The following is a 57671-nucleotide window of genomic DNA, read 5'->3' on the forward strand; positions in this document are numbered from 1 at the left end:
CAAATGCCGTAACAGAATGCTGTAGGCCAGACCGACGACGGCGATACTCACCGCGATTCCACTGCTGACCCACGGTTGCAGAAACCAGCGCCGTGCGGCGGATTCGCGCTCGGTGACCGCGCAGGTCAACACCGTCGCCACCAAGGTGTTGGTCAATATGGTGAAGTAGCTGAAAAAACTCACCAGCCCGCCCAGCAGGCTGGCGCCGATGCTCAATCGTGCGAAGAAGATGAGGTACAGCTGAATCGTCAATCCGGCCCAGCCCAACACGGCCAGGCCGGTGATCAGGCGTCGGCGCCTCGCGCTGTCCATCTCAGAGCGGTCGCTTGGTGCGCATCAGCTTAACGTACAGGCGCTCGACCTTTTCCCGCGCCCACGGGGTTTTACGCAGGAAGGTCAGGCTCGACTTGATGCTCGGATCGCTCTTGAAGCAACGGATGTCGATACGCTCGGCCAGCCCCGACCACTCGTAGTGAGTCACCAGTGCATTGAGGATCTGTTCGAGGGTCACGCCGTGCAGCGGATCGGGGGATTGTTCGTTCATGCCGGGCCTTTGGGCGAAGTGATATGCAGAAGCCGCGCACCTTAGCCGAGGGGCAGAGCAGGTGGAAGGCCTTCCTGCAAATGTAGGCCAACCCGGGAAGATCGCAGGCTGTGGCCCGACTCACAATGCGCCCGTTTGCCGCACTGTTACCGAATCCGAAACGCTGCATGTCTGCAAAAGCGCTTTCTCAATTTGTTACAGATCATTATCCTGCCGCCCTTCCGCTGAAACGCTTCACTGCCTGCGACAATCTGAAGCGCTCGGCCTGCACCTGAAAACTTCAAAAAAAGACTTCTTCATGCCTGACTTTTCCTTCTCCCGAGACAGCGCTATCTCTGCCCTGCGCACCCTTGGCGGCTGCACCGCCCTCGGCCTTGCCACTTGCGCCCACGCGGCGCCGGCCTTCGACAGTGAATCACCGTACATGCTCGGTGACTGGAACGGCACGCGCACGGAACTTGCGGAAAAAGGCTACGACTTCAAACTCGATTACACCGGCGAAATGGGCAGCAACCTGCACGGCGGCTATGACCACGACCGCACTGCACGGTACAGCGACCAGTTCGGCCTCGGCACCCATCTGGATCTGCAGAAGATCCTCGGTTGGAACGACGCTGAATTTCAGCTGACCATCACCAAGCGCAGTGGCAACAACATCAGCAACGACCGCATCAACGACCCGCGCGTTGGCGGATTCACTTCCGCCCAGGAAGTCTGGGGTCGTGGCCAGACCACTCGCCTGACGCAGATGTGGTATCAGCAGAAATTCTTCGATCAGAAGCTCGACATCAAGGTCGGCCGTTTCGGCGAAGGCGAAGACTTCAACAGCTTCCCTTGCGACTTCCAGAACCTCGCGTTCTGCGGCTCGCAGGTCGGTAACTGGGTCGGCGGCATCTGGTACAACTGGCCGGTCAGCCAGTGGGCACTGCGGGTCAAATATCACCTGACGCCCGAGCTGTATGCGCAGGTCGGCGCCTACGAGCAGAACCCGTCGAACCTCGATCGCGGCAACGGCTTCAAACTCAGCGGCAGCGGCACGCAAGGCGCGATCCTGCCGGTCGAACTGGTGTGGACGCCGAAGCTCAACGGTCTGCCGGGCGAATACCGCGCCGGTTATTACTACAGCAATGCCAAGGCCTCTGACGTCTATAAAGACCGCAATGACCAACCGGCAGCGCTGAGCGGCGAAGCCTATCGCAGTGCCTCGAGCAAGCACGGCGTATGGCTGGGCATTCAGCAGCGGGTCACCAGCATCGCCAGTGACCACTCCCGTGGTTTGAGCCTGTTCGCCAACGCGACGATGCATGACAAGAAAACCAACGCCATCGACAACTACGTGCAGGCCGGCCTGACCTACAAAGGCCCGTTCGACGCCCGCGCCAAAGATGACATCGGTTTCGCCCTCGCTCGTGTGCACGTCAACCCGGCCTATCGCAAGAACGCCGAGGCGAGCAACCGCGCCAACGCCGTCTACGACTACGACAATCCGGCGTTCCTGCCACCGCAGGACACCGAATACAGCGCCGAGCTGTATTACGGCGTGCACGTGACCAACTGGCTGACCGTGCGCCCGAACCTGCAATACATCCGCCATCCCGGTGGCGTGAACGACGTCGACGACGCCCTGATCGGCGGGATCAAGATCCAGTCGTCGTTCTAAAAAACGCCACAAGGCCCTGTGGGAGCTGGCTTGCCAGCGATAGCAATCTGTCTGGCGATTTCAGTGTTGGATGTGCAATCGCCATCGCTGGCAAGCCAGCTCCCACAGGGATCCATGAAATTCGATAGCCGAACAAGTTTTTATCTGAACCATGCCTGCGCCAGATCGTCATCTAAAGTGACTACAGCGCGGGACTACATAAACGTCACGGAGAATCACACTATGAGCACCGAAAGTGCTTCGAGTCGGGGCCGTCTGCTACCGGGCCTGCTCGGCATCCTGCTTCTACTGATGGGCCTGGCCATGCTGGCCGGGGGAGTCAAGCTGAGCATGCTCGGCGGCTCGCTTTACTATCTGCTGGCCGGTATCGGCATCGCGCTGAGCGGCATTCTGCTGCTGATGCGCCGCCGCGCGGCACTGGGCCTGTACGCCATCGTGCTGTTTGCCAGCACGGTATGGGCATTGTGGGAAGTCGGTCTGGACTGGTGGCAACTGGTGCCGCGTCTGGCGCTGTGGTTTGTCCTCGGTTTCGTGATGCTGCTGCCGTGGTTCCGTCGTCCGCTGCTGCTCAACGGCCCGGCGAAAATCGGCACTGGCGGCCTGACCGTGGCGGTGATCCTGGCCGGCGTTACCGCTCTGGCCAGCCTCTTCACCCACCCGGGCGAAACCTTCGGTGAACTGGGCCGCGACACCGCCGACATGACCAGCACCGCACCGGCCATGCCGGATGGCGACTGGCAAGCGTACGGTCGCACCGAGTTCGGTGACCGCTACTCGCCGCTCAAGCAGATCACCCCGGAAAATGTCGGCAAGCTGCAAGAAGCCTGGCGCATCCAGACCGGCGACCTGCCAACTGCGGATGACCCGGTCGAGCTGACCAACGAAAACACCCCGCTCAAAGCCAACGGCATGGTCTACGCCTGCACCGCGCACAGCAAAGTGCTGGCACTGGACCCGGACACCGGCAAGGAAATCTGGCGCTTCGATCCACAGATCAAGAGCCCGGTCGGCTTCAAGGGCTTCGCCCACATGACCTGCCGTGGCGTGTCGTACTACGACGAAGCCGCCTATGCCAAGTCTGAAAACGCCGGTTCCGCTGTTATCTCCGAAGCCGGCCAGGCCGTTGCTCAGGCCTGCCCGCGTCGCCTGTACCTGCCAACTGCTGATGCCCGCCTGATCGCACTGAACGCCGACACCGGCAAGATCTGCGAAGGCTTCGGCACCAACGGCGTGGTCGACCTGACCCAAGGCATCGGCCCGTTCACCGCCGGCGGCTACTACTCCACCTCGCCAGCAGCGATTACCCGTGATCTGGTGATCATGGGCGGTCACGTCACCGACAACGAGTCGACCAACGAGCCATCGGGCGTGATCCGCGCCTTCGACGTGCGCGATGGGCACCTGGTGTGGAACTGGGACAGCGACAAGCCGGACGCCACCGAGCCATTGGCCCCGGGCGAAACCTACAGCCGCAACTCGGCGAACATGTGGTCGCTGGCCAGCGTCGATGAAAAACTCGGCATGGTCTACCTGCCACTGGGCAACCAGACCCCGGACCAATGGGGCGGCAATCGCACCCCGGGCGCCGAGAAATTCAGCGCTGGCCTCGTCGCGCTGGACCTGGCTACCGGTAAAGTGCGCTGGAACTACCAGTTCACCCACCACGACCTGTGGGACATGGACGTGGGCAGCCAGCCTACCCTGCTCGACATGAAAACCGCCGACGGCGTGAAACCTGCGCTGATCGCTCCGACCAAACAGGGCAGCCTGTACGTCCTCGACCGTCGTGACGGCACGCCGATCATTCCGATCAAGGAAATCCCGGTACCGCAGGGCGCCGTGAAAGGCGACCACACCGCACCGACCCAGGCCCGTTCGGACCTCAACCTGCTGGCCCCGGAACTGACCGAAAAAGCCATGTGGGGCGCCAGCCCGTTCGATCAGATGCTGTGCCGCATCCAGTTCAAGGAACTGCGTTACGAAGGCCAGTACACCCCGCCATCGGAACAGGGCAGCCTGATCTATCCGGGTAACGTCGGCGTGTTCAACTGGGGCGGCGTCTCGGTCGACCCGGTTCGCCAACTGCTGTTCACCAGCCCGAACTACATGGCCTTCGTCTCGAAAATGGTCCCACGCGAGCAAGTCGAAGCCGGCAGCAAGCGCGAGAGCGAAACTTCGGGCGTGCAGCCAAACACCGGCGCGCCATACGCGGTGATCATGCACCCGTTCATGTCGCCACTGGGCGTACCGTGCCAGGCCCCGGCCTGGGGCTACGTCGCCGGTATCGACCTGACCACCGGCAAAGTCGTGTGGAAACGCAAGAACGGCACCAGCCGCGACAGCTCGCCAATCCCGATCGGCTTCACCCTCGGCGTACCGAGCATGGGCGGTTCGATGGTCACCGCCGGCGGCGTCGGCTTCCTCAGCGGCACCCTTGACCAGTACCTGCGTGCTTATGACGTGAATACCGGTAAAGAACTGTGGAAATCGCGCCTGCCAGCAGGCGGCCAAGCGACTCCGATGACCTACACCGGCAAGGACGGCAAGCAATACGTGCTGCTCGTTGTTGGCGGTCACGGCTCGCTGGGCACCAAGATGGGTGACTACATCATTGCGTACAAACTGCCGGAATAAGCGGTAGCGGCGGTAAAAAAAGAAGGCGCCACCCTGTGAGGGGTGGCGCCTTTTTGCATGGAGGCGTGCCCAACATGCTCCATTCGCACCCAGGTGTATGGCGTCAATGAAGTCTGTCCACTTCGCCTTGGGCAATTCGGTGCTTTCAAGAAAAAATCAAAAGATCGCAACCTTCGAACGCTTGTCGTCAGCGTGACCCGACAGAATCAAAAGGCTTTTCCTCCATTTGCCATCCGTTGCAATCGATCGATGATCAGTTGCTCGGCATGCTTGCGGGTTTCCAGCAACAAACTCTTATCCGTTTCGCTGTAGATCACCTGGAAACGCAAACCCGGCGTGTCGGAAGAATATTCGCGAATGATGAAATCCCTGTATTTCGTATCGGTATGACTCATGGTTCGATTCCTTGACGTTGGTAAATTCTCGAACACCTCTCTGTCGTTCGAGATTGAACCGCAATCTTCGGACGATTGAGTCAGTTGTCTACTGTCAGAAATTACAGGGGCTCAAGGCCAGTTCGAAATAAGCCGAACGGAACCCATCAAAACTCCATTTAATAGTAAAAGCTAACCAACACTCGCGTTTTTCGCTAGTTATGCACAGACATTGTTAGATTCCACTAGGCATCCGTGCCGACCTGAAGGATCTTGCCACCGGCCCAACGGCCGCCAAGGTTAACAAGGTGAAAAACTTTGCAAACCTGAACACACAAGCAGAAACACACCCGCCCCATTGAAACCACCCCACCCCTGCCCCATCTAACACCCCATACCCCATTGCGCAGGTGCCCCATGACCGACCAGCAAGATCGCCCGGACAACCACGACGATTACGAAAACGACCACATCGAACACACCTCCTCCGGCACCGGCCTGGCGCTGCCCGGGCAAAACCTGCCGGACAAGGTCTACATCATTCCGATCCACAACCGTCCGTTCTTCCCGGCCCAGGTCCTGCCGGTCATCGTCAACGAAGAACCGTGGGCCGAAACCCTCGAACTGGTCAGCAAATCCGAACACCACTCCCTGGCCCTGTTCTTCATGGACACGCCCCAGGAAGACCCGCGCCACTTCGACACCGGCGCCCTCCCCGAATACGGCACGCTGGTCAAGGTTCACCACGCCAGCCGCGAAAACGGCAAACTGCAATTCGTCGCCCAGGGCCTGAGCCGCGTGCGCATCAAGACCTGGCTCAAGCACCATCGCCCGCCGTACCTGGTCGAAGTCGAATACCCGCACCAGCCCACCGAGCCGACCGACGAGGTCAAGGCCTATGGCATGGCGCTGATCAATGCGATCAAGGAATTGTTGCCGCTCAACCCGCTGTACAGCGAAGAGCTGAAGAACTACCTCAACCGCTTCAGCCCCAACGACCCGTCGCCGCTGACCGACTTCGCCGCCGCCCTGACCTCCGCCACCGGCCCCGAGCTGCAAGAAGTGCTCGACTGCGTGCCGATGCTCAAGCGCATGGAAAAAGTCCTGCCGATGCTGCGCAAGGAAGTCGAAGTCGCGCGCCTGCAGAAAGAAATTTCCGCCGAAGTCAACCGCAAGATCGGCGAGCATCAGCGTGAGTTCTTCCTCAAGGAGCAACTCAAGGTCATCCAGCAGGAACTCGGCCTGACCAAGGACGACCGCAGCGCCGACCTCGAACAGTTCCAGCAGCGCCTCGAAGGCAAAACCCTGCCGGCGCAAGTGCAGAAGCGCCTCGAGGAAGAAACCCACAAACTGTCGATCCTCGAAACCGGCTCGCCGGAATACGCCGTCACGCGCAATTATCTGGACTGGGCAACATCGGTGCCATGGGGCGTGTACGGCGAGGACAAACTCGACCTCAAGCACGCACGCAAAATCCTCGACAAGCACCATGCGGGTCTGGACGACATCAAGGATCGCATCCTCGAATTCCTCGCCGTTGGAGCTTACAAAGGCGAGATCAGCGGCTCGATCGTGTTGCTGGTCGGCCCACCGGGCGTGGGTAAGACCAGCGTCGGCAAATCCATCGCCGAATCCCTCGGGCGGCCGTTCTACCGCTTCAGCGTCGGCGGCATGCGCGACGAAGCCGAAATCAAGGGCCACCGCCGCACCTACATCGGCGCCCAACCGGGCAAACTGGTGCAGGCGTTGAAAGACGTCGAAGTGATGAACCCGGTGATCATGCTCGACGAGATCGACAAGATGGGCCAGAGCTATCAGGGCGACCCGGCCTCGGCGCTGCTGGAGACCCTCGATCCTGAGCAGAACGTTGAATTCCTCGACCACTACCTCGACCTGCGTATGGATCTGTCGAAAGTGCTGTTCGTCTGCACCGCCAACACCCTCGATTCGATCCCCGGCCCGTTGCTGGACCGGATGGAAGTGATTCGCCTGTCCGGCTACATCACCGAAGAAAAAGTCGCCATCGCCAAGCGTCACCTGTGGCCGAAACTGCTGGAAAAGGCCGGCGTATCGAAAGGCAGCCTGAGCATCAGCGACAGCGCGCTCAAAGCACTGATCGATGGCTATGCCCGCGAAGCCGGCGTGCGACAGCTGGAAAAGCAGATGGGCAAACTGGTGCGCAAAGCGGTGATGAAGCTGATCGACGATCCGAAAGCGGTGATCAAACTCGGCCCGAAAGATCTTGAAGCCTCGCTGGGCCATCCGGTGTTCCGCAACGAACAAGTGCTGTCCGGCACCGGGGTGATTACCGGTCTGGCCTGGACCAGCATGGGCGGTGCGACATTGCCGATCGAAGCCACGCGGATTCATACGCTTAACCGGGGCTTCAAGCTCACCGGGCAATTGGGCGATGTGATGAAGGAATCGGCGGAGATCGCCTACAGCTACGTCAGCTCGCACCTCAAGCAATTTGGTGGTGATGCGAAGTTCTTCGACGAAGCCTTCGTCCACCTGCATGTACCGGAAGGCGCAACGCCGAAGGACGGTCCGAGCGCCGGCGTGACCATGGCCAGCGCCCTGCTCTCGCTCGCACGCAATCAACCGCCAAAAAAAGGCGTGGCGATGACCGGCGAACTGACCCTGACCGGGCATGTACTGCCGATCGGCGGCGTTCGCGAAAAGGTCATCGCAGCGCGCCGGCAGAAGATTTTCGAACTGATTCTGCCGGAGCCGAACCGGGGTAACTTTGAGGAATTGCCGGATTATCTGAAGGAAGGGATTACCGTGCACTTTGCCAAGCGGTTTGCGGACGTGGCGAAGGTGCTCTTCTGACAATCATCTAGTGCCTGATGTACCGCTATCGCTGGCAAGCCAGCTCCCACAATGTTCAATGTGCCCACAAATCTTGTGGTCAACCGAGAAACCTGTGGGAGCTGGCTTGCCAGCGATGGCTTCAGTGCTGCCAACACGGAACTCCCTGACCGTCACACTTTGTCCCATCTTCAGTTATGCTCGCCGTTCGTCGTAACCGCCGGAGCTGCTGATCTCATGTCCCCCACTCGCCTGTTTCTCCCCCTCGCCCTTTCCTTGCTGGCGGCCTGCGCCACGCAACCGAAACACAACGTGACCGTGGAAAAACAAAGCGAATGTCCCGTGCGACTCAACGTCGGGCAAAACCTGATCATCAGCCTGCCAAGCAACCCGACCACCGGCTACCGCTGGGCGATTCAGGATTCAGCTGGCGGCGTGTTGCGCGCCCTCAGCCCCGAGGTTTACAGCAATCCGGAAGATGCCGGCGTGGTTGGCGCAGCGGGGGTTTCGACCTGGCGCTTCCAGGCATTCGCAGCAGGCACCGGACGTTTGCGCCTGACCTCGCAACAACCGTGGGCACCGGAAGTGCTGCCTGTTGAGACATTCGACTGCGCCATTTCGGTGAACTGACTGCAGCTTCTTCGCGAGCAGGCTCGCTCCGACAGATCACCGCGCCCCCCCTGTGGGAGCGAGCCTGCTCGCGAAAGCCATATCCCAGACGGCGAGAATTACACCCGGTTCGGTGCTTTATCAGACAACCCAAGCATCCCCGCGCCACTTTGGCTAAAATGCCGGCCCTTTCCACCGACACCGCCGGACGCCGCCGTGAGCAAAGAACCCGATCGCCTATTCGCCCAGCCTTTGGCCCAGGTGCCTGACTTCGCCTTCAATGAAGACGTGGTGCGGGTGTTCCCGGACATGATCAAGCGCTCGGTGCCGGGTTACCCGACCATCGTCGAGAACCTCGGCGTGCTCGCGGCGCAATTCGCCCAGCCGAACAGCGTGCTCTACGACCTCGGCTCGTCGCTCGGCGCAGTGACTCAAGCCCTGCGCCGTCATGTGCGCACCGACGGCTGCCGGGTCATTGCTGTGGATAACTCGGCGGCGATGGTCGAGCGTTGCCGCGAGTATCTCAATGGTCAGGATTCGATGTTTCAGGAACTGCTGCCGGTCGAGGTGATCGAGGGCGATATCCTCGCGCTGGAGTTTCAGCCCGCGTCGGTGGTGGCGCTGAACTTCACCCTGCAATTCATCGCCCCGGATCAGCGCACTGAATTGCTCTCGCGCATCCGTCAGTCACTGTTGCCCGGCGGCGCGCTGATTCTCTCGGAAAAGCTGCGCTTCAACGATGCCGAAGAACACGCCCTTCTCACCGACCTGCACGTAGCGTTCAAACGCGCCAACGGCTACAGCGAACTGGAAATCGCCCAGAAGCGCAGCGCCATCGAAAACGTCATGAAGCCCGACAGCCTCGAAGAACACCGCGAACGCCTGCTGGCCGCCGGGTTCTCGAAAGTCGTGCCGTGGTTCCAGTGTCTTAACTTTGCCTCGTTGATTGCCTTGCCATGATTGATCTGTCCCCCCTCGCCCGGCGTCTGGCCGGTACTCCGCTGGCCGAATGGGCCAACACCCTGCAAGCGCAACTCGACAAGAAAATGGACAAAGGCCACGGCGATCTGGAGCGCTGGCAAAGTGCGCTGGACGCCTTGCCGAAGATCCAGCCAAGCGAAGTCGACCTGCTCAACGGCCTGAAACTCGACACCGATTGCGACGACGACACCCGCGCGCAGATGCGCACGGCGCTGATGGGCCTGTCGCCGTGGCGCAAAGGGCCGTTCGATCTGTTCGGTGTGCATGTGGACACCGAATGGCGCTCGGACTGGAAGTGGTCGCGGGTCTCCCCGCACCTCGACCTGAAGGGCAAACGCATCCTCGATGTCGGTTGCGGCAACGGCTACTACATGTGGCGCATGCTCGGCGCCGGCGCCGACAGCGTGATCGGGGTCGACCCGAACTGGCTGTTCTTCTGCCAGTTCCAGGCGGTGCAGCGTTACTTGTCCGAGCCGAATGCCTGGCACCTGCCGTTCCCGTTCGAAGACCTGCCGCCGAATCTGGAAGGCTTCGACACAGTATTTTCCATGGGCGTGTTCTATCACCGTCGCTCGCCGATCGAGCATTTGCTGGCGCTGAAGGATTGCCTGGTCAAGGGCGGCGAACTGGTGCTGGAAACCCTCGTGGTCGAAGGCGACAAGCATCAGGTGCTGGTGCCGGAAGATCGCTACGCGCAGATGCGCAACGTGTGGTTTCTGCCGTCGGTGCCGGCGCTGGAATTGTGGCTGCGCAGAGCCGGATTCAGCGATATTCGTTGTGTGGATGTCAGTACCACGACGGTGGAAGAACAACGCGGGACGGAGTGGATGAAGTATCAGTCGCTGAGCGATTTTCTTGATCCCGAGGATCACAGCAAAACCATTGAAGGGCTGCCGGCGCCGATGCGGGCAGTTATCGTCGCCAGGAAGTAAGCGTATTTTCCCATGACCGCGGTGGGCCTACCCCTCACCCCAGCCCTCTCCCCAGGGAGAGGGAGCTGATTACTGAGCTTTTCAAAACTTGAGTCCGACTCGGTATTTCAGGTCGGCGGATTTGGTCCATTCAACTCGGTCGGTCCCCTCTCCCTCTGGGAGAGGGTTAGGGTGAGGGGCTTTTAGTGCGTCTGGCGCGGAAAAACTCGGTCAGCACCGCACCACATTCTTCTGCCAGCACACCGCCCTCATACAACACCCGGTGATTCAAAAAAACCTGGGTAAAAAACTGCCCCTGACTCTGCACAATCCCGGCCTTGGGTTCCAGCGCGCCGTACACCACCCGCGCCACCCGCGAATGCACGATCAGCCCGGCGCACATGCTGCAAGGCTCCAGCGTCACATACAGCGTGCTGCCCGGCAGCCGATAGTTATCCACGGCCTGCGCGGCGGCGCGGATCGCGACCATTTCGGCGTGGGCACTCGGGTCGCTGGTGCTGATCGGGCAATTGAAGCCGCGACCGATGATCACGCCATCGTGCACCAGCACCGCGCCCACCGGCACCTCACCGAGGGCGGCGCCCTGTGCGGCGAGGGTCAGGGCTTCGCGCATGAAGTCGCGGTCGCGGCTGCGGTCGATGATCGCCGCCGGGCGGATCTGGCGCATCACTTCACCTCGATCGCGGCCATCAGGCCGGTTTCCATGTGGTCGATGACATGGCAGTGGAACATCCACACCCCCGGGTTATCCGCCACCAGCGCCACTTGCGCACGCTCGTTCTTGCCCAGCAGATAGGTGTCGGTGAAATACGGCACGACTTTGTGCCGGTTCGACGCGATCACCTTGAAGCTCATGCCGTGCAGGTGGATCGGGTGCTGGTACTGAGTCATGTTCTTCAATTCGAAAATATAGCTCTGGCCCAGTTTCAGGCTGGCAATCGGTCGGTCAGCACAGGTCTTGTCGGTGATGTCCCAGGCCTTGCCGTTGATCTGCCACAGGCTCGGCGGCTTGCCGTTTTCGGTGTTCACCGAGACCGAGCCGACCCATTCGAAATTGAAGTTGAGTTTCTCGGCATTGGCCAGATCCGGCTCGGCCACCGGGTTGGCCGGCAGGGCTTTCGGCCAGTTTGTCGGCGCGTCGGTGTTGGCGACCGAACGTAGCGTGCCAAGGCGCACCGGGCCGTTGCGCAGCGACAACTCTTCACCGGCCGCCGGCGCCTTGATCGCCAGGCAAATGCGCATGCCGGGGCCGAGCCAGTATTCCTTGCCCAATGGTCGTGGCTCGACCGGATTGCCATCCAGCGCGTAGATCTTCGCTTCGACACCGGGAATGTTGATGCGATAGGTCAGGGTGTTGTCGAGGTTAAGCAGACGCACCCGCGTGACCTGCCCGGCCGGCAGATCAATCACCGGCAGCGGCACACCATTGATCGTCGACAAGCGCCCGGCGGTACCGCCACGGGCCGCTTCGCGGGGGATGCTGAATTCGACGAACTGACCTTGCTCGTCGACATGCCAGTTCTTCAGGCTCAGGGTTTTCTCGTACTTGAAACCGGTCGGCTCGCGTTCCTCGATGATCAGCGGCCCGACCAGACCACGTCCGAGTTCTTCGCTGCTGCTGACATGCGGGTGATACCAATAGCTGCCGGCGTCCGGCACGCGGAATTTATAGTCGAAGTATTCGCCCGGCAGCACCGGCAGTTGCGACACGTAAGGCACGCCGTCCATTTCCAGCGGCAGGCGGATACCGTGCCAGTGAATGGTAGTCGCCACCGGCAAGTGATTGATGAAACGCACCCGCAGCCATTCACCCTGGCGCACGCGCAATTCGGTGCCCGGCGCCGACGGGCCGAACGCCCAGGCTTCGGTCTTGTGCCCCGGCACCAGCTCGACATCGAGCGGCGCGGCAATCAGTTCATAGTCGTGGCCGGCCTCGGCGTCGGCCATCTTGCCCAGCCAGTAACGCGACGCGCCTCCCGCGCCCACGCCAACGACAACAAGACCGGCCAGGCCACCGAGGATTTGGCGACGGGTAAAGGACATGAACTCAACTACCTCACGTATCAGCGACAGACCCCGAGGGATCCGCAAAAGGCGAATACGATACACCCGCAGTTGAGAAACAGTAAGGGCGACCTGCGGCCGCACGTCTTGTCGGCCTTATGCGCGCAGCCCGGTAATCAGGTGCAGCACGCCGCCCTCAAGCGGCATGACGCCCGCCACACCGGCCAGACTCAACGCCTGACGGTCGACACAGGCCGCGTCGTGCAGCGCCACGCGCACCCGAGTCAGCGCCACCGGTTGCTGCGACTTGAGGTTATCCACACCGCCCAGCGCCGCAACAATCTCGGCGCTCAGGCCGGCAATCGGTTCGGCGACGGCTTTCACCTCATCCGGGACCAGATCCGGCGTCAGCGCTTTCCAGAATGCCTGCTGCAATTTGTCGAACATGTTCAATTCTCCATAACCGGCGAGGCATCGACTTTCGCCCCATGAAACTGCTGCAAGGCTGCGCGCACGTCGGCGGCGCTTTCCAGGTTCGAAACCTGTTCGGCGATGATTCGACAGTCGGCCAGATCCACTTCGCGGACCGCCGACTTGATCGCCGGAATCAACGGCACGCTCACCGACAGCTCATCCACACCCAGCCCCAGCAGCAGCGACACGGCAAGGCGTTCAGACGCCATCGCACCGCAGACGCCGACCCATTTGCCGTGGGCATGCGCAGCCTTCACCGTCATGGCAATCAGGCGCAGCACCGAAGGGTGAAAGCTGTCCGCCTGACTGGCCAGACGCGGATGATCGCGGTCCATGGCCAGGGTGTATTGGGTGAGATCGTTGGTGCCGATGGAAAAGAAATCCACGTGCGGCGCCAGCACATCGGCCATCAGCGCAGCGGCAGGCACTTCGATCATGATTCCCAGCTTTGGCAGGTGCGCCAGGCCCAGCACCCGCGCTTCTTGCTCGAGAATCTGCCGCGCCAGACGCAGTTCGGCCAAATTCGTGACCATCGGCAACATGATGTGCAGACGCGTCAGTTCACAGCAGGCGAGGATCGCGCGAAATTGTTCGCGCAACAGTTGCGGTCGCTCAAGGCACAGACGAATGCCGCGCAAACCAAGGAAGGGATTGGTTTCGCTGTCCATCGGCACGTAGGCCAGCGGCTTGTCGCCACCGACATCGAGGGTGCGCACCACCAGATTGTGTGCCGGCCCGATGGTGCGGGCGATGGCGCTGTAAGTGGCCACCTGTTCGTCATGGCTCGGCGCCTGTTGACGGCCCAGGTAGAGAAATTCCGAACGCAGCAGCCCCACGCCATTCGCGCCCAGCTCCATGGCCTGGGCGGTTTCTTGCTGCGAGGCAACGTTGGCGGTGACTTCGATGTGCTGACCGTCACGGGTGCAGGCCGCCTCGCTGGCCTGCGCCAGCTCCTGCTGATGACGCTGCCGCTGGCGCTCATGCCGCGTGCGCAATTGGTCAATGGACTCGGCGTCCGGATGCAACTGCAATTCGCCTTTGTCGGCATCGAGCAGCACCCGCGTGCCGTTGCCGAGCCCGAGCATTTGCGCCGGCATGCCGCAGATCGCCGGTAAACCGCAGGCTCGCGCGAGGATCGCGACATGGCTGGTGGCGCCACCGCCGACGGTGGCAAACCCGAGCACTTTGCGCGTATCGAGCCCGGCGGTCTGGGACGGGGTCAACTGATCGGCGATCAGAATGGTGTCGTCCGGCAACTCCAGCGCTTGCTCGTGAACACCGAGGATCAGCTTCAGCACGCGCTGGCCGACATCATCCAGATCCGCCGCGCGCTCGGCCAGCAAGGCATTGCCCAGCGAGCGAAACATCGCCGCCGTTGCGTCGGTGCTGGTCTTCCAGGCAAACGCCGCGCTGTTGCCCGCGTCGATCAGCGCCCTGGCCTGATCCAGCAGGCTCGGGTCGGCGAGCAGTTCCTGATGCGCCTTGAAGATCTCCGCCTGCGCCTGGCCGCTGGCGGTGTCGCGCAGATGTTGCAGGGCCATGTCGGCTTCGATCAGTGCTTGGCTCAACGCCTCCAGTTCAACTGGCGGCTCGGCGCCGAACTCGTTGACCAGAAGCGACGCTTCGACGATCTGCATGACTTGTCCCAGCGCCGAACCGGGCGAGGCGCAGACACCGCGCAGGATGTTCGGCATTTCTGCTGCGTCGGCTTCGACCGGTGCGGGCGCTGTCACCGCTTCACCGCAGCCTTCGCCCAGCAAGCGTGTCAGCGCTGCGACCGCTGCTTCGGCATCTTCGCCTTCGGCGCTGACCTGCACACTGTCGCCATGGGCCGTTTGCAACGCCATGATCGCCACCAGGGATTTGCCGTTGGCTTGCGCGTGCAGCTTGTGCAGATGGATGGTCGCTGAAAATGCTTTGGCCGCTTGGGCGAATACTGCCGCCGGCCGCGCGTGCAGGCCATTGGGATTGGGCAGATGGATCGGCTGCGAGAACACCGCGTCGCCCGGCACCGGCGCAGGATGTTCGCCGGCGGCTGCGCCGACCACGACGTCCAGCACTGGCTGGCCCACCTCGACCAACCCGGTTGAGCCAACGAGTGAATCGAACGGCTCGCCGCTGACCACCAGCATCAAAGTCAACAAACTGCGCGCGTGCAGGGCAATGTAGTCAGCATCGAAGTCGATCAGCGCCTGCCCCGCTTCGACCCGCTGCCCCGCGTCAACGCGGCGGGTGAATCCTTCGCCGGCGAGATTCACCGTGTCCAGGCCGATATGCATCAACACCTGAACACCCGCATCACTGGTGATGGTGAGCGCATGCCCGCTGGCCTGCACGTCGCTGACCACACCTGCAAGCGGTGCGCAGAGCGTTGACGAAGTCGGGTCGATGCACAAACCGTCGCCGATGATCCGCCCGGCAAACACCGGGTCGGGCACCTGGTCCAGCGCCATCAGCACGCCGGATAAAGGAGCCAGCAGCTGCAATTGTTGGGGTGTGGCCATGACATCACCTGAGCGTGTATTGATTGAATGAGCGGTCGCAGCCGCTTTGCTTATTTCCACCAGTATTCAACCTGCAGCCCGACATTGGCCCCGTGCCGTGCGTTGCCGAAGACGCCGGTGTCGGACAGCGCCGAACCTTTGGCCAACAGGTTGGCGGCACGCTTGGCTGCCTGGTTCCAGCTGGCATAGGTGTAATACAGACGCACCTCGGGCCGCGCCCAGAATTCCGGGCCTTTTGGTGACCAGGTCGGTGCAAAGGTGAACTTGCTCAGCTTGCGCGTGCCGTCCGCCGCCTCGACCTGATCGTGACCCAGTTCGGTCACCAGTTTGAACTGCTCGCTCAGTGCATAGGCCGGACGCACACCGAGTGACAGCCAGTTCTGATCGGCGCCGCCCTGACGAATATCTTTCTGATACACCGCCTGGAATTGTCCGCCAAAACGTGGCGTCAGTTGCCAGTCGAAGAACTCGACGATCCGATAACTCTTGTTGCGGTCATCAAGCCTGACGTTACCGGTATAGCCCAATCCGGTGCCCGGCCCTTCGCCGTATTGCAGCGCCAGTTTGTTCTTGCCGCCGAGAAAGTCCTGCTGCACGTGCTGAGTGGTAATCGCCCAGCCACGGTGGGCGTCGCGGCTGTCGGGCTTGTCGATGTAGCTGAGGCCGAACTCCAGTTCTCCGCCGCGGTTGCTGTTGAAACCGCCGACGTTGAAGTCGTGGCGGTTGATGTAATCCTTTTGGTAAAGGTTGTCCTTGCGCGAAAAGGCGTAGCTGTATTTCAGGCCACCGAGCAACACGTCTTCAATGCCTGCACCGGTGGCGCTCTGGTTCCAGTAATAGAAATCGGAAATATGGATGTCGTTACGTTTGTAGTAGCGCCGACCGGCCCACAGCGAGCCGCCGTTGAGCGCGGGCATCGCCGACCATTGCGCGTAAGCCTGCGGCAAACGAATCGAGCCGTTGTCTTCCTTGAACGTCAGGCTGCGGTCGTAACGGTTGTACAGCGATGCCATGCCGTCGACGCTCAGCACCGAGCCGTCGTCGAGGGTGTACAGATCCTGGCGCAGCTCGAGCTCACCGTACTGCTCGCACTCGTTACCGAGGCGATATTTGGTCTGCGCGCCGGGCAACTGGAAACACGACTGGCTGCTGCTGTTGACCGAAGTACCGACACCGCTGCGCAGATAGCCGCCGAACTCCAGCGCCTGTGAGGACGTGGGCATTGCCAGACAAATCCCCGCGACTGCCAGGCTGTAATTTATGGTTGCTCTCATATATGCCACCCGTTGTTTTTATTGTGTGGTTGCAGGAATTCAGCGCGCACAAATCCCCCGCGCAGCGTTCTGCGTGTTTTTTCAAAGGTTGTTATTCAGTTAAAAAATCAGGGGTCGGTCAGGTGCAGCACGAAGGATTCGTAAGGTCGCAACTGCAGCAAACTCGTGCGTTGCGGGCAGTCCGGGTAGTTGCTGATCAGCAGGCGCTGCTCCTGGGCTTCGTCGATCAGCGCCGGTAGCTCGACCTCACATGCGGTGCCATAGAAATTGTTCACCACTAACAAGCGCTCTCCCGTCCCCTCGCGCAGGTACGCCCAGACCTGTGGATGCTCCGGCAGTAGTTGGCGATAGATGCCATCGGAGATCAACGCTTCAGTGCGGCGCAAAGCGATCAGGCGCCGATAGTGATGCAGTACCGATTCCGGGTCGTGCAGTTGATGCGCGACGTTGATCTGTGCGGCATTGGCCGGCACACCGATCCATGGTTCGCTGCGGGTGAAGCCGGCGTTGTGCCCGGCGTGCCAGTGCATCGGCGTGCGCCCGTTATCGCGGGACTTCTGCATGATCGCTGCCATGTTGTCGAGGTCGCTTGCCCCGGCTTCACGCTTGAGGCGAAAGATATTCAGGGTCTCGACGTCACGGTATTGCTCGATGCTCTCGAACCCCGGATTGGTCATTCCCAATTCTTCGCCCTGATAAACGAAGGGCGTGCCCTGCAGAAAGTGCAGCGCAGTGCCGAGCATCTTCGCCGACAGCTCGCGGTACTCGCCGTCATTGCCGAACCGCGAGACCACGCGTGGCTGATCGTGGTTACACCAGAACAGCGCATTCCAGCCGCCACCCGCCTGCATGCCGGTCTGCCAGTCGGAGAGAATCTGCTTGAGCTGGAGGAAATCGAAATCGGCGCGCACCCACTTCTGCAGATTCGGGTAATCGACCTTCAGGTGATGAAAGTTGAAGGTCATCGACAGTTCTTTCGACTGCGGGTTGGAGTAACGAATGCAATGTTCGAGGCGGGTCGAAGACATTTCTCCGACATTGATCAGCTCATGCCCTTCGAAGACTTCGCGGTGCATCTGCTGCAAGTAGGTGTGTACGTTCGGCCCGTCGGTGTAGAAGCGCCGACCGTCGCTGTCGTCCTCGGGGAAGTCCGCCGGTTTCGAGATCAGGTTGATCACGTCCAGACGAAAGCCACCGACGCCTTTGTCGCGCCAGAAACGCATCATCTTGAACACTTCGTCGCGGACCTTGGGGTTGTCCCAATTGAGGTCGGCCTGGGTGTGGTCGAACAGGTGCAGATAATACTGGCCGGTCTGCGCTTCGTACTCCCAGGCCGAACCGCCGAACTTGGATTCCCAGTTGTTCGGCTGGTCGCGCCAGATATAGAAGTCGCGGTAAGGGTTGTCGAGGCTGCTGCGCGCCTGCTGGAACCACACATGCTCGATCGAGGTGTGGTTGACCACGATGTCGAGCATCAACTTGATCCCGCGTTTGCCCGCTTCGGCGATCAGCAGTTCACAGTCGGCCATGCTGCCGTAGCTCGGATCGACCGCGTAGTAGTCGCTGATGTCGTAGCCGTTGTCGCGCTGCGGCGAGCGCAGGAACGGCGTGATCCACAGGTAATCGACCCCCAGCCATTGCAGGTAATCGAGCTTGGCGACGATGCCGAGCAGATCGCCGGTGGCGTTGCCGGCATGGCTGTGAAAGCTCTTCGGGTAGATCTGGTAGATCACCGAACGTTGCCAGTCTTGCATGGCGGATTTCCCTCTTGAATTTTACGATCTCTGTAGGAGCTGCCGGAGGCTGCGATCTTTCGATTTTGAAAGGCAAGATCAAAAGATCGCAGCCTCCGGCAGCTCCTACAGTTCAATTTCAGGCAACCCGGTAACCCGGGCGGACGATCTTCATGCTCAGCACGCAGGTCAGGGCAAACGGCACGAGCATGGCAATCAGCATCCCGATGACGAACATCGGGATGAACTGCGGAATGATCGAGATGAAACCGGGCAGGCCACCGACGCCGATGGCCGAGGCCTGGATCTTGTTCAGCGAGAGGAACATGCAGCCCAGCGCCGAACCGGCCAGCGCGGCGTAAAACGGAAACTTGTAGCGCAGGTTGACACCGAACATCGCCGGCTCGGTGATGCCGAAATACGCAGAAATCGCCGAGGTCGAGGCCATGCTCTTGTCCCGCGCATTGCGCGTCATCCAGAACACCGCCAGGGCCGCACTGCCCTGCGCCAGATTGGACATGACGATCATCGGCCAGATGAAGGTGCCGCCCTGGCTCGAGATCAATTGCAGATCCACGGCGAGGAACATGTGGTGCATGCCGGTGATTACCAGCGGCGCATACAGCAAACCGAAAATCAGACCGCCCACCAACGGCGCCAGATCGAACAGCATCACCAGCCCTTCGGTGATGTAGATGCCGATATGCCGGGTCACCGGGCCAATGATCGCCAGCGCCAGCACACCAGTGACAACGATGGTGGTGATCGGCACCACAAGCAATTGCACGGCGTTGGGCACTCGCGCGCGCAGCCATTTTTCGATGACGCTCATCACGTACGCCGCCAGCAGGATCGGCAAGATCTGCCCCTGGTAGCCGACCTTTTCCACCTGGAACAGGCCGAGGATGTCGAAGTACGGCAGTTGCTGCCCGTCCAGCCCGGCCACGGCCTTGCCGTAATTCCAGGCATTGAGCAGGTCCGGGTGTACCAGCATCAGACCGAGGACAATGCCGAGGATTTCGCTGCCGCCGAAACGCTTGGCCGCCGACCAGCCGACCAGCGCCGGCAGGAACACGAACGAGGTGTTGGCCATCAGATTGATCAGGCTCCACAACCCGTCGAGGTTGGGATAGGCATCCAGCAGGGTCTGGCCCTCGATGAACATGCCCTTGGCGCCAAGCAGGTTGTTGATGCCCATCAACAGGCCGGCAATGATCAGCGCCGGCAGGATCGGCATGAACACATCGGAAAACACCCGCACCAGCCGCTGCATGGCGTTTATCTTCTCGGCGCTTTTCTGTTTAACGTCGGCGATGGTCGACGCCGCCAGGCCCGTCTGCTGGCGCAGTTCGGCATAAACCTTTTCAACATCACCCGGGCCGATGACCACTTGATACAAGCCGCCGGTGAAGAACGAACCCTTGACCAGATCGACGCCATTGAGCGCGGCCACATTCACCAGCGCGGGGTTCTTCAGCGCCAGGCGCAAACGCGTCACGCAATGCGCCGCCTGCTCGATGTTGTCGCGGCCACCGAGGCTTTCCAGCAGCTCCTTGGCGATGTTCGGGTAGTCATGGCTCATGCTTGTTCTTCCGTCGTGGATTGTTGTTATTGGCAGCACGCCGAGAGGAAAAATACTCGTCTGTACGAGTTAATGCAACAACTCGTCTGTACGAGTTTGCGTCCGTGGATGAACGTCAGAAAAATGCGGATTCTTCCTACTCCGACCTAAGATGTTTTCCTTCGTCCGCATGGACAAACCCCTACCCTGCCCTTAAGGTTCGGGGTTTTGAGCACCGTCGGCACAGAGTCCAGCCATGAGCAAATACAACCAGATCTACAGCGATTTGCTTGCCAGCATCACCACGCAGCGCCTGGAGCGCGGCGCCCGGCTGCCTTCCGAAACCGAGCTGATGGACACCTATCAGGCCAGCCGTGGCACGGTACGCAAGGCCATCGACCAGTTGCAGGAACGCGGTTTCGCTCAGAAGATTCACGGCAAAGGCGCGTTCGTGCTGGCGACCAACCCGATCGAATTCCAGCTCGGCGGCATCGTCAGTTTCCAGGAGACCCACCCGCGACTGGGCAACGACGTCAGCACCGAAGTGGTCGAGATGTGTCAGGTGCCGCTGGAAGGTGCGCTGCTCGAACACATCAATGCCGAGCCCGGCAGCCCGATCACCCGGATCAAACGGGTGCGGCGCATCGACGGCAAACGCGTCATCCTCGACATCAACCACTTCGTCAGCGAGGTGATTCCCGACCTGTCTGCAGACATCGCCGAACATTCGATCTACGCCCACATCGAACAGACCCTGCAACTGCAGATCGCCTACGCCCAGCGCACCATCGAAGCCGTGCCGTGCAGCAAGGACGACCACCACCATCTGGACCTCGACGGCCAGAGCCATGTCATCGTGGTCAGCAACCAGACCTTCCTGCAGGACGGCCGCCAGTTCGAGTACACCGAATCGCGGCATACGCTGGACAAGTTCTATTTTTCCGATGTGGCGCGGCGCTGAGGCATATCTTTCGATACGCAACACGCAATAGCCGAGTAACACCCTCCCCTTGAGCGCATGGGCCATCTTCTGCCTTTGTGTCTCAAGGATGAACACCCGAATGACCACTGCCGAACGTCGTCTGCTGCCAAACGCAGCGGACAAAACCGCCCTCAAAGCCATCGCCACTACCATTGTGCAGAACTGCCCAAGCCTGCTCGATGCGGCCAGGCAAGTTGCGATCGAACTGCTGAGCGCCAAGGGCCTATCTGGCCTTGATCCCGACCAGGTTTATTTCCATCGTTTCAAAACGGCGCAAAGCAGCACGCTGACCTTTACCGGTTGGGAGCACTTGCTGGAAAAGCCTTATGAAACGCTCACCCTCACGCAACTGGTCGTCCATCGATTTCGCGCCACCGACCAAGACAACGCAGATTTGCTGGGCCTTTACTGCGGCTTCTACTCGGATGGCCCGGGCGCGGAGAATTTCAATCAGAGCAACGAAGTACGACTGCTTGGCAGCGATGTGCTGAAGGCATTCTGGGCCGTTGATTTCAGCACGCGTTACAGCGGTCAATTGACCAAATTCTGGCAAACCTCGTCGGACGATTTCCGCGCCCTGGCCAAGTGCAATTTTCTCAGTCAGGCGGTGCAGGCGCTGCAACAGGGGGACGTTGACGGCAATGACTTTCAACGCATCGTCACCTCGTTGATCGGCCCCGTTACCTGGCCGGTAACCCTGCAAATGCTCCGATCGACGTACCCGGTCGGCGCGCAAGTGCGCACGCTGGATCTGGACGGTCACGTCGCCACCAACGTGCTGCGTCTGGTCGAAGACAGTGGCCGGCAGACCCTTTACCTGCCGGGACAGGCCCAGGCCTTTCGGCTGATGGACACTGCCGCGGATCTGCACTGGTGGTTGCTTGAGCAGATGAATTCAGAGCAGAAACGCTCTTTGTTTCTCAAGCACTTCTCGCTGGCTGACAGCAATCACATCACCGAGAACCTCACTGATCTGATGAACCGTTTGGTGAGCACCTGGGGCCACAGCGATCATCGAATGATCAACCGCAGCAACGTTGCGATCAGCGGTGACGCCTTCACGTGGTTAAGCGAGTCGACCCGCACGGGCATGGTTGCCGAGGCGCATCTGGTGCTCACGTCCAACAGTGACCTGCGCAAGAAACTCTGGACCGGCTATCTGAGCGCCGGGCTGAAAGTGTTCGGCCCGATGGCGGCCGTGGGCTGGCCTGCAGCTTTGCCGTTGATTGGGGCGGGCGTCGTCAACATGGGGCTGAACATCGATCAGGCGATCAACGGCATTACGGCGACCGAGCGTAGAGCCGGGGTTATCGGTGCGGTGCTCAGCGCTATCGAAACCGTATTCAATGTTCCGTTCCTGATTGGCACTGGCGCGCAGTTGGAAGTTGGGCCACAGGTTGAGTATGCCGAGGCTGAAGAGATGCGCGGGCTGATCGAACTTACTTCGGCTGACTCACGGTTATTGCCGCCTCTGGATCCCCCGCCCGTCAGGTCGTCCAACGAAACTGCCAGCGAATTGGCAAACGAAATCCCCGGCGAATCGACATTCGTCGACGTCACTGAGCCATTGATTACGCCTGCTCCGCGGCAAGGTTCGACTTTTGCGCAAGTACCGGCCAGCTATCGATGCAACGAGTTACTTGCGCAACACGCTGTAGAGGCGACGCCGGGGAAATACGAAGGCATCTACCGCCTCGACAAAGAACCCGGTCATGCCATCGAAATGGATGGCGCCGCCTATTACGTGCGCTACTTCGCCGACTCGCAGGACAGTGGCAACTGGGCAATCATCAATCCCGAGCGTCCCAATCAGTTCGCTTACTCGTTGCCGGTCCGCCTGGGAAGCGCCGGCAAGTGGGAGCGCATGCCAGCGCTGCGGCTGCGCGGAGGCGGTCAATGCGTGGGCAAGGCATGTTTGCCGGAGACTGATGTGAGCTCAACCGAGGCAACACCGTCGGTCGACCTGCCACGCGTCGAACCGCTTCCAGGCGTTCCGTGTCCGCTACGCCCGGTTACGAAGCTCAAGGGTATCTCAGAGACGGAAATACCCGGGATGAGAAGATGGGCAATGAACTTGCCCAACGCCTCCGCCGAGACCACAAGCGCCGGGCGCCGCTATCTGCTGGCGACCGACCGCTACGTGGCCCATTTCGGCGAACAACGCACGGCTCTGCTGAACGACGCCGAAGCATTCTACCGGGAGTTGAAATGGATCAACCTGCCCCAGCGCCCGGTCATTCCGCCCGTCAGTCCGCAGATGGAGATCAATGAGTTGATTGATCTCATCTTTGCCAGTACCGATGGACTGGCCGTCGGTGAAACCCTCGATCGCATCGCCAGCACGCGCTTCATGATCGAGAACATGCCAACGTTCGCGCGGCATATCAAAACGCTCTACGTGCGTGGGTTGCTGAGTGATTTCGCCCAGGATGACCTCAACCATTTCTACCTGTCGGGTGACATGTCAGAAGACCTCAGTACCTATTTGTCCAGCCTGGGCACTGACCCTGAGAACCGGTTCAACATGCTCGAATTGATCCGGGCTGCCCAAGCCAATGGCGTCCGGGTTCATGGACTGGATGCAGCAGAAACCTGCACGCTGAAAGTCCCGCTCACGTCGATCGAAGAGCAGATGATCAAGGCGCGCCTCGCAACGCAGATCATGGAGCGTGACAAGCTCCTCAACAGACCCGGCAAGTGGGTGGCTCTGGTCGATGCCACGAATACCAATACCTTCAGAGATCTGGCAGGCATAAGCGAACTCCGGGGCGGCATCGGTTTGCGCATCGAAGAAGTCTGGCCCGACGAGGTGGCCGACCTCAGGATCGACCCGGGAGTGGAAGTCGCTCGCGGCCCGTTTTACAACGGGGCGACGACAAACAGCGCCTTCGACCCTCTGTTCGCTGACCTGCGATTGCAGGTCAAGGCCCCCGTGCCGCCATGGAATGATGCAACGCTGGAAAAGCTTCTGCCTCGCAATGGCATGTTCGTGATACGGAAAACAGAACCAAGCACATACACACTCGTGCGGCGCAACAGCGCCAGCAACATCGTGCAAACAAGGGTGCATTGCACCGCAGATGGCCGGTTTTATATCTGGGACCAGTCGATGCGCCGCATCACCGGCATGGTCTTCCGCGACATCGCCGCAGTAGCCGAGCGCCTGATCGAGCTCGGCATGACCCTGCAAAGTCGTTTACCCGCCTGATCAGTTATCAGGGCTCTGAAACGAAAAAACCCTTGGCTTCACGCCAAGGGTTTTTCGTTATTCGAACCGCAGCAGGATCATTCCCACTCTATTATTAAAAATATAATAAATTCGTTTAATTTCAACAAGTTAAAAAAAACAATAATATAAATACCATGAAATATGCCATACCCTGCTATATAGACGATAGCTTGCGCTCTGCATCGGCAAGACTCCACCCCTCACCCTGTCCGAACGCCTTGGCTATCTGTCTCAATAGAATGGCCAGCTCGGCCGAGTCGCCGTTACGGCGCACTTCGGCCAGCAGCTCGGCCGCATAGGCCGGATCGGCATGGAACTGCTTGGCCATTGCCTCGTCGTGTGGCCGGTCTTTCATCTGGTGCCATCCTCATTCTGAGGGAACGGTACAGGGTGAAGCGATACACGCCCAGGAGCGTCGCGACTTAGGTTGTCGTTTGCTCCCCTCCGCCATCAGACGCCGCATAGATTATGGTTACCGGCTGAGTCACATTGCTTGACAAAATTAAGCGGAAGGCAAAAAACGCAGCGGAATTAAAAGTATATAAATATCAATAGCTTAACGAAAGCTACAGCAGCTCAAGAAAAATTGGCATTTTACAAACTGAGTACTTCACGTAATCGGAGCTTGACCGCTCAGGTGGCGGGTGGCTATCTTCTCGCATCGACACAACAATTTTGTTGCATCATGATCCCATCTCTTGTTAATCCGAACCAAAGCCCTTGGCCAGTTTTGCCAGTGGGAATCCACGTCGCCACTATGGCAGAGGTGGAGCAGGTGTTTGCTATCAATGCGAAGCGTCGACGACTTTTCGTCGGGATGCAGTCTGCGTTCACAGCATTGCGCGCTGCCGGCTGTCGCACTGTCTACTTAGACGGCAGTTACGTAACGGCCAAGCCTCAGCCAGGTGACTACGACGTATGCTGGGACCCCGCCGGGGTGATCCACGAAAAAATCGACCCTGTATTCCTTGATTTCCGCGATAAGAGGAGGAATCAGAAGTTGAAATACGGGGGGGAGTTTTTCCCCTTTGGCGCTCAGGCCGAACCAGGAAAGACTTTCCTGGAGTTTTTTCAGAATGATCGATTTACAGGTCATCCTAAAGGAATCTTATCCATCGATTTGACTTGCGAGCCCCTTGAGTGTGGGAGAGCACGAGAATGATATATAACGAAAGGCAATATCAGTCAGCACACAAGCAATTTGAAAAGCTTAGCGAATCGCTAAATGCTTTCAAACCCTCTGGAGTCGAGTGGTTGGACTCGGCTCAGCTTGATGCTCTGGAATCCCAAATCCTAGATATAAAGTCTGAGATTAAGGAGTATGAGTTAATTAAGGAGGGGAAAGTTTCCTACTTAGAATGCTCTGGCTTGTCAGAGCTACCTAAGACTCTTATATACGCTCGAATTGGGTTGGGTTTGACGCAAAAAGATCTTGCTGAGAAATTAGGGGTTCCAACCCAGCAGCTTCAGAGATATGAGGCCTCTAGTTATATGGGGGCTAGCCTTTCTCGTCTTATTTCTGTAGCTGAAGTACTGAATGTAAAAGTTCGCGAATCATGGTCAGGTGCCAAGGCGAATTCTGCTGACTCGGTTTTTTGCTGGAATAGCGTAGAGAATATTGATTGGACTTTGTTCCCCGCAAAAGAAATGGTTAAGCGCGGTTGGATTACAGTAAAAAAAGGGACTAGTGCTGTAGATCAAGTCAGAGATTACTTTCTTAGTGGCGGTGGGCAATATACTCCCGCGCTGCATAGGAAGAAGTTTCATGGGGAGAATAAGCCCAACGAATATGCTTTATTAGCTTGGCAGGCTCGTGTGTTAGAGCTAGCTAGAGAAGAGGTGGCGTCTGGAGCTGTTTATGAATACGGCCATACGGATAGCTGGATGAAAGAACTATCGTCCTTAACGCAGATTGAGGGCGCCCCCCTAGCAGCTAAAAAATTCTTAGCTGAGAAAGGGATAGTGTTGGTTCTAGAAAAGCATTTACCTGGCACGTACCTTGACGGGGCTGCCATGGTGCTAGAGACAGGACATCCAGTTGTTGCGCTTACATTGAGATATGATCGTTTAGATAATTTCTGGTTCGTACTGTTTCATGAGCTTGCTCATATATCTCTTCATATATTTGACTCTCTCCAAATGGACTATTTTGATGAGGAAGGAGGTGGTGAGGGTGATTTGGTTGAGCGAGAAGCGGATGAGTTTGCTTTAGAGGCTTTGATAAGCAGCGAGTCCTGGGATTCATGCGTTTCTAGATTTTCAATGACTCCAGAAGCTGTTCGACTTGATGCAGAAAGAATAGGCATCCATCCAAGTATTTTGGCGGGAAGAATTCGAAAGGAAAGCAATAACTATCATGTGCTTTCTGAGCTTTTGGGGAACGGAAAGGTACGCTCCTGTTTTGAGGAACAGCTATGAAAATCAGCAGTGAAAAGTATGTGCCAGTTTTAAAGTGGCGACAGGGAGAGTACCAAGCGCTTTTCACTCTGAAGGCTGAGGTGAAGGATAAAGTCGTTCCTCTTCTGGTAATACCTCCTAGGGAGTATGATTTCGAGGAGGAGAGAATGAAAAAGACCGTCCATGAGCACGTAGAAACTTTCCCGAAAAGACTTTATACCAAGTGGAGTAATCGGCTTGCGCTCGTCGATCTCCATGACTCTCTTGAAGATGAATTGATGGATGACGGGCGCCCAGTCATTGAGTTCGTGCTAAATGAAGCTGTTGATTTGGGCTGTAATGTCCGTCCAGTAGTTGGCCTCTCTAAAAGTGGCTCTTACATCTCCTGTATTCGCTCGTTTTTAATCGCTCGTAAGACCGGGGTTGTTTTAAGACTCAAACTGGATGAGCTTCTCAAACCATCAGTAGATGCGGATCTAGCAGCGCTGATGAGTTCGCTCGGCGTTTCTTCTTGGGAAGAGGTGGATTTAGTTGTTGATCTAGGAGAGCCCGCAAACTTCGAGCCGTATGGCCTGTTTGCTAAAATAGTCGCAGGAGCGGTAAATAAAATGAGTGGGTGTAGCGCATGCCGATCTCTTATTTTTGTTGCGACATCGCTAAAACTCCGCGATATAAAAAAGCCAGGTGCAATTCAAAAGCGGCACGAGTGGGGACTTTTTCCCAGTTTACGTGCAGAGATGGCCAAAACGATATACGCGCCTTGTTTTGGAGACTACTCCATTGAGTCGCCTTCATTTTTAAGCCTAGATATGCGCAAAATGAAGCCTGCCGGAAAAATTGTATACACTATAGATGACTCTTGGTTTGTACCAAAGGGCGGTGCGTTTCGAGGTAATGAAGCCCAGATGATTGACCACTGTAAAGCCATCATATCTTCTGGCAAATATTCAACTAGTAGCTTTAGCAAAGGTGATGAACGAATTGATGAAACCGCTAATAAGTTGAACAACTGCGGCAACTTGACCACTTGGAAATGGGTTGGCGTCAATCATCACATAACATTTGTTGTGAGGCAGCTCTCCAGTCTTTACGGCCCATAAACTTAACCTTGATCCACTGGGTCAGTTCCTGTGCGGTAAGGGTTGGAGGAATCAACTGATAAAGTTTTTCTCTGGACTGATTAAGATGTTTTTCTTCCACGCCCAGTGCTGTAAGCAACTCGATTATTTCTCTTCGCCAGAGAAAGTGAGCCATGGCCGTAATTTCTAGCTGTGGATTTTTTTTGGGCCGTTTTATAGTTTTGAATGCCACCGCTCCCTTAGCACCCTTGGTCGCGACGATCAGACCGCACCAAGATGGAAGAATGGTCATTATTTTTTGAATGTGATTTGGAGCGGATATTACTGAGATCTTTTCAAAGCATTTTGAATACTCTGACAACTGCTCAGGCAGGCGATTTATAGTGTCTTTTGAACTTTTGATTTCAAAGCAATGAAAAGTCCCGTTCAGAACTGCTATATCTGCTCTATTTTTTCCGTGAGCAATACCAAGCTCGTCTATTACAATAGTGTTTGGGCAGTCATGGAAGTGTTGTAAGCGCTTTTTGTGAAAGTGCCGCCTTATTTCAATGTCCCGACTTTCCAATTGATATTCTCCGTCTAAATCTATGCCGTAGACTGTTGCTCCATCTCAGGCGCCGCGAATTCTACCGTATTCACTCTACGCCTGCGATCAAACTTCACCAACAGACAATCAATTTCTACCTTTTGACTCTAGCTGGTGGATGCGAACCGACGAGTGGCGTCGAGCAGCGCTCTGAGGAAAGGTCCGTTTGGCTAACCCATCAAGCTAGCCCCAAGCAGCAGATTGAGCACTGCGCACCTTCAACGTGTGTTCCCGACGTTTCACAAGTCCAGGGCTGCATGGGCGGAGCCACAGCGCACTCGCCCGGCTTGTTCCGCCGCCTCCATTGCAAGGCGGACCATGTTCAAAATGCCTCGAATAGTGCACCAAAAGGAAATGCCGGAAACGACCTCACGAGGTGGTTTTCATTTCCGCTCATATACAACCTTGCTCATAATCGCCCTAACCTCTCCTTGTAGCTCGCGAAATTGCACCATCATGGCGTCAACGTCTACCGCTCGTGCTTCTTGTCCACGCTTCTCGGCTAGCCACAATTTCAATAAGCCTGCTACCCGCCCAAGATCACCATTGACCTTCGCCAAGTCTGCAACGGCGGCCAGGTCTACGACAGACCTTATTGGGTAGTTCAATCCTACAGCTCGCAGGTATCCAGATCGGGACAAGCCGGACTGTTCAGCGCGTTCGGTGATCTGCGCTTTTTCCTCATCATTCACCCAAACCTCAATCGGCTTGCCGCGTCGGCGAGCTTTCACTTTTGGTGGTTCCGTGCCGATCATGGCGCGCTCCTTCTATGTCGCCTTTTCTTCTGTCGCGGCAGCGACGGTGGGCCTCGCAGAGCAAGATTCCGTTGAGCCGAAGGCGAGTAAGGCAAGGTATTGGACGGGAAAGGGCGAAGCCCGTACCCGTACAACACACATCTTGCCGTCCAGTTCTACGCGATTTTATGCAACGAAATTATAGATACCAATTGATTAGTGCCCAATCGCATAAAATCGCATTGATTCGCATTGATTCGCATAAAATCGCATTGATCACAGCCTCATTTAATTCCTACCGATTGATAGCACCAAAAGGAAAGGCATCCCGCTCTGTTCAAGAATGTGTAGAAGAGCTAGATCCAGAGGTAGTTGGCGTTGTCGGTTTTGTGATCAGTGGTGGGAGTCCGAAACGGCCTGGCATCGAGAGCGGAAGGAACACTTTCCAGTAGCTTGGCAGGAAGTCGTACTCTTAATCCTTTCTCGGAGCCCGAGGAAGTTCGGGCCCGAGAGTCTTTTTACCAGCGCATGGTTTGGATCGTAGACCGAACCAGAGGGGAGTTCGATCCGGTGAGATTCGGTCTGTCTCGGAAACACCCAGATGAAAACGGCGTGGTCAACTTTCACTAGTCAGCCACAGCAAGCTCTTCAATCGCTGACTGACGCAATTGCAGAGGATCGATCACTGTCAGGAGTAATCCCTTACAGCAGCTCCAGGGTATTGTTTGGGTCAAACATCGCTATCGTGTCCCGCTGGAGTTTACTGTAACACTGGCTAAGTATTTGCTTATGGTTAGAAATTATCCCGAAATCAGCCAGTCGCTCTTTCAATCGCATACGATCTTCGTCATTTTCAGCGCCTTCCCTGAGGATATGGGAGTAGCGGGATAGGATTTCTACCAAGCGGGTGATACGTGCGTGGCCCAGATTTCCTTGGTATCGGGCCTCGATCTGCAAGTCAGCAAGCAAGCGCTCCTCAAAGATCGATTTCTTCCTGGCTTTTACTTTGGTCGGGGCCTCATTCACCAACACCCCATGGTTAAGTTGGAAGTTGTAGTGAGTGTCAAAGCACCTGTGGTAGGGGTGGATATGCGTCGTAAACGCGAATTCGTTAGCGCCCTTGTACGTTTGATTGCAAGCCTTGCATGAAGGAATGTGATTGTAAAATGAGAGTGCTAGATACGGAAACATGCTCTTCGAATAGAAGTGATCAATGTCAAAAAGCATGAGCTCATTAAATTTATCCTCGTCTTCCTTCGGCACGATTTTCATCGTCGTTTCATTACAGTACGGGCATGTCGCACCATTGAATCCGAGCTTTTTATACCGGTTGACGCAATGGTTACTGCTCCGGTAGTTGCTGTACTTGAATACTTCGCTCAGTAATTTAAGGCCGAACGAATCCGGATGAATCTTCTCTTTAACTATCGTAAAAAGGTCCCCGGGCTCAAGTATCTCGTTTGCAGTAGCTATTACATCATCCAGCTCGCTGGGTAAGGCAGTAATGATTTGCTTGAGATTGTCGATGTCGGCGATATGATCAAGGTAGTCAACTTGCCGCGCAACCACTTCCGCCCCGACCAGTGCAATATAAGCCGGCTCATTCAGCTTAGGTCGAAATTTACTCACGCTTTTAATCAATGATCTGTCGGCAAATGAGCCATCTGCATTCTTAGGATTCAGCTCGTCCCACAGATCGTTCACTGTTTCCTTCAGCAGTGCGTCAACGTCGCCGGTCACTGATTCCAAGTGTTTTTGAATACTAATCACTTGCTGTAGATCCTTTTCAGGATGTGAGCATTAATCAGCTCGTCGTCGATGATCGAAGCCGCCTGGATTAGGGACTCCCGCTGGGGAGGAGTGATGTCGTCGCAATCAAGTATTGCTAGGATTTTTGAAATATATTTCGATGAAAGATTACCAGTTCGCTGTCCGTTCAAGCCGAAGGTTGCGGAGTAAATGTCGAACAGATTCGCCCCGAACGTCTTTAGGCCATCCGTTGCGGGCGGCTCTTTAAAATGTTCGATCTGAGGCGGAGAAAGAGCAATAAGACACTGGCTTGGCAGATCACTCACCAAAATTGGGGAGTGAGTCGTGATCACTATCTGCTTTCTGCCATTCGAAAGATTCGGAAGGCACGTGATTAGGCGTTCGACAAACTCAACTTGCCATTGCGGATGCAGATACAGGTCTGCTTCATCGATGCACAAAAGTGTGCTGCTGCTGATCTTTTTTGCTGAGTGAGGATTGCTAAGTGTGCTCCATATGGAGCTGAACATATTCAAGTATGCCTTTTGTCCAGAACTTATACCCGTCCAAGACATCGCGCCAGATTTAATTCGTTCAATTATCCATGCTAGCTGTAAGTATGGAAGCTTTTCGTGCCTGGAGAAATCTATAGTAAAAATGTAGCGATTGCTTTTTACTGCGGTGTCGAGATTTACATTCACCTGATGGAACAGAGGTTCGAGGTTGATTGCGACATCAATAAGCTCTGTTATTTTATAAGGGCAGTTATTAATGCGTAGGTTTTCACTGTTTTCGAAGAATTCCTTCGTAACAAATAGAAGTTCTTTTAAGCTCGCGGTGTCATAGTATTTTTGTTTAAGAGTGTCTTCAATTCGTTGGCGGAGTTGATCGTGCTCAAGGTTTTCTGTCAATATTTGAAAGAGGAACATGCCTTGAACAGCTGCGACAGCGACTTGCAGGTCTTTATTCGAAGTGGAACGCTTTCGAATCTCTTGCTGTATGCCTGATATTTCTCGAAGGATGTTGTAAAACGGATGTTCGCGCTCGTTGAGCAGTCGATCCCGAATCATTCTATCGACTTTTATTTCCAGCGTCTTAGGTGTATCAATTCTCACATAATGATAAACATCTGAATAGATGAAGCTCAGTTGGTCAATTATTTCAGACGTGGATTTGAATTTTGCTTTCGCAAAAAAATTTCGGTTATACCTGAAGTTTACTGATATGTCCTGGACGTTTTTGCCCAAATCCATTTGATTTTCGTCAAATACATTCGAGAAATAAACAACGTTAAGGTCTTTGAAATCCCTGTGGTCATTTCTTTCTTCTGCTACAAAATCGGCTACTACATATCTTCCTGTATTGTTTATATAAAAAAACTGATCATTGGACTCATAAACAATTAGCAATGGGGTATCAAGTTTGTCATTGGACTTCAAAGCCAAGCAGATCAGCTGCAGCGCATTGGACTTTCCGGCGCCGTTAATACCAAGGATTGCAGTTATGTCGTGAATATTTTGTCCGAAAATTTCGGGAGGCAGCGGGGATTGCTCCGTTCGGTTAACAACACCCGATATCGGGTTGTAAGAGAATGTGAAATCATTGCATAGGTTGATTCCAAAGTTTCTGAGATTTTTGAACCCAGATACCCATATGAAGCAAATTCTCATTCGAAAGCCCGACATGCCTGTGAGTACGAGTCGATCGCTTGCTGCAATCAACGTCCATCACGCCACGATAGCGGATGGCTATTCCATTGTCGAAGTCCACGTACCACTACGTTGAGGTAACTTTTTTGTTTAGCCTAACGGTTGACCTAAACAGTATTGAGTACCATCCAGTCGTCCACGCTTTCATATTCAGGCCCTGCGCCTTGAGTCCTAAACCGTTGGCTGGTCATAAGCTAATGTCGTGAACAACGGCGGAATGTCAGCTATGAGTCGTTCTTTGCCGGTCATGGCCACGCAGCGTGATGGTCAAATCCGATGCACATGATTGGTCAGGTCGAGTGCCAATGGGTGGGCAGATCTATGCAATTTTACATTTTGAGCAATTTCCGGGGTCTAAGAGCCCCTACCGTACACCGAACCCTTGAAATCGCCGTTGATGGCTCCTCCGGCCTCTTGGTAAGCACAACGAACAATCTAGCCCACGGCCTTTCCTTTTGGTGTCCAAAGGCTTCAGGCCGATCAAGAGTTGCAAGCGATGGGCTGCGCCTCGAGGCGCAGCGCTTGCGCGCAGAGTAGAAGTCTCTTAGAACTTCTTAGAGCGGAATTTCGCGAAAAGGCTGGAAGCCAGATAGAGCACGATTTTGCGCCCATATTTGCCAAGTAATTTGTTTCCACCTAGGCCGGGGGTAGTTTCCACTTAGGCCGGGGGATGTTGCCACCTACGCCGGGGCTTCAGTTAAGTCGTGATACTCGCTGGGCGACTCACAACCTGAATACTGTTCGATCAGCGGCATACTTTTTGGGCGGCTGACCAGTACTAGCCCACTGCTCATCTGTTTGATGGCCCAGCCATAGCCGCCATGCAAGCTCCGCGTTTGGTCTGCGATCTCGTACAGGGCCGCCCGTAACTGGTCGCGCTTCTTGCTACGGTCTGAGGCGGCGAATCGAGCCCAAGCTGCACCGCCCCAAACATGCGGTGCAATAGTATCGAGGTATGCCCCATTTCCGTTACCCAACGCCCGTCCTAGCCGGATATTCGAGCACAGCCAGGCATGTAGAATTTTCGCCACTCCGCTCTCCAGCTCGTTACGCTCGAACAGTGAGACTTTGACATACTGCCCATGGAAAACTGCATCAGTTAGACGCGGGTTTGCTGCAACGTGGATTTCCCCGGTTTTATGGTTAAAACTGACCGCGATCAGGTTGCAACGCCGGTCCCATCCCGTTTCATGGTTAATCTCCCGAATCTGCGTATTGGCCAGACGATTCAAGCTCTCTTTTGCCGCCTTCAGCGCCCGTCCACTTTCAGGGTCTTGATATCCAGCGTCAATAAGCAAGCTTCGCAAGCTGGTGCGCTTGCTCGCCAACGGTGCACCGTCATCTTGATTAAATTCCAAAGCAAGGCGTAACCGCTTATTGATTGGCCCGGCTGAAGCGCTTTCGATCACAAGCTTTGCAATACCAAGCTGAGCCGTCAGGGCGTACAGAATTGACTGATCATCAGCCCCGAGTTGCTCAAAACCCTGAAAACCGATCTCTAACTTACCGAAGCGGCGCGGCTCGACGAGCAAGCGTCCTCGTTTTTTACCCTTGGTAGGCACGAACAACCCGTCAAATACGTGGGCTGGGTCAAGTAGGGCGTAGGCTGGTTTAATATGTTGCTGCGACAAGCCGCGTCCTCTTAGCCTTTTGCTGCCTCTCCAGCACGGCGGGCTTGAGCACACCGCCCTCATGCCGACGGAACCAACGCTCCTGAAACGGTGTGCCGTAGTTGGCTTTGCTGACACCATAGCGGACAAAGTACCCACGCTGACTGTCCTCAACTCCCCATTCTTCAGACTCGCCCTGCGTCATGCCGGACAGATACGATTGCCACCGGATGTTATCGACCAACACGGACGACCCACGACTGGCCTGCTGCTGGTCGCCTGCGCCCATCATGGCCGCCCCCTTACTGGCGTGGTGTAGAAACACGATGGAGCAACCGGTCTCGGCGGCGATAGCCTCCATGCGGCCAATGACCTGAGCCATCGGACCGCTGGAGTTCTCTTCCTCACTGTGGAACCGGCGCAAGGTGTCGAGCACCATCAGGCGACGCCCCTCTCCGGCCCGTCTAAACCAGTCGAACCAGTTAGGCCTCATAATGTTGGGCTGGCTGCCAATCAGCGGCTGGATCAACAGGCCAGCGGCAACCGCTTGGCGTTGCTCGTCACTGAGGTATGCCCCTAGAGCATGCAACCTGTGATGGATGGAGGCGGGTGGATCTTCGGCAGGCAGATAGATCGCAGAACCAGTGGGTAGCTCTCCCAATTCCAGGAGATCAGGACCACCCGCGATCTGCGCGGCTAATTGCAAGGCCAGCATGGATTTGCCGATACCGCCGGGCGACACCAGCGCCCCGACTGTACCGCACACCATGCTGGGTAAAACGTAATCCAGCGGTGGCGGCTTATTCTCAAAGGCTGCCCGTAGGTCAATCGCCACAATTCAGCCCCCCATTCCGGGGCGAGCTGCTGGGCCGGATTCCTTACAGGTATCGATCCATGCCTCAATTTCGGCCAAATCCCACACGACCTTGCGGCTGCTCAGTGCAATCCGGCGAGGAAATTTTCCCTGCTTTTCAAAGTTGTAAATTGTGCGCTCGCACAACGGGATGATTGCCAGTAATTGCCTCTTACTGATGAGGACTGTTTTCTTTTTTTCCGATTCCTTTTCCACCCGAAACACCTCTACTGATCACATATCGAAGTTCGATTATTACCCCCTATTACCGGTACCTTCCAGCATTTAACAATCAATTTTTATCATATAAATCAGATACTTAATGTCCGCCAAACGTCTAGTTTCCGGACAAAAAACACGGTTAATCAGATGTGTTTACAGGAGTTTCACTCGACCTATTTTCGAGAATAAATGTGTCCGGTAAACGGGATATTTCGAGACGAAAAAAAACCCACCGGAGTGGGCATTTCGCTACGAAAAATACAGTTTTCCCGTGTGCTTGGTGCATCGCTAGGTTAAAAATCAGCCACTTGTACGGGATTTTTTGGTCGTCCATTCGTCAATCATGTCAGCCCAATCCTGCAACATTGCAACGCGCTGATCGCGGTATTCAGCCTTGTTGTAGACGGCTCGTACTCCCTTCTGTTCGTGCGCGAGGCATTTCTCGATCCAGTCTGAGTTGTAACCCGCCTCATGCAGCAACGTCCTTGCTGTCCGCCTCAGATCATGCGGCCCGAACTTGCTCAGCGGCTTCCCTTCTTTCTGCGCAAGCCGATAAGTGAGAGTCAGCACTTGGTTAATCGTGGCTGCGCTCATGGGCAAATCTGAGTCGTAGCGTGAAGGCAACACGTAGTCTGATCCACCAGCAAAGGTCTTCAGCGCAATAAAGATATCCAGCGCTTGCCTAGACAAGAACACCAAATGGGGATTTCGCCGCTTCATCCGCTCTTTGGGAATGGTCCATAAGGCTTCGCTGAAATTGATCTCGCTCCAGGTCGCGTTGGTCAACTCACTTTTCCGTACCAAAGTGAGCAACAACAGCTTAGCCGCAGCTCGCACCGATGATGCAGTTCCTATGCGATCCATGTACTGATACATCAAGGCGATTTCGTCAGGGGTCAAAGCCCGGTCGCGTGGCTCGAACCTGGCAATGCTTGCAGGACGCACCAGATCGGCCGGGTTCTCAACCTTCTGGCCACGCTCAATAGCCCAGCGGAAGACCTGTAGCATAATCTCTCGGGAATGCACCGCCGTTGCTGGGGCGCCTCGCTCTACGATTGCATCGGTAAGCGTGCGTAGATCCTCATGTGTGATCTCTACTAGTTTCTGATTGCCGAATTTCGGTTTGAGCTCACGCTCGTAAACCGAGCGGCGCATATCACGAGTTGAGTCAGCCATCTGATACCCGCGTAGCCATTTCTCGGCCCACGCATCAAACGTCTCCGCGCCCTTGATACGAGCCTTGTCGCGGGCTTTCTCCTTGGCAGGTGACTTGCCAGCCGAAACCAGTTTCTTGGCCTCACCCAAGCGCTCCCGGGCTTCCGCAAGCGTAATACCACCTACCCCGTAACGACCGAACGTGACGGTCTCCTGTCGGCCGTTGATGGAGTAGTTGTAGCGAAACGAGATTGATCCCGCAGCCGTGACAGCCACATAGAGTCCATCGCGGTCGTTAACTTTGTAGAGTTTCTCTTTCGGCTTGAGATTACGCAGCTTGGTATCGGTCAGCATGGCACTCGCGGATTCCGTTCAAAAAATACCATGCTCAGAAATCACCCCAAGACCGCAAGAAAACCCAATGAAACCGGGCGGGTGATGAGATTTGATACCATGCTGCCCCCTACAGAGATGACATGGTATCGAACACCGAGCATGGCATTGGGCTCAGTCAATGCCCCGTACCATGCCACACAAACACGGTGCTTGGCGATGCACAGAGCTGCCAGAATTTGCTAGACCCAAAAAGCCGAAAGCCCGCATTTACGCGGGCTTCAGGGTGTTTCTTGCTAGTTGGTGCCGGTCAGTGCCGGATGTCCAATCATTCCCACTCAATCGTCGCCGGCGGCTTGCTCGACACGTCGTAAGTGACGCGGGAGATGCCTTCGATTTCGTTGATGATGCGGCCGGAAACGGTTTCCAGCAGTTCGTAAGGCAGGTGTGCCCAACGCGCGGTCATGAAGTCGATGGTTTCCACGGCACGCAGGGCCACGACCCAGGCGTAACGACGGCCGTCGCCGACCACGCCGACCGATTTGACAGGCTGGAACACTACGAACGCCTGGCTGACCTTGTGATACCAATCGGCCTTGCGCAGTTCTTCGATGAAGATGTGGTCGGCGCGACGCAGCAGGTCGGCGTATTCCTTTTTCACTTCACCGAGGATGCGCACACCCAGGCCCGGGCCCGGGAACGGGTGACGGTAGACCATGTCGTACGGCAGGCCCAGTTCCAGGCCCAGACGACGCACTTCATCCTTGAACAGTTCGCGCAGTGGCTCGACCAGTTTCAGGTTCATCTCTTCCGGCAGGCCGCCCACGTTGTGGTGCGACTTGATCACGTGGGCCTTGCCGCTTTTCGCGCCAGCCGACTCGATCACGTCCGGGTAGATGGTGCCCTGAGCCAGGTACTTGATGTTGTCCAGCTTGCAGGATTCGGCATCGAACACGTCGATGAAGGTACGGCCGATGATCTTGCGCTTCTTTTCCGGGTCGGCTTCGCCGGCCAGGTTGTTGAGGAACTGCTCCTCAGCGTTGGCGCGGATCACCTTGACGCCCATGTTCTCGGCGAACATGGCCATCACTTGCTCGCCTTCGTGCAGACGCAGCAAGCCGTTGTCGACGAAGACGCAGGTCAGCTGATCGCCGATGGCCTTGTGCAACAGCGCGGCAACCACCGAGGAGTCAACGCCGCCGGACAGACCCAGCAGCACGTTGTCGGTGCCGACCTGGGCGCGGATGTTGGCGATGGCGTCTTCAGCGATCTTCGACGGCGTCCACAGGGCTTCACAACCGCAGATGTCGAGGACGAAGCGCGAGAGGATGCGCCCGCCCTGCTTGGTGTGGGTCACTTCCGGGTGGAACTGCACGCCATAGTAAGCGCGGTCGTCGTTGAACATACCGGCGATCGGGCAGCTCGGGGTGCTGGCGAGGATGTGGAAGTCTTCCGGCATCTTCGTGACTTTGTCACCGTGGCTCATCCACACGTCGAGGCCGAACAGGCCGTCGGCGTCGATGTGGTCTTCGATGCCGTCGAGCAGGCGGCTCTTGCCGACCACGTCAACTCGGGCGTAACCGAACTCACGCAGTTCGGAACCTTCAACCTTGCCGCCCAGTTGCTCGGCCATGGTCTGCATGCCGTAGCAGATGCCGAATACCGGAACGCCCAGGTCGAACACCGCCTGCGGGCAGCGCGGGCTGTTGGCTTCGTGTACGGACTCGGGGCCGCCGGCGAGGATGACGCCTTTAGGGGCGAATTCGCGGATCGCATCTTCGTCCATGTCGAACGGGTGCAGTTCGCAGTACACGCCGATCTCGCGCACGCGGCGGGCAATCAGCTGGGTGTATTGCGAACCGAAGTCGAGGATCAGGATGCGGTGAGCGTGAATGTCGAGGGCCATGACTCATTCTCATGTAGTGAATCAGAAACAACTCGGGGCTGAATGAACAGCCCCGGTGATTTAACGTTTTGCTGGAAGCCTCAACCTACGCGGTAGTTTGGCGCTTCCTTGGTGATCTGCACGTCGTGAACGTGGGACTCGGCCATGCCGGCACCGGTGATCCGCACGAACTCGGGTTTGGTACGCATTTCTTCGATGTTGGCGCTGCCGGTGTAACCCATCGAGGAACGCAGACCGCCCATCAACTGGTGAATGATCGCGCTCAGGGTGCCTTTGTACGGCACACGGCCTTCGATGCCTTCCGGAACCAGTTTCTCGGCGCCTGCCGAGGAGTCCTGGAAGTAACGGTCGGACGAACCTTGAGCCTGGGACATGGCGCCCAGCGAACCCATGCCGCGATAAGCCTTGTACGAACGGCCCTGGAACAGTTCGATCTCGCCCGGGGCCTCTTCGGTACCGGCGAACATCGAGCCCATCATCACGCAGGACGCACCGGCCACGATGGCCTTGGACAGGTCACCGGAGAAACGGATACCGCCGTCGGCGATCAACGGTACGCCAGTGCCTTCAAGGGCAGCGGCGACGTTGGCGATGGCACTGATTTGCGGTACGCCGACACCGGCGACGATACGGGTGGTGCAGATCGAGCCAGGGCCGATACCGACCTTGACTGCGTCGGCGCCGGCTTCGGCCAGGGCCTTGGCGGCAGCGCCGGTGGCGATGTTGCCGCCGATCACCTGCACTTCAGGGAAGTTCTCTTTGACCCAGCGTACGCGGTCGATCACACCTTTGGAGTGACCGTGCGCGGTGTCGACCACCACTACGTCCACGCCGGCATTGACCAGTGCAGTCACGCGATCACCGGTGTCTTTACCGGTGCCGACCGCAGCGCCAACGCGCAGACGACCTTGATCGTCCTTGCTGGCCAGCGGGTAGGCTTTGGCTTTTTCGATGTCGTTGACGGTCATCATGCCTTTGAGGGCGAATTTGTCGTCGACGATCAGCACGCGCTCGATGCGGTGCTTGTGCAGCAGTTCGCGGACGTCGTTCTTGTCGGCGCCTTCCTTGACCGTGACCAGACGCTCTTTAGGCGTCATCACTTCGCGGACAGTGGCTTCCAGACGGTTTTCGAAACGTACGTCGCGGGAGGTGACGATGCCGACCAGGCCGCCATCGTGCAGGACCGGAACGCCGGAGATATTGTGCAGACGGGTCAGTTCGAACAGATCACGCACCGTGGCATCGGCCTCGATGGTGATGGGATCCTTGACCACACCGGCTTCGAACTTCTTGACCTTGCGCACTTCGGCAGCTTGCTGCTCGATGGTCATGTTCTTGTGGATAATGCCGATGCCACCTTCCTGAGCCATGGCGATTGCCAGACGGGCTTCAGTAACGGTGTCCATGGCGGCAGAAACCAGAGGAATATTCAGTTCGATGCCACGGGTAAGACGGGTCTTGAGACTGACTTCGTTGGGAAGTACCTCGGAATAACCGGGCACTAGGAGAATGTCGTCGAATGTCAGAGCTTCTTGGCTGATACGCAGCATCGCGGGGGCTCCCGAGCGGGAAAATGGAAGCGCGCCATTATAGTCAGACACCCCCTGCTGTTCAATGTAAAACTCAGCCTAATTGATAGATGGAAAAGCCCGGCCCTACAGCTCCACCTTGACCCAAGAGACAGGTTGATCGAGCCAATCGGCGAACTCGTCGATAAAGCTCTGCTTGAACCCCGCCTCCAGCCAATTGTTGAAAATGAAGCCGAGGTTGGAAAACGCGCATTCCTGCAGAAACAGGAAGCCGTTGATGTCGTCCTCATGTCCGCATTCGGGGCAGGTGAAATTGTCGGTGCGGCCTGGAAACCAGTCTTCAAGACTCTCGAACAGCGCCTCGCCCACTTCGCGACGGCACTCGGCGCAACCGGCCTCTTCGAGAAAGCCCTTGGCCGGGGTGTAGATGCAGCGTTTGGTGACGATCTCCAGGCCATTGACCGGCTCGCCGAACGGCAGCGCTTGCGGGTGCAGCACCACGGCGCGAGCACCATCAGCGATGGCGTGGGCCATACGGTTGCCGGTGCGGCCGCAGGTGGTCAATTGTTCTTCGATGATGTTCTTGCGCACCAGCCAGCGCACGATCGCCCGCGCCCGGGGCTCGTGCACCGGCAGGGTGGAGATTTTCGGGACGATAATGCTTTGCGAGTTCATGGTGGAGCCTGCTGCCAGTATTTAAGATTTCCAATGTGGGAGCGAGCCTGCTCGCGAAAGCGCAGTGTCAGGCTGCATTTTTGTTGCTGACCCACCGCATTCGCGAGCAGGCTCGCTCCCACAAGGAACTGCGGCCGGCAGCTTAATCCCTGAAGAAATCCGGTCAAGTGCTGAAATAGCGCACCATCAACGCGATCCCGCTGGCCAGCACCAGCCACGTCACCAGCCGCACAAACGCTTCGCGCGACAATCTCATGGTAAGCCGCCGGCCGATCCACAAGCCCAGCGCCATGGCCGGCAACAGACACAGCGCCAGCATCAACAAGGGTAGCTCGGCATACACACCGGCGATGACAAACAGACTCAAGCGCACCACGGTGCTGCAACTGATCAACGCACTTTGCGTGGCCCGCGCCGCTTCCTTGGGCAGGCGGCTGTTCAGATAGATCGCGTAAAGAAAGCCGCCACTGCCAAACAACGCGCCGAACAACCCACCCACCGTGCCCATCGGCACCGCCCACGCCGCTGACAACTGTGCCGGCCGCGCTTTGACCCACAGGCTGTAAACCGCATAGGCGCTGATGAACAGCCCCATCAACAACAGCAACAGATCGGATTTCAGATTCAGCAGGAAGATCACCCCCAACGTGCAGCCGATTGCCATGCACGGCAGCAGCCTGAGCAATTCCGGCTTGGCGACGTCGCGCCGCGAGGGCAGCAGATTGCCGAACGCCGCGACGAAATCCAGCAGCACCAGCAGCGGCACGATTTTCGATAGCGGCATGAACAGAATCAGCATCGGCCCCGCGACCAGCGCAGTGCCGAAACCGGCGATGCCGAAGACGATGTAGGCCAAGGCAATGGCCAACCCGATGACCGCCCAACCGCCAGCGCCCCACGACCACGCCCCCAACAGCTCCATCATGCTCATCGTCCGCATCCTTTATAAGACCGCGCTGACTGTAGCCAGTAGCGGGCAGCACGACCAGATATCAAATTGATCCCATGTGGGAGCGAGCCTGCTCGCGAAGGCGGAGTGTCATTCCCGTTGTTGTCCGCTGACACAATGCTTTCGCGAGCAGGCTCGCTCCCACAGGGTTTTGTGCGGCGTCATGGTGATTGGCGGGCAAATGCCTTTAAACTGCGCCCCATGATTAAAGATCCCTTTGCAAGACTTGGCCTGGACCGTGAAGTCCTGACCGTCAGCCAGCTCAACGGCCGTGCGCGGGTGTTGCTTGAAGACGTGTTCAGCAACATCTGGGTCGAAGGCGAAATCTCCAACCTCGCGCGCCCGGCGTCCGGCCACGTCTATTTCACCCTCAAGGACAGCGGCGCGCAGGTGCGTTGCGCGCTGTTCCGGCAGAACGCCGCGCGGGTGCGTCAGGCGTTGAAGGATGGTCTGGCGGTCAAGGTGCGCGGCAAGGTTTCGCTGTTCGAAGGCCGTGGCGACTATCAGCTGATCCTCGACACCGTGGAGCCGGCCGGTGACGGCGCGCTGCGTCTGGCCTTCGATGCGCTGAAGGAAAAGCTCAGCGCCGAAGGCCTGTTCAGTGCCGAACGCAAAGTGCCGCTGCCAGCCCATCCACAGCGCATCGGCATCATCAGCTCGCCGACCGGCGCGGTGATTCGCGACATCATCAGCGTATTCCGCCGCCGTGCGCCGCAAGTGCAACTGACTCTGATTCCAACCGCTGTACAGGGCCGCGAGGCCACCGCGCAAATCGTTCGCGCGCTGAAAATGGCCGATGCCCGTGGCTTTGACGCGCTAATCCTCGCCCGTGGCGGCGGCTCGCTGGAAGACCTCTGGTGTTTCAACGAAGAAGCCGTGGCGCGCGCGGTCGATGCCTGTGTCACACCCATTGTCAGCGCCGTCGGCCATGAAACCGATGTTTCGATCAGCGATTTTGTCGCCGACGTCCGCGCACCGACGCCCTCGGCCGCCGCCGAACTGCTCGCTCCGGATTCCAGCCATCTGATCCGTCAGGTCGAGAGCCTGCACCGGCGTCTGGTGATGCGCATGCGTGACCGCTTGATGCGTGATCGTCTGCGCCTCGAAGGCATGGCCCGTCGCTTGCGCCATCCCGGCGAACGTCTGCGCCAGCAGGCTCAGCGTCTGGATGATCTGGACATGCGCATGCGCCGCGCATTCGAGCGCAGCCTCAATACGCGTCGAGAGCGCCTGATCCGTCTGGAAACGCGTCTCGCCGGGCAACATCCGGGACGCCAATTGGCGATGCTTCGTCAGCGCCTCGACAGCCTCGCCGAACGTTTGCCCCGGGCCATGCGCGATGCTCTGAAACAGCGTCGGCAGCAATTGCACAGTCAGATGCAGACCCTGCACGTGGTCAGCCCGTTGGCGACTCTCGGCCGGGGTTACAGCATTCTGCTCGACGAGCGTGGCCACGCGATCCGCAACGCCGCGCAGACCCACACCGGCCAGCGCCTGAAAGCCAAACTCGGCGAAGGCGAACTGCAAGTGCGCGTCGAGGACAATCACCTGACGCCCGTCACCCTCTCTTTACTGGACTGATCCATGCCGCGTTTTCTTGCTCCGCTGCTATTGCTCTGCCTGACTTTCAACGCCCACGCCGACAGCTACATCACTCGGCTGCTGAACAAACCGGTGCCGGGCGGCGTCGCCGTGGTGGATCTGGGCACCGCCGCGCAGGCGCCGAAAGCCACCTATCAAGGCAAACCGGTGCTGGTGGTCAAAGAGCAGAACAATTGGCTGGCGATCGTCGGCGTGCCGCTGACGGTCAAACCTGGCTCGCAGCAGATCAGCAGTGGCGGGCGTAACCTGCCGTTTACCGTGGGCAGCAAGAAATACCCGGAACAGCACATCACCCTGAAGAACAAACAGCAGGTCAATCCGAACGCCGACAACCTTAAGCGCATTGAAAGCGAACTGGCGGAACAGATCGCGGCTTATCGCAGTTTCAGCCCGAACACGCCGAGCAATCTGCTGCTGGACAAACCGGTCAACGGGCCGCTGTCGAGCAAGTTCGGTGTGCGTCGTTTCTTCAACGGCGAAGAGCGCAATCCTCACGCCGGCCTCGATTTCGCAGTGCCAGCGGGCACGCCGATCAAGACCCCGGCGGCGGGCAAGGTGATTCTGATCGGCAATTACTTCTTCAACGGCAACACGGTGTTTGTTGACCACGGCCAAGGCTTTATCAGCATGTTCTGCCACATGTCGAAGATCGACGTGAAAAACGGCCAGCAACTGGCGCGCGGCGCGGTGGTCGGCAAAGTCGGCGCGACCGGCCGGGCAACCGGGCCGCATATGCACTGGAACGTCAGCCTGAATGATGCGCGGGTGGATCCGGCGATTTTCATTGGTGCCTTTCAACCTTGAATATGGGTTGAGGCGACCGGCCTCTTCGCGAGCAGGCTCGCTCCCACACTGGATCTTGTTCACAACAAAGATTCCCTATGGGAGCGAGCCTGCTCGCGAAGGCGGCCTATAACACACTGCCATACTCAATGAATCTCCAAAAACTCAATTGCGCCCCAATCTAGCCTTACGCAAACATCAATAACTTCCACCGCCTTAAGCGCAATAAATTCCTGCTAAATCCCGCTTTTCGGGTATTCCTCTCAATTTTTTTCGACTGCTTGCCATCCTTTCCCCTCGCGGTTAGGGTTGAAGCCATGAAAACCTCTCACACCCTCATTCAGCTTCGCCAGCACCGCAGCCTGTGCCTCGTCAGCGCACGACTGCCAGGCTGAATCGCTGCGCCTCGTCCCACGCTTTTCCAAGAACATTCGTTCAACCGGCAGGCCGCCTCTTTTCGGCCCAGACAACAAGGAATTTTCCGATGAGCATGCTCAAAGACCCGTCTTCGAAATACCGCGCGTTTCCCGTCATCAACCTGCCGGATCGCACATGGCCGTCGAAGACCATCGACGCCGCGCCGATCTGGTGCAGCTCCGACCTGCGTGACGGCAACCAGTCGCTGATCGAGCCAATGGACGCGGCGAAGAAGCTGCGCTTCTGGAAAACCCTGGTGCAGGTGGGCGTGAAGGAGATCGAAGCGTCGTTCCCGGCCGCGTCGCAAACCGACTTCGACTTCGTGCGTACGCTGATCGAAGAAGGCCACATCCCGGACGACACCACCATTCAGGTACTGACCCAAGGCCGTGAAGACCTGATTGAGCGCACCTTCGAATCCCTGCGCGGGGCGAAGAAAGCCATCGTTCACCTGTACAACGCCACCTCGCCTTCTTTCCGTCGCATCGTCTTCAACCAGGACAAGGACGGCATCAAGGCCATCGCCGTCAACGCTGCCAAGCTGTTCGTCAAATACGCAGCCATGCAGCCGGAGACCGAGTGGACCTTCGAATACTCGCCGGAAACCTTCAGCGCCACCGAGCTGGAATTCGCCAAGGAAGTCTGCGACGCCGTGATCGAGGTGTGGAACCCCACGCCTGAGCACAAGATGATCCTCAACCTGCCGGCCACGGTTGAATGCGCGACGCCGAACGTCTACGCCGACCAGATCGAATGGTTCGGTCGCAACATCAACCGTCGTGACAGCGTGATCATCAGCCTGCACACCCACAACGACCGGGGCACCGGCGTGGCCGCCACCGAGCTGGGCCTGATGGCCGGCGCCGATCGCGTCGAAGGCTGCCTGTTCGGCAACGGCGAGCGCACCGGCAACGTCGACCTCGTCACCGTCGCGCTGAACATGTACACCCAGGGCGTCGACCCTGAGCTGGACTTCTCCGACATCGACGGCGTGCGCAAGGTCGTCGAAGAGTGCAACCAGATCCAGGTGCACCCGCGTCATCCGTACGTTGGCGACCTGGTTCACACCGCGTTCTCCGGCTCGCACCAGGACGCAATCCGCAAGGGCTTCGCCCAGCAGAAACCGGACACCCTGTGGGAAGTGCCGTACCTGCCGATCGACCCGGCCGACATCGGTCGCAGCTACGAGGCGGTGATCCGCGTCAACAGCCAGTCGGGCAAGGGCGGCATCGCTTACTTGCTGGAGCAGGAATACGGCATCAGCCTGCCACGGCGCATGCAGATCGAGTTCAGCCAGGTCGTGCAGCGTGAGACCGACCGTTTGGGCCTGGAGATGACGGCCAAGCAGATTCACTCGCTGTTGATCAGCGAATACCTGCAGGCCAACACTCCGTATGCGCTCGTCAGCCATCGTCTGCAGGAAGAAAACGGCAACAGCGCCGTCGAAGTGGAAGTGGCCAGCAAAGGTCAGGGCGAAACCAACCTGCACTGGCGCGGCAAGGGCAACGGCGCGCTGGAAGCGCTGGTCGCCGGCCTGCCGATTCCGGTGGAAATCATGGACTACAACGAACACGCGATCGGCGCAGGCACCAATGCCAAAGCGGCGGCCTATATCGAATTGCGGGTGAACGGTGAACGTGCGGTGCACGGCGTGGGTATCGATGAAAACATCACCACGGCGAGTTTCAAGGCACTGTTCAGCGCGCTGAACCGCTCGCTGAGCCAGCCAGAGGCGAAAGCGGCGTAATCCGACTGCTGAAATGCGAAAGGCCCCGGAGTGTGAGCTCCGGGGCCTTTTTTTGCCTACAGGTTTCTGGCTGACTTTTATGGCCCCTTCGCGAGCAGGCTCGCTCCCACATTTGGAATGCATTTCCCTGTGGGAGCGAGCCTGCTCGCGAAGGCGTCCTGACAGGCGCTGGGAGTATCAGGTGAACTCGAAAGTGTCGGCATCCAGGTTCGCCGGAAAGCGCTCGCGATACGCCGCCAACGGCGCCGCTTCCACAATCACCTTGAACACGCCATCCGCCTCCCCCGCCGCCAGCAACGTCTCGCCCTGGAAATCCAGCACCTGACTGTCGCCGGTATACGCGAAGCCTTTGCCATCGCTGCCCACCCGATTTACCGCTGCCACGTAGCAGAGATTTTCAATCGCTCGTGCCGGCAGCAGGCGGTTCCAGTGCAGACGCCGTGCGCCCGGCCAGTTCGCGGTGTACAGCAGCAGATCGGTGTCCTGCGCGTCGCGGCTCCACACCGGGAAACGCAGGTCGTAGCAGATCAGCGGACGAATCCGCCAGCCCTTGAGCTCGAACTGCACCTGACGCTCGCCCGGCGTGTAATGGTTGTGCTCGCCGGCCATACGAAACAGGTGACGCTTGTCGTAATGCAGCACTTCGCCGTCAGGCCGCGCCCAGAGCAGGCGGTTGCGATGGCTGCCGTCAGCCGCCTGAACAATCACGCTGCCAGTGATGACCGCATCGAACTTGGCCGCCTGCGCCCGCAGCCATTTGCTGGTCGGGCCGTTTTCCGCTTCGGCGAGGGTTTCCGACTCCATGGAAAAACCGGTGGTGAACATCTCCGGCAGGATAATCAGATCGGCACCACGGGCCTGCTCCAGCAGCAGCTCGAAATGCTCGAGGTTGGCCTGGCGATCGTGCCAGGCCAGGCTGGTCTGGATCAACGCCAGGGTCAGGTCTGGCAATGCACTCAGATCACGCATAGTTTCGCCGCCGCTTCACGCAGCGTCTCCTCGCGTTTGGCAAAGCACAGACGTATCAGGCGCTGGCCTTGCGGTGGGTTCTGGTAGAACACCGACACCGGAATGCTCGCGACACCGTGCTCGCGGGTCATCCACATGGCCATGTCGACATCGTTTAGATCCGGACGGATCTGCGAATAATCGACCAACTGGAAATAGGTACCGGTGACCCGGGTAAAACTGAAGCGCGAAGGCGCGAGCAGATCGCAGAACAGATCGCGCTTGGCCTGATAGAAACCCGGCAGCTCTTCAACGTGTTCCGGGTGCTCGGCCATGTAATCGGCCAGCGCGTATTGCAGCGGCGTGACGCCACAGAAACTGACGTACTGATGCACCTTGCGCAGTTCGGCTGTCAGGGCTGGCGGGGCGACGACATAGCCGGTTTTCCAGCCGGTGACGTGGTACGTCTTGCCGAACGAACTGACCACGAACGCGCGCTGATACAACTCTTCATGGGCCAGCACGCTGACATGCGGCACGCCGTCGAAGACCAGGTGTTCGTAGACTTCGTCGCTGATCAGATAGATGTCGCGATCACGGATCAACGCCGCCAGTTGATCGAGCTCGTCGCGGCTGATCAATGCGCCGCTCGGGTTGTGCGGGGTGTTGATGACGATCATTTTCGTGCGCGGGCTCAGGGCCGCGGCGAGCTGGTCGAAATCGATGGTGAAATCGTCCGGGTTCAGTTGCACATGCACGCAACGGCCACCCGCCAGCTCCGTTGCCGGTGCGTAGCTGTCGTAGCACGGATCGAAGACGATGACTTCATCGCCGCTGTGAATCACTGCCTGAATCGCGCAGAAGATTGCCTGAGTCGCACCGGGCGTTACCGTCACTTCATGATCGGCATCGACAGTCACGCCATAGCTGCGCGCGATCTTGGCCGCGATCTGCTGACGCAACGCCGGCAAACCGGTCATCGGCGAATACTGGTTATGGCCACTGGCGATATGCCGCCCGACCGCATCACGCAACAACTGCGGGCCGTCGAAATCCGGGAAACCCTGGGACAGGTTGATCGCGCCGGTCTGCGCCGCGAGCTGAGACATCTGCGTGAAAATAGTGATGCCGACATTCGGCAGCTTGCTGGTGATCATCGGGGGTTCTCTGCTCAACACCCGGCTCTGACGACGGCGCGGGAGAGCCCGAGGATAGCCCATCCGGCGCCCATAAAAAAAGGGCGCCAAACGGCGCCCTTCTCTCATTGAACAAACCCAATCCTGTGGCGAGGGGATTTATCCCCGTTCCGGCTGCGAAGCAGTCGCAAACCCGTTGAATGCGGTTTGACTGATACACCGCGGACACAGGTTTTGGGGCTGCTGCGCAGCCCATCGGGGATAAATCCCCTCGCCACAAAAGCCCCACACAAAATTGTGCAGGGCCTCGGATCACTTCTTGTCGCGGCGCTTCTTGCTGGCTTTCTTGTTGTGCGACATCAAGCGACGCTTCTTGTTGACCTGGCGGTCGGTCAGCGTGTTCTTGTTGCCTTCGTACGGGTTCTCGCCGCCCTTGAACTCGATGCGGATCGGCGTACCGACCAGCTTGAGTACACGACGGTAAGTGTTCTCCAGATAGCGCACGTACGACTTCGGCACTTTCTCGATCTGGTTACCGTGGATCACGATGATCGGCGGGTTCGCACCACCCAAGTGAGCGTAACGCAGCTTGATCCGGCGGTTGTTGACCATTGGCGGCGCGTGCTCGCCCACCGCATCTTCCAGAATCTGGGTCAGACGGTTGGTCGGCCAGCGGGTAACAGCGGACTTGAACGAGTTCTGCACCGAAGCGTAGAGGTTGCCCACGCCCGTGCCGTGCAACGCCGAGATGAAGTGAATGTCGGCGTAGTCGACGAAGAACAGACGACGTTGCAGCTCGACTTTCACAAAGTCGCGCTCGCTCGGCGTCATGCCATCCCACTTGTTGATCGCGATGACCAGCGCACGACCGGATTCGATCGCGAAGCCCAGCAGGTTCAGGTCGTGATCGACCACACCCTCGCGGGCGTCCATCACGAAGATCACCACGTTGGCGTCTTTGATCGCCTGCAGGGTTTTGACCACGGAGAATTTTTCGACTTCTTCGTGGATCTTGCCGCGCTTGCGCACACCGGCGGTGTCGATCAGCGTGTACTTCTCTTCATTGCGCTCGAACGGAATGTAGATGCTGTCGCGGGTGGTGCCCGGCTGGTCGTACACGATGACCCGGTCTTCACCGAGCATGCGGTTGACCAGGGTCGACTTGCCGACGTTCGGACGACCGATGATGGCGATCTTGATCCCGTCTTTTTCGCTCGGACCAGGAATGCGCTTGGCTTCCTCGCCTTCGGCAACGACTTCTTCCTCTTCACCTTCAGCCGGCTCGTCATCATCGCGCGGGAATTCGCTCAGGGCGGCTTCCAGCAGTTGCGTGATGCCACGGCCGTGGGCGCCGGCGATCGGGATCGCGTGGCCCATGCCCAGCGGGGCGAATTCGGCGCGGGCCATTTCCGGGTCGATGTTGTCGACCTTGTTGGCAACCACGTGGGAACGCTTGTTACGTTTGCGCAAATGCTCGGCGATCATCTGGTCGGCAGCGGTAAAACCGGCCTTGGCATCTACCAGAAACAGCACCACATCGGCTTCTTCGATGGCCAGCAGCGACTGCTCGGCCATTTTTTCGTCCATACCATGTTCGTCACCGGAGATACCGCCGGTGTCGATCAGAATGTAGGAACGCCCTTGCCACTTGGCCTCACCGTACTGGCGATCACGGGTCAGACCGGACAGGTCGCCGACGATGGCGTCACGAGTCCTGGTCAGGCGGTTGAACAAGGTGGACTTGCCGACGTTCGGTCGGCCCACCAGGGCGATTACGGGAACCATGCGGCTCTCCACTTCGTTATTTCAGAAAATACAAAAGCCGCTGCGAGGCAGCGGCTGGTGCTCGGGGCAACACCCGGGGGCGCTGCAAACCCTGCTGATGCAGGGCCGCTTGGGGATGAACCCCAAGCATAGTTGTTACTTGATGGTCAGGGCTTCCAGTTTGCCGCTGTTGCCATACACATAAATCGTGTCGCCCACCACCAGCGGACGGGCACGCAGGCCGTCGCTGTCGATGCGCTCACGGCCGACGAAACGACCGTCGACCTGACTCAGCAGATGCAGATAACCTTCCAGGTCACCCACAGCTACGTAGCTGGAGAACACTTCCGGAGCCGACAGTTGACGGCGAGCCAGCGAGTCGTTGCTCCACAGTGCGGTGGTGGAACGCTCATCGACGCCTTCAACGGTGCCCGAGGACAGGCTCACGTAGACGCTGCCGAAACCTTGAGCGATACCGGCGTAGCTCGACGCATCGCGCTGCCACAGTTGACGACCGCTTTCCAGGTCCAGTGCCGCAACGCGACCCTGATAGCTGGCCACGTACAGCGTGCCGCCCGACAGCAGCAGACCGCCGTCGATGTCGACGACGCGCTCCAGCTCCGAACGACCTTGTGGAATGGCGATGCGTTGTTCCCACACCGGCACGCCGTTGGAGATGTCCAGCGCGACCACTTTACCGGTCGACAGGCCAGCTACGGCCAGACGGTTGGTCACCAGCGGAGCACTCGTGCCACGCAGGGTCAGGACCGCCGGGGTGCTGTCATACACCCAGCGCTGGTTGCCGGTGGCAGCGTCCAGACCGATCAAACGATCGTCCTGGGTCTGCACGACGACCACGTCGCCGTTGTTGGCCGGCGGCGCGAGCACTTCACTGTTGACGCGGGCACGCCACTTCTCTTCACCGTTGCTGGTGTCCAGAGCGACGACTTCGCCACGCAGGGTACCGATCAGTACCAGACCGTAACCCACGCCAACGGCGCCGGAGACAGGCAGTTCCAGATCCTGGTCCCACTTCACATCGCCGTTGCTGCGATCCAGCGCCATCACCACACCAGTCACATCGGCGGCGTAGATGGTGTCACCGTCGATCGCCGGCACCAGCATGTTGTAGGTTTCGCCCTGACCGTCACCGATCGAGCGGCTCCACTGCTTCTGCAGAACGACTTCTTCTTTGAAGTCGGTCAGTTCGGCCGGTGGCAATTCTTTCTTGCTGTTGCTGCTGCAACCCGCGGCCAGAAGGGCCAGAGCCAGCAATGCTGCATGCTTCCAACGGATCACGTCACGCATCCCCTTTGGCCAGGTCGTCGAGCTTGATTTGAAGGCCACCGACCGCCGCTTCATCCGACAGTGCCGCCTTGGCTTTTTGATACGCCTTGTTCGCGTCATCGGTACGGCCCAAGCGCACCAGCAGGTCGCCCTTGAGTTCTTCGCGAGTGGCCAGGAACGCTTTGTCGGCATCGCCGTCGAGCAGTTTCAGGGCGTCTTCGGCCTTGTCCTGCGCGCCCAGCACCTGCGCCAGACGCTGACGGGCGATTTCGCCCAGCGCCGGGTTGGCCGGTTTGTCGACGATGGCTTTGAGTTCGGTTGCCGCGTCGTCCAGCTTGCCGCTGTCGACCGCCACTTTGGCGACGAACAGGCTGCCGTATTGCGCATAGGCAGAACCGCCGTACTCGCTGTTGAGCTTGCCGGCCAGATCCGCAACGCGGGCGGCATCAGGCTTGCCGTCAGGCGTCAGCGTGGTTTCCAGCAATTGCTGATAGAGCACCGAGGCGCCTTGCGACTGGTTGCTCTGGTACTTGTGCCAGGCCTGCCAGCCGAACACGATGACCAGCGCCAACAGGCCGCCGGTGACCAGAGGTTTGCCGTTGCGTGTCCACCAGTCCTTCAAATCCGCCAACTGTTCGTCTTCGGTACTCGACACCCCAATACTCCTTAATCGCTAAATCGGCTGTTAAGACAGCTTCAACCCTGCACGACGCAGGTGGCCAGGTGAGCGGCAAGCGCATCCCAGGCAATGCTTTGTTGTTCGCCCTGGCCACGCAGGGGTTTGAAACCTACCACTTGCTGGGCCATTTCGTCGTCACCGAGGATCAATGCGTACAGCGCACCGCTCTTGTCGGCCTTCTTGAACTGGCTTTTGAAACTGCCGGCGCCGGCATTGACTTGCAGGCGCAGGTTTGGAAGTTCATCGCGAACACGTTCGGCCAGGGCCAGACCGGCCAGCTCGGCCTCTTCACCGAAGGCGCAGAGGTAGACGTCGACCTGACGGGAAATTTCCTGCGGAATCTGCTCAAGGGTTTCGAGCATCAATACCAGACGCTCGATGCCCATGGCGAAACCGACGCCCGGGGTTGGCTTGCCGCCCATCTGCTCGACCAGACCGTCGTAACGGCCGCCCGCGCACACGGTGCCCTGGGCGCCGAGCTTGTCGGTGACCCATTCGAAAACGGTTTTGCTGTAGTAATCGAGGCCACGCACCAGTTTCGGGTTGAGCACGTAAGGAATGCCGACGGCATCCAGACGCGCCTTCAGGCCTTCAAAGTGAGCGCGGGACTCGTCGTCGAGGTAATCGGCCATTTTCGGCGCATCGACCAGCACGGCCTGGGTGTCGGCATTTTTCGTGTCGAGCACGCGCAGCGGGTTGGTTTTCAGGCGACGCTGGCTGTCTTCGTCGAGCTTGTCGTGGTGCGCCGAGAGGTACTCGACCAGGGCTTCACGATAGCGACCACGGGATTCGCTGGTGCCGAGGCTGTTGAGTTCGAGCTTGACCGCATCACGGATGCCCAGCTCGCCCCACAGGCGCCAGGTCATGATGATCAGCTCGGCGTCGATGTCCGGACCGTCGAGGTTGAACACTTCCAGACCGATCTGGTGGAACTGGCGATAACGGCCTTTTTGCGGACGCTCGTGGCGGAACATCGGGCCGATGTACCAGAGTTTCTGCACCTGACCACCGCCGGTGATGCCGTGCTCAAGCACGGCACGCACGCACGCCGCAGTACCTTCCGGACGCAGGGTCAGGGAATCACCGTTGCGGTCTTCGAAGGTGTACATCTCTTTTTCGACGATATCGGTGACTTCGCCGATCGAGCGCTTGAACAGCTCGGTGAACTCGACGATGGGCATGCGGATCTGCTTGTAACCGTAGTTATCCAGCAGACGCGCCACAGTGCCTTCGAAATAACGCCACAGCGGGGTCTGTTCGGGCAGGATGTCGTTCATGCCACGAATGGCTTGCAGAGACTTGCTCACAAAATTTCCTTAATTCGTTCGATCAGCCGCGCGCGATAACGGCAGCGTCAGCTTCGACCTTTTCGGCCGCTTTCTGGCGGATCAGCTTTTCCAGCTCGTCCACCAGATTGTCATTCGTCAGCTTCTGCGACGGCTTGCCGTCGATGTAAATCAGGTTTGGCGTGCCGCCGGTCAAGCCGATATGGGCTTCCTTGGCTTCGCCGGGGCCGTTGACCACGCAACCGATGACCGCGACATCCAGCGGCACCAGCAGGTCTTCAAGGCGCCCTTCCAGCTCGTTCATGGTCTTGACCACATCGAAGTTCTGCCGCGAGCAGCTCGGGCAGGCGATGAAGTTGATGCCACGGGAACGCAGATGCAAAGACTTGAGAATGTCGTAACCGACCTTCACTTCCTCGACCGGGTCGGCTGCCAGCGAGATGCGGATAGTATCGCCAATCCCTTCGGCGAGCAGCATACCTAGGCCCACGGCGGATTTCACCGTGCCCGATCGCAAACCGCCGGCTTCGGTGATGCCCAAGTGCAACGGCTGAACGATTTCTTTCGCCAGCAGGCGGTAGGCTTCGACGGCCATGAACACGTCGGAGGCCTTCACGCTGACCTTGAAGTCCTGGAAATTCAGGCGTTCGAGGTGTTCAACGTGGCGCAGCGCGGATTCGACCAATGCGGCCGGGGTCGGCTCGCCGTATTTCTTTTGCAGGTCTTTTTCCAGCGAACCGGCGTTGACGCCGATGCGGATCGGAATGCCGCGATCACGCGCCGCATCGACCACGGCACGCACGCGGTCTTCGCGACCGATGTTGCCCGGATTGATGCGCAGACAGTCCACACCCAGTTCGGCCACGCGCAAGGCGATTTTGTAGTCGAAGTGGATGTCAGCCACCAACGGCACTTTGACCAGTTGCTTGATCTTGCCGAACGCCTCGGCGGCGTCCATGTCCGGCACCGAGACGCGGACGATGTCGACGCCGGCGGCTTCCAGACGATTGATCTGCGCCACGGTCGCGGCGACGTCATTGGTGTCGCTGTTGGTCATGCTCTGCACAGCGATCGGCGCGTCGCCGCCCACCGGTACGTTGCCGACCCAGATCTTGCGCGATTCGCGACGTTTGATTGGAGATTCGCCGTGCATGACTTATTGACCCAACTTCAGGCGAGCAGTCTCGCCACTGGTGAACGGAGCGATATCGACCGGTTGGCCGTTGTAGCTGACCTGTGCCGCGCGGGCAACGCCCAGACGTACGGCGAGCGGCGGCTTGCCGGAAACACTCACGCTGTCGCCTTTATGCTTCAGGCCGCTGAAAATCACTTTGCCACGGCCATCGGTCACCTGTGCCCAGCAATCGCCGGTGAACTGCAATTGCACCTGGCCTTCGCCGGCAACCGGAGCAGCTGCTTCAGCGCTTGGCGCTTGAGCAACCGGCGCGGTCGGGGCAGGTGTCGCTGGGACATTCGGCGCTGGAGTGGCCGGAGCCGCCGCCACTGGCGCAGGCGTCTGTGCCGGTGCGCTTGGCGCAACTGCCGGGGCAGCTGGCTCGGTAGCTGGCGCAGCAGATTCGGCGCCGGTCGATTCGGCACTGGTTTCCGACTGCGGCAAGGCCAGCGATGTCGAACTGTCGGCCTGATTTTCGGCGACAGCCTGATCTTCCGGCTCGTCGATCGGGTGGATCTGCGTGGTGCCGTCAGCGCCTTCGACTTCGACGTGTTCCGGCGCCAGGCTGGTCAGATCGCGGGTGCGCTGCGAGGTCTGATCCTGCCACCAGACGAAACCGCCGCCGATGACCGCGATCAGCAGCAACAGGCTGACGATACGCAAAATGGTGTGGGAAACGCGCACCGGCTCTTCGATACGACCGAGGGCGTGAACGTTGCTGCCCTGGGAATCGGTACCGGTGGACTGGTCGAATTGCTGAACCAGAACGGTCTGGTCCATGCCGAGCAATTTGGCATAGGCGCGAATGTAACCGCGAGCGAAGGTATGCCCCGGCAGCTTGTCGAAAGCGCCGGCTTCAAGATTGCTCAGGGACGTCACGGTGAGGTTGAGCTTGAGGGCCACTTCGGCCAGCGACCAGCCATTGCTTTCGCGGGCCTGGCGCAGGGTCTCACCGGGATTTACGCGATTCGCTGCTACAACTTCGGGATGCGCCGCTTTCATCATTGCTCCGACAGGTATTGCTGATATTCCGGCGTACCGGGATAGAGTCGTTTTAATTGCAGACCGTAACTGGCTGCCTTGTCGCGATCTTCAAACACTTTTGCCAGCCGAACGCCGAGCAATAGACTACGTGCATTTTGTTCGGTGAGCTGGCTGAAACGGTCGTAATAGTCACGCGCGGGCACATAATGCCTGTCTTCGAAGGACAACTCAGCCATTTCCAGCAATGCGCGTGGTTGTTGGCGATTCAGGCGCAGGGCTTTTTCCAGCTGTTGCTGGGCCAGATCACGCTGGCCAAGCTTGGCGGCGGTCATGCCGAGATTTTCGAAGACCCGCGAGCGCTCAGGATACAGGGTATCGGCGGCCGCTTGTTCAAAACGCTCGTAGGCTTCCTTGTAGCGCTGTTCTTCGTAGAGAAAACTGCCGTAGTTGTTGAGGATGCGTGCATCGGTGGGACGTGAGGACAAGGCCTTGCGAAAGTGCTCGTCGGCAAGTGCCGGCTCCATTTCAGCCTGGAACACCAGACCGAGGGCCGCATTGGCGTCAGGGTCGGAACCGTCCAGTTCCAGCGCTTTCTTCAATGGCACCTTGGCGCGTTCGGTCATGCCCTGCTGCAGGTAGCCCAGCCCCAGCTGCACGTAGGCAGCCCGCGCTTCATCGCGGCCCTTGCTCGTCTTCATCGGGTTGTAGTCACCCGACAGGACACAGCCAGCGCACAGGCTGGCCAACAGCAACAGCAGCGCAAAGCGCAGGGACATAGAGATCCTCTCTTAGTTAGTGTTCGCGGCGTTCTGTGCCAGATCGCTGTCGGCGCTCAACTCGCGCACGGCGATGTAACGTTCGCTGCGACGGGTGCGATCCAGCACCTGCCCTACCAATTGACCACATGCGGCGTCGATGTCTTCACCACGGGTGGTGCGCACGGTGACGTTGAAACCGGCCTGATGCAACTGATCCTGGAAGCGGCGGATGGCATTGTTGCTCGGCCGCTCGTACCCGGAGTGCGGGAACGGATTGAATGGGATCAGGTTGATCTTGCACGGGATGTCTTTAAGCAGCTCGATCATTTCCACTGCGTGCTCAAGCTTGTCGTTGACGTCCTTGAGCAACGTGTACTCGATGGTCAGCACACGTTTCTCGCCAAGGGCGGACATGTAGCGCTGGCACGACTCGAGCAGCATCTTAAGCGGATATTTCTTGTTGATCGGCACCAATTGGTTACGCAATGCGTCATTCGGTGCGTGCAGTGACAACGCCAGGGACACGTCGATGTGCTTGGCCAGCTCATCGATCATCGGCACCACACCCGAGGTGGACAGGGTCACGCGGCGCTTGGAGATCCCGTAGCCGAGGTCATCCATCATCAGATGCATGGCGGCGACGACGTTGTCGAAGTTCAGCAACGGCTCGCCCATGCCCATCATCACCACGTTGGTGATGGCGCGGTCGACGGTGGCCGGGACGCTGCCGAAAGATTTGTTGGCAATCCACACCTGACCGATGACTTCGGCGGCGGTGAGGTTGCTGTTGAAGCCTTGCTTGCCGGTGGAGCAGAAACTGCAATCCAGGGCACAGCCTGCCTGGGACGAAACGCAAAGAGTGCCGCGCTTGCCCTGGGGAATGTACACGGTCTCGACGCAGCTGCCGGACGCCACGCGCACCACCCATTTACGGGTGCCGTCGCTGGAGATGTCCTCGCTGACCACTTCCGGACCACGCACTTCAGCAATGGCCTTGAGCTTGTCGCGCAAGGCTTTGCTGACGTTCGTCATGGCGTCGAAATCATCGACGCCAAAGTGGTGAATCCATTTCATTACCTGACCGGCACGGAAACGCTTCTCCCCGATTGAGTCGAAGAATTTTTCCATTTCCGGCTGGGTCAGACCCAGCAGGTTTGTTTTAACAGTCGATGTAGTCATGGATTCACCTTCACTCTGCAAGCAATGCTTAACGAGTGGTTACTTCAGTAGCTGCGAAGAAGTAAGCGATTTCGCGAGCGGCAGCAGCTTCGGAGTCCGAACCGTGAACGGCGTTGGCGTCGATCGATTCAGCGA

At 58.1% G+C, this 57671-nt stretch carries 48 protein-coding genes (2 of these 48 only partly in view); 14 read left to right on the forward strand and 34 right to left on the reverse strand.

Annotation, left to right across the window (positions count from 1 at the left end; genetic code table 11):
* A protein-coding gene (locus tag AB9L16_RS20525; RefSeq protein WP_095181724.1) for a Pr6Pr family membrane protein crosses the window boundary here: on the reverse strand, positions 1 to 312 show its 5' end (the start). It extends 327 nt beyond the left edge of the window; the window shows 312 of its 639 coding nt (coding positions 1–312); its start codon is at positions 310 to 312; its stop codon lies beyond the left edge, outside the window.
* Position 313: 1 nt separating this feature from the next.
* The gene (locus tag AB9L16_RS20530; RefSeq protein ID WP_016773359.1) at positions 314 to 544 is read right to left on the reverse strand and encodes a VF530 family DNA-binding protein; all 231 of its coding nucleotides are present in this window, start codon (positions 542 to 544) and stop codon (positions 314 to 316) included.
* Positions 545 to 842: 298 nt separating this feature from the next.
* On the opposite strand from AB9L16_RS20530, the gene AB9L16_RS20535 reads away from it, so the two are divergent.
* On the forward strand, positions 843 to 2204 hold the full coding sequence (locus AB9L16_RS20535; protein ID WP_375122621.1) for a carbohydrate porin: 1362 nt from the start codon (positions 843 to 845) through the stop codon (positions 2202 to 2204).
* Between the two features lie 222 nt (positions 2205 to 2426).
* Complete coding sequence (locus AB9L16_RS20540; RefSeq protein ID WP_095181723.1) at positions 2427 to 4838, forward strand: glucose/quinate/shikimate family membrane-bound PQQ-dependent dehydrogenase; 2412 nt, start codon at positions 2427 to 2429, stop codon at positions 4836 to 4838.
* Between the two features lie 206 nt (positions 4839 to 5044).
* On the opposite strand, the gene AB9L16_RS20545 is transcribed toward AB9L16_RS20540, so the two are convergent.
* Positions 5045 to 5233 (reverse strand): hypothetical protein, encoded by a 189-nt coding sequence (locus tag AB9L16_RS20545; protein ID WP_041479908.1) that lies wholly within the window; start codon positions 5231 to 5233, stop codon positions 5045 to 5047.
* Positions 5234 to 5629: 396 nt separating this feature from the next.
* Here AB9L16_RS20545 and lon point away from each other — a divergent pair, with 396 nt between their 5' ends.
* From lon to cmoB, 4 genes are all read left to right on the forward strand, one after another.
* On the forward strand, positions 5630 to 8044 hold the full coding sequence (gene lon, locus AB9L16_RS20550) for an endopeptidase La (protein ID WP_041479909.1): 2415 nt from the start codon (positions 5630 to 5632) through the stop codon (positions 8042 to 8044).
* Positions 8045 to 8260: 216 nt separating this feature from the next.
* Positions 8261 to 8653, forward strand: coding sequence for a protease inhibitor I42 family protein (locus tag AB9L16_RS20555; protein WP_024014192.1), 393 nt, complete (start codon positions 8261 to 8263; stop codon positions 8651 to 8653).
* Between the two features lie 195 nt (positions 8654 to 8848).
* Complete coding sequence (cmoA, locus tag AB9L16_RS20560) at positions 8849 to 9592, forward strand: carboxy-S-adenosyl-L-methionine synthase CmoA (RefSeq protein ID WP_375122622.1); 744 nt, start codon at positions 8849 to 8851, stop codon at positions 9590 to 9592.
* Positions 9589 to 10545, forward strand: a complete 957-nt coding sequence (gene cmoB / locus AB9L16_RS20565) for a tRNA 5-methoxyuridine(34)/uridine 5-oxyacetic acid(34) synthase CmoB (protein WP_095181720.1) — start codon at positions 9589 to 9591, stop codon at positions 10543 to 10545. The genes cmoA and cmoB overlap by 4 nt, the downstream gene beginning before the upstream one ends.
* Before the next feature lie 166 nt (positions 10546 to 10711).
* Here the strand turns inward: cmoB and tadA are convergent, their stop codons facing one another.
* The 7 genes from tadA to treP form a co-directional block, all read right to left on the reverse strand.
* Positions 10712 to 11212 (reverse strand): tRNA adenosine(34) deaminase TadA, encoded by a 501-nt coding sequence (tadA, locus tag AB9L16_RS20570; RefSeq protein WP_375122623.1) that lies wholly within the window; start codon positions 11210 to 11212, stop codon positions 10712 to 10714.
* A complete protein-coding gene (locus AB9L16_RS20575; RefSeq protein WP_375122624.1) occupies positions 11212 to 12588 on the reverse strand; it encodes a multicopper oxidase family protein in 1377 nt (458 codons plus the stop codon). Before AB9L16_RS20575 ends, tadA begins: the two co-directional genes overlap by 1 nt.
* A gap of 117 nt (positions 12589 to 12705) precedes the next feature.
* Positions 12706 to 12996 (reverse strand): PTS transporter subunit EIIB, encoded by a 291-nt coding sequence (locus AB9L16_RS20580; RefSeq protein WP_252878842.1) that lies wholly within the window; start codon positions 12994 to 12996, stop codon positions 12706 to 12708.
* A gap of 2 nt (positions 12997 to 12998) precedes the next feature.
* On the reverse strand, positions 12999 to 15527 hold the full coding sequence (gene ptsP / locus AB9L16_RS20585) for a phosphoenolpyruvate--protein phosphotransferase (protein WP_375122625.1): 2529 nt from the start codon (positions 15525 to 15527) through the stop codon (positions 12999 to 13001).
* Positions 15528 to 15577: 50 nt separating this feature from the next.
* Positions 15578 to 16801 carry a maltoporin gene (locus AB9L16_RS20590; protein WP_375122626.1) on the reverse strand — a complete coding sequence of 408 codons (1224 nt, stop codon included), beginning with the start codon at positions 16799 to 16801 and terminating at the stop codon, positions 15578 to 15580.
* Positions 16802 to 16908: 107 nt separating this feature from the next.
* Entirely contained in the window at positions 16909 to 18555 is a 1647-nt protein-coding gene (treC, locus tag AB9L16_RS20595; protein ID WP_056790136.1) for an alpha,alpha-phosphotrehalase, read from the reverse strand.
* Positions 18556 to 18673: 118 nt separating this feature from the next.
* Complete coding sequence (treP, locus tag AB9L16_RS20600) at positions 18674 to 20116, reverse strand: PTS system trehalose-specific EIIBC component (RefSeq protein ID WP_041479919.1); 1443 nt, start codon at positions 20114 to 20116, stop codon at positions 18674 to 18676.
* A gap of 235 nt (positions 20117 to 20351) precedes the next feature.
* Between treP and treR the strand changes: the two genes are divergently transcribed.
* Positions 20352 to 21056 carry a trehalose operon repressor gene (gene treR / locus AB9L16_RS20605; protein ID WP_041479920.1) on the forward strand — a complete coding sequence of 235 codons (705 nt, stop codon included), beginning with the start codon at positions 20352 to 20354 and terminating at the stop codon, positions 21054 to 21056.
* Positions 21057 to 21156: 100 nt separating this feature from the next.
* Positions 21157 to 24285: a membrane-targeted effector domain-containing toxin gene (locus AB9L16_RS20610; protein ID WP_375122627.1), complete on the forward strand. Its 3129-nt coding sequence runs from the start codon at positions 21157 to 21159 to the stop codon at positions 24283 to 24285.
* Positions 24286 to 24460: 175 nt separating this feature from the next.
* Here the strand turns inward: AB9L16_RS20610 and AB9L16_RS20615 are convergent, their stop codons facing one another.
* Positions 24461 to 24661 carry a transcriptional regulator gene (locus tag AB9L16_RS20615; RefSeq protein ID WP_375122628.1) on the reverse strand — a complete coding sequence of 67 codons (201 nt, stop codon included), beginning with the start codon at positions 24659 to 24661 and terminating at the stop codon, positions 24461 to 24463.
* A gap of 270 nt (positions 24662 to 24931) precedes the next feature.
* Between AB9L16_RS20615 and AB9L16_RS20620 the strand changes: the two genes are divergently transcribed.
* Genes AB9L16_RS20620 through AB9L16_RS20630 form a run of 3 tightly spaced genes read left to right on the forward strand, consistent with a single transcriptional unit; the run spans position 24932 to position 27803 of the window.
* Positions 24932 to 25468: a hypothetical protein gene (locus AB9L16_RS20620; RefSeq protein WP_375122629.1), complete on the forward strand. Its 537-nt coding sequence runs from the start codon at positions 24932 to 24934 to the stop codon at positions 25466 to 25468.
* Complete coding sequence (locus tag AB9L16_RS20625; protein ID WP_375122630.1) at positions 25465 to 26724, forward strand: XRE family transcriptional regulator; 1260 nt, start codon at positions 25465 to 25467, stop codon at positions 26722 to 26724. Before AB9L16_RS20620 ends, AB9L16_RS20625 begins: the two co-directional genes overlap by 4 nt.
* A complete protein-coding gene (locus AB9L16_RS20630; protein WP_375122631.1) occupies positions 26721 to 27803 on the forward strand; it encodes a beta family protein in 1083 nt (360 codons plus the stop codon). The genes AB9L16_RS20625 and AB9L16_RS20630 overlap by 4 nt, the downstream gene beginning before the upstream one ends.
* On the opposite strand, the gene AB9L16_RS20635 is transcribed toward AB9L16_RS20630, so the two are convergent.
* From AB9L16_RS20635 to AB9L16_RS20690, 12 genes are all read right to left on the reverse strand, one after another.
* Positions 27748 to 28347 carry a sce7726 family protein gene (locus AB9L16_RS20635; protein ID WP_375122632.1) on the reverse strand — a complete coding sequence of 200 codons (600 nt, stop codon included), beginning with the start codon at positions 28345 to 28347 and terminating at the stop codon, positions 27748 to 27750. The two genes, AB9L16_RS20630 and AB9L16_RS20635, sit on opposite strands and share 56 nt — an antisense overlap.
* 404 nt (positions 28348 to 28751) lie before the next feature.
* On the reverse strand, positions 28752 to 29123 hold the full coding sequence (locus tag AB9L16_RS20640) for a CopG family transcriptional regulator (protein ID WP_375122633.1): 372 nt from the start codon (positions 29121 to 29123) through the stop codon (positions 28752 to 28754).
* A gap of 681 nt (positions 29124 to 29804) precedes the next feature.
* A complete protein-coding gene (locus tag AB9L16_RS20645; protein ID WP_375122634.1) occupies positions 29805 to 30872 on the reverse strand; it encodes a hypothetical protein in 1068 nt (355 codons plus the stop codon).
* Complete coding sequence (locus AB9L16_RS20650) at positions 30869 to 32572, reverse strand: AAA family ATPase (protein WP_375122635.1); 1704 nt, start codon at positions 32570 to 32572, stop codon at positions 30869 to 30871. Before AB9L16_RS20650 ends, AB9L16_RS20645 begins: the two co-directional genes overlap by 4 nt.
* A 668-nt stretch (positions 32573 to 33240) precedes the next feature.
* Complete coding sequence (repC, locus tag AB9L16_RS20655) at positions 33241 to 34191, reverse strand: replication protein C, IncQ-type (protein ID WP_375122636.1); 951 nt, start codon at positions 34189 to 34191, stop codon at positions 33241 to 33243.
* A complete protein-coding gene (locus AB9L16_RS20660) occupies positions 34172 to 35005 on the reverse strand; it encodes a helicase RepA family protein (protein WP_375122637.1) in 834 nt (277 codons plus the stop codon). The genes repC and AB9L16_RS20660 overlap by 20 nt, the downstream gene beginning before the upstream one ends.
* A 3-nt stretch (positions 35006 to 35008) precedes the next feature.
* Complete coding sequence (locus AB9L16_RS20665) at positions 35009 to 35239, reverse strand: helix-turn-helix transcriptional regulator (RefSeq protein ID WP_375122638.1); 231 nt, start codon at positions 35237 to 35239, stop codon at positions 35009 to 35011.
* A gap of 306 nt (positions 35240 to 35545) precedes the next feature.
* A complete protein-coding gene (locus tag AB9L16_RS20670; RefSeq protein WP_375122639.1) occupies positions 35546 to 36754 on the reverse strand; it encodes a tyrosine-type recombinase/integrase in 1209 nt (402 codons plus the stop codon).
* Between the two features lie 307 nt (positions 36755 to 37061).
* Positions 37062 to 38639 carry a glutamine-hydrolyzing GMP synthase gene (gene guaA / locus AB9L16_RS20675; protein WP_016773344.1) on the reverse strand — a complete coding sequence of 526 codons (1578 nt, stop codon included), beginning with the start codon at positions 38637 to 38639 and terminating at the stop codon, positions 37062 to 37064.
* Positions 38640 to 38719: 80 nt separating this feature from the next.
* Entirely contained in the window at positions 38720 to 40189 is a 1470-nt protein-coding gene (gene guaB, locus AB9L16_RS20680; protein WP_375122640.1) for an IMP dehydrogenase, read from the reverse strand.
* A gap of 105 nt (positions 40190 to 40294) precedes the next feature.
* Entirely contained in the window at positions 40295 to 40843 is a 549-nt protein-coding gene (locus AB9L16_RS20685; RefSeq protein ID WP_041479923.1) for a sugar ABC transporter ATPase, read from the reverse strand.
* Between the two features lie 163 nt (positions 40844 to 41006).
* Positions 41007 to 41774 carry a sulfite exporter TauE/SafE family protein gene (locus AB9L16_RS20690; protein WP_056790143.1) on the reverse strand — a complete coding sequence of 256 codons (768 nt, stop codon included), beginning with the start codon at positions 41772 to 41774 and terminating at the stop codon, positions 41007 to 41009.
* Between the two features lie 219 nt (positions 41775 to 41993).
* On the opposite strand from AB9L16_RS20690, the gene xseA reads away from it, so the two are divergent.
* The 3 genes from xseA (at position 41994) to leuA (ending at position 46341) form a co-directional block, all read left to right on the forward strand.
* A complete protein-coding gene (gene xseA / locus AB9L16_RS20695) occupies positions 41994 to 43373 on the forward strand; it encodes an exodeoxyribonuclease VII large subunit (RefSeq protein ID WP_024014206.1) in 1380 nt (459 codons plus the stop codon).
* A gap of 3 nt (positions 43374 to 43376) precedes the next feature.
* Positions 43377 to 44198 carry a peptidoglycan DD-metalloendopeptidase family protein gene (locus AB9L16_RS20700; RefSeq protein WP_252868233.1) on the forward strand — a complete coding sequence of 274 codons (822 nt, stop codon included), beginning with the start codon at positions 43377 to 43379 and terminating at the stop codon, positions 44196 to 44198.
* 463 nt (positions 44199 to 44661) lie between these two features.
* Complete coding sequence (leuA, locus tag AB9L16_RS20705) at positions 44662 to 46341, forward strand: 2-isopropylmalate synthase (protein WP_016773339.1); 1680 nt, start codon at positions 44662 to 44664, stop codon at positions 46339 to 46341.
* A gap of 177 nt (positions 46342 to 46518) precedes the next feature.
* Here leuA and AB9L16_RS20710 read toward each other — a convergent pair whose 3' ends face one another.
* The 11 genes from AB9L16_RS20710 to ndk form a co-directional block, all read right to left on the reverse strand.
* Positions 46519 to 47310 (reverse strand): amidohydrolase, encoded by a 792-nt coding sequence (locus AB9L16_RS20710; protein ID WP_375122641.1) that lies wholly within the window; start codon positions 47308 to 47310, stop codon positions 46519 to 46521.
* Positions 47298 to 48446, reverse strand: coding sequence for a pyridoxal phosphate-dependent aminotransferase (locus tag AB9L16_RS20715; protein ID WP_375122642.1), 1149 nt, complete (start codon positions 48444 to 48446; stop codon positions 47298 to 47300). Before AB9L16_RS20715 ends, AB9L16_RS20710 begins: the two co-directional genes overlap by 13 nt.
* 291 nt (positions 48447 to 48737) lie before the next feature.
* On the reverse strand, positions 48738 to 50210 hold the full coding sequence (gene der / locus AB9L16_RS20720; protein ID WP_024014210.1) for a ribosome biogenesis GTPase Der: 1473 nt from the start codon (positions 50208 to 50210) through the stop codon (positions 48738 to 48740).
* A gap of 135 nt (positions 50211 to 50345) precedes the next feature.
* Positions 50346 to 51497, reverse strand: coding sequence for an outer membrane protein assembly factor BamB (gene bamB, locus AB9L16_RS20725; RefSeq protein ID WP_016773335.1), 1152 nt, complete (start codon positions 51495 to 51497; stop codon positions 50346 to 50348).
* Positions 51490 to 52131 (reverse strand): tetratricopeptide repeat protein, encoded by a 642-nt coding sequence (locus AB9L16_RS20730; protein WP_056790153.1) that lies wholly within the window; start codon positions 52129 to 52131, stop codon positions 51490 to 51492. Before AB9L16_RS20730 ends, bamB begins: the two co-directional genes overlap by 8 nt.
* Positions 52132 to 52172: 41 nt before the next feature.
* Positions 52173 to 53462 carry a histidine--tRNA ligase gene (gene hisS, locus AB9L16_RS20735; protein ID WP_024014212.1) on the reverse strand — a complete coding sequence of 430 codons (1290 nt, stop codon included), beginning with the start codon at positions 53460 to 53462 and terminating at the stop codon, positions 52173 to 52175.
* Positions 53463 to 53484: 22 nt separating this feature from the next.
* Complete coding sequence (gene ispG / locus AB9L16_RS20740; RefSeq protein WP_016773332.1) at positions 53485 to 54594, reverse strand: flavodoxin-dependent (E)-4-hydroxy-3-methylbut-2-enyl-diphosphate synthase; 1110 nt, start codon at positions 54592 to 54594, stop codon at positions 53485 to 53487.
* 3 nt (positions 54595 to 54597) lie between these two features.
* Positions 54598 to 55617 (reverse strand): RodZ domain-containing protein, encoded by a 1020-nt coding sequence (locus tag AB9L16_RS20745; RefSeq protein ID WP_375122643.1) that lies wholly within the window; start codon positions 55615 to 55617, stop codon positions 54598 to 54600.
* Complete coding sequence (pilW, locus tag AB9L16_RS20750; protein ID WP_073473307.1) at positions 55617 to 56375, reverse strand: type IV pilus biogenesis/stability protein PilW; 759 nt, start codon at positions 56373 to 56375, stop codon at positions 55617 to 55619. Before pilW ends, AB9L16_RS20745 begins: the two co-directional genes overlap by 1 nt.
* 12 nt (positions 56376 to 56387) lie before the next feature.
* Positions 56388 to 57536 (reverse strand): 23S rRNA (adenine(2503)-C(2))-methyltransferase RlmN, encoded by a 1149-nt coding sequence (gene rlmN / locus AB9L16_RS20755; RefSeq protein ID WP_024014215.1) that lies wholly within the window; start codon positions 57534 to 57536, stop codon positions 56388 to 56390.
* Positions 57537 to 57564: 28 nt separating this feature from the next.
* Positions 57565 to 57671: the final stretch of a nucleoside-diphosphate kinase gene (ndk, locus tag AB9L16_RS20760; protein WP_024014216.1), read on the reverse strand. 319 nt of this gene lie beyond the right edge of the window; only the last 107 of its 426 coding nucleotides appear in the window; its start codon lies beyond the right edge, outside the window — the gene reads right to left on this strand; the stop codon is at positions 57565 to 57567.

The organism is Pseudomonas sp. LW8 (assembly GCF_041956865.1).
Classification (GTDB): Bacteria; Pseudomonadota; Gammaproteobacteria; order Pseudomonadales; family Pseudomonadaceae; genus Aquipseudomonas; species Aquipseudomonas siliginis.

Bases quoted from the DNA above. Each gene is read 5' to 3' on its own strand.
- AB9L16_RS20715 (WP_375122642.1), bottom strand. From the start codon at position 48,446: ATGATCACCAGCAAGCTGCCGAATGTCGGCATCACTATTTTCACGCAG.
- AB9L16_RS20685 (WP_041479923.1), bottom strand. From the start codon at position 40,843: ATGAACTCGCAAAGCATTATCGTCCCGAAAATCTCCACCCTGCCGGTG.
- AB9L16_RS20630 (WP_375122631.1), top strand. From the start codon at position 26,721: ATGAAAATCAGCAGTGAAAAGTATGTGCCAGTTTTAAAGTGGCGACAG.
- AB9L16_RS20590 (WP_375122626.1), bottom strand. From the start codon at position 16,801: ATGAGAGCAACCATAAATTACAGCCTGGCAGTCGCGGGGATTTGTCTG.
- AB9L16_RS20540 (WP_095181723.1), top strand. From the start codon at position 2,427: ATGAGCACCGAAAGTGCTTCGAGTCGGGGCCGTCTGCTACCGGGCCTG.
- guaB (WP_375122640.1), bottom strand. From the start codon at position 40,189: ATGCTGCGTATCAGCCAAGAAGCTCTGACATTCGACGACATTCTCCTA.
- AB9L16_RS20615 (WP_375122628.1), bottom strand. From the start codon at position 24,661: ATGAAAGACCGGCCACACGACGAGGCAATGGCCAAGCAGTTCCATGCC.
- treC (WP_056790136.1), bottom strand. From the start codon at position 18,555: ATGCAAGACTGGCAACGTTCGGTGATCTACCAGATCTACCCGAAGAGC.
- cmoB (WP_095181720.1), top strand. From the start codon at position 9,589: ATGATTGATCTGTCCCCCCTCGCCCGGCGTCTGGCCGGTACTCCGCTG.
- rlmN (WP_024014215.1), bottom strand. From the start codon at position 57,536: ATGACTACATCGACTGTTAAAACAAACCTGCTGGGTCTGACCCAGCCG.
- leuA (WP_016773339.1), top strand. From the start codon at position 44,662: ATGAGCATGCTCAAAGACCCGTCTTCGAAATACCGCGCGTTTCCCGTC.
- bamB (WP_016773335.1), bottom strand. From the start codon at position 51,497: ATGCGTGACGTGATCCGTTGGAAGCATGCAGCATTGCTGGCTCTGGCC.
- ptsP (WP_375122625.1), bottom strand. From the start codon at position 15,527: ATGGCCACACCCCAACAATTGCAGCTGCTGGCTCCTTTATCCGGCGTG.
- ispG (WP_016773332.1), bottom strand. From the start codon at position 54,594: ATGCACGGCGAATCTCCAATCAAACGTCGCGAATCGCGCAAGATCTGG.
- treR (WP_041479920.1), top strand. From the start codon at position 20,352: ATGAGCAAATACAACCAGATCTACAGCGATTTGCTTGCCAGCATCACC.
- AB9L16_RS20700 (WP_252868233.1), top strand. From the start codon at position 43,377: ATGCCGCGTTTTCTTGCTCCGCTGCTATTGCTCTGCCTGACTTTCAAC.
- pilW (WP_073473307.1), bottom strand. From the start codon at position 56,375: ATGTCCCTGCGCTTTGCGCTGCTGTTGCTGTTGGCCAGCCTGTGCGCT.
- AB9L16_RS20710 (WP_375122641.1), bottom strand. From the start codon at position 47,310: ATGCGTGATCTGAGTGCATTGCCAGACCTGACCCTGGCGTTGATCCAG.
- AB9L16_RS20690 (WP_056790143.1), bottom strand. From the start codon at position 41,774: ATGAGCATGATGGAGCTGTTGGGGGCGTGGTCGTGGGGCGCTGGCGGT.
- AB9L16_RS20625 (WP_375122630.1), top strand. From the start codon at position 25,465: ATGATATATAACGAAAGGCAATATCAGTCAGCACACAAGCAATTTGAA.
- treP (WP_041479919.1), bottom strand. From the start codon at position 20,116: ATGAGCCATGACTACCCGAACATCGCCAAGGAGCTGCTGGAAAGCCTC.
- der (WP_024014210.1), bottom strand. From the start codon at position 50,210: ATGGTTCCCGTAATCGCCCTGGTGGGCCGACCGAACGTCGGCAAGTCC.
- AB9L16_RS20530 (WP_016773359.1), bottom strand. From the start codon at position 544: ATGAACGAACAATCCCCCGATCCGCTGCACGGCGTGACCCTCGAACAG.
- AB9L16_RS20575 (WP_375122624.1), bottom strand. From the start codon at position 12,588: ATGTCCTTTACCCGTCGCCAAATCCTCGGTGGCCTGGCCGGTCTTGTT.
- xseA (WP_024014206.1), top strand. From the start codon at position 41,994: ATGATTAAAGATCCCTTTGCAAGACTTGGCCTGGACCGTGAAGTCCTG.
- AB9L16_RS20745 (WP_375122643.1), bottom strand. From the start codon at position 55,617: ATGAAAGCGGCGCATCCCGAAGTTGTAGCAGCGAATCGCGTAAATCCC.
- tadA (WP_375122623.1), bottom strand. From the start codon at position 11,212: ATGCGCCAGATCCGCCCGGCGGCGATCATCGACCGCAGCCGCGACCGC.
- guaA (WP_016773344.1), bottom strand. From the start codon at position 38,639: ATGGCCCTCGACATTCACGCTCACCGCATCCTGATCCTCGACTTCGGT.
- AB9L16_RS20555 (WP_024014192.1), top strand. From the start codon at position 8,261: ATGTCCCCCACTCGCCTGTTTCTCCCCCTCGCCCTTTCCTTGCTGGCG.
- AB9L16_RS20535 (WP_375122621.1), top strand. From the start codon at position 843: ATGCCTGACTTTTCCTTCTCCCGAGACAGCGCTATCTCTGCCCTGCGC.
- AB9L16_RS20580 (WP_252878842.1), bottom strand. From the start codon at position 12,996: ATGTTCGACAAATTGCAGCAGGCATTCTGGAAAGCGCTGACGCCGGAT.
- AB9L16_RS20670 (WP_375122639.1), bottom strand. From the start codon at position 36,754: ATGCTGACCGATACCAAGCTGCGTAATCTCAAGCCGAAAGAGAAACTC.
- AB9L16_RS20610 (WP_375122627.1), top strand. From the start codon at position 21,157: ATGACCACTGCCGAACGTCGTCTGCTGCCAAACGCAGCGGACAAAACC.
- lon (WP_041479909.1), top strand. From the start codon at position 5,630: ATGACCGACCAGCAAGATCGCCCGGACAACCACGACGATTACGAAAAC.
- AB9L16_RS20640 (WP_375122633.1), bottom strand. From the start codon at position 29,123: ATGATCGGCACGGAACCACCAAAAGTGAAAGCTCGCCGACGCGGCAAG.
- AB9L16_RS20545 (WP_041479908.1), bottom strand. From the start codon at position 5,233: ATGAGTCATACCGATACGAAATACAGGGATTTCATCATTCGCGAATAT.